The sequence below is a fragment of the Burkholderia sp. 9120 genome, assembly GCF_000745015.1.
In the GTDB taxonomy this organism is placed as follows: Bacteria; Pseudomonadota; Gammaproteobacteria; order Burkholderiales; family Burkholderiaceae; genus Paraburkholderia.
In genome coordinates, this window is sequence record NZ_JQNA01000001.1 from 1,489,859 (window position 1) to 1,547,529 (window position 57,671).

Sequence of the window (57,671 nt, forward strand, 5' to 3'; positions counted from 1 at the left end):
GAGCGGCTGGGTTGGACCGGCGACATCGCCGCGTTCGCGGGCACGGCCTCCTACAACATGCGCACGCTCTCCTTCCTCGCAAAGTGGCTGACCGATCTGCGTGACACGCAGGCGCCCAGCGGCGCGTTTGCCAATATCGCACCCACGCTGCAGGGAATTGGCGTCGCTGACGCCGGTTGGGGCGACGCAGGCGTCTCCGTGCCGTGGACCCTGTACCGGCGCTATGGCGACGTGCATGTACTTCAGCAGAACTTTGATTCGATGGATCGTTGGCTGTCGTACCTTGAAAAAAACAGCCAGGCGTATCTGCGCCCGGACAGCGGGTACGGCGACTGGTTGAATGTGAACGACGAGACACCCAAAGACCTGATTGCGACCGCCTTCTTCGCGGACAGCGCCGGCACACTGGCCAACGCCGCCCGCGTGCTCAACAAAGACCCGCGCCGCTATGACGAGCTCCGCGCAAATATTCGCAATGCATTCGACCATGCCTATGTGTTACCCAACGGCAGATTGAAGGCCGACACGCAAACGGCTTACGCCCTTGCGCTGACCATGGATCTCCTGCCCACCGCGTTGCGTAAACCCGCTGCGGATCGTCTGGTCCAGTTGATCAAGGACAAGGGCTGGCACCTGTCCACAGGGTTCCTGGGTACGCCCCGGCTGCTGCCCGCGCTAACGGAAACCGGTCACACGGATGTGGCCTACCGCTTACTGATGCAAACGACTTTCCCGTCCTGGGGCTATCAGATAGGCAAAGGCGCGACGACCATGTGGGAACGCTGGGACGGCATCCGGCCGGACGGCAGCTTTGAAGACAAGGCGATGAATTCGTTCAACCACTACGCCTATGGTTCGGTCGGTGACTGGATGTATCAGAACGTCGCGGGGATCCGCCCGAGCGCGCCCGGTTATCAGCGATTCGTCGTCAAACCGGTGCCGGGCGGCAACGTGCATTCGGTCGATGCGCGTTATCTGTCGGGTTACGGACCGATTGCGGTGCGCTGGAACAGCGGCGCCGACGGATTAAAACTTGCGGTGAGCGTCCCCGTGAACACGAGCGCCGAAATCTGGGTGCAAAACAGGGGCAGGAAAGTGCAAAGCGACGGCGCCCGTTTTGTCCGCAACGAACCGGGATTCTCAATTTATAAGGCTGGCTCAGGGCATTACAGTTTCAACGTTCGTTGAGCGGAGCGAGGGTGCGCCGATGCGCACGACCGACCTTCGCCCGTCGCCTTAACGCTCCATCCGCGCTAAAAAACAAAAACCCCGACGGCACATCGTGCCCATCGGGGTTTGCCGGATCGCCGCGGAACGCGCGAGGCGCTCCCGCCGCGCTTACATATTCTCGATCAACACCTGACCGAAACCCGAACACGACACCTGCGTCGCGCCTTCCATCAAGCGCGCGAAGTCGTAGGTGACGCGTTTTTGCAGAATGGATTTTTCCATCGACTTGATGATCAGTTCCGCCGCCTCGAACCAGCCGAGGTGACGCAGCATCATTTCCGCCGAGAGAATTTCCGAACCCGGATTCACGTAGTCCTTACCCGCGTACTTCGGCGCGGTGCCGTGCGTCGCTTCGAACATCGCGACCGAATCCGACATATTCGCGCCCGGCGCGATACCGATCCCGCCGACTTGCGCGGCCAGCGCATCCGACACGTAGTCGCCGTTCAGGTTCAGCGTGGCGATCACGTCGTATTCGGCCGGACGCAACAGGATCTGCTGCAGGAACGCATCCGCGATCACGTCTTTAACGACGATATCGCTACCTGTTTTCGGATTCTTGATCTTCATCCACGGGCCGCCGTCGATCAGTTCCGCGGCGAACTCTTTCTGCGCGAGGCCATAACCGTAGTCGCGGAACGCGCCTTCGGTGAACTTCATGATGTTGCCCTTGTGCACCAGCGTGACCGAGCGGCGATCGTTGTCGAGCGCGTACTGGATCGCCTTGCGCACGAGGCGCTCGGTGCCTTCGCGCGACACCGGCTTGATACCGATCCCCGACGTGTTCGGGAAGCGGATCTTCTTCACGCCCATCTCTTCCTGCAGGAACTTGATGACCTTCTTCGCCTGCTCCGACTCGGCGGCCCACTCGATACCGGCGTAAATGTCTTCCGAGTTCTCGCGGAAGATCACCATGTTGGTTTTTTCAGGCTCACGCACCGGCGAAGGCACGCCCTTGAAATACTGCACCGGCCGCAGACACACATACAGATCCAGCTCCTGGCGCAACGCGACGTTCAGCGAACGGATGCCGCCGCCGACCGGCGTGGTGAGCGGTCCCTTGATCGACACGACGTATTCCTTCAGCACCTGCAGCGTTTCTTCCGGCAGCCACACGTCGGGACCGTACACCTTGGTCGACTTCTCGCCGGCATAGATTTCCATCCAGTGGATTTTCTTCTTGCCTGCGTACGCTTTTTCTACCGCGGCATCCACTACCTTGATCATGACCGGCGTGATGTCGAGACCCGTGCCGTCGCCTTCGATAAACGGAATGATCGGCTGGTCGGAAACGTTGAGCGAGAAATCGGCGTTGACGGTGATTTTGTCACCGTCGGTGGGGACCTTGATGTGCTGATACGGCATGATCGGACTCCAGTGAAGGCTAGGCTGAAAGCTGATGGGAGACTGCGAAACTGGGCGCTTCCTCGCTACGCGCAATGCCGGACGCCTGCAAGCGGCCTGGCCGTTATTCTAGCCCACGCGGCCGGCGCAACACGGCCGCCGCGGCTCGGGGTTTTCCAACATGGCGGCACGTCGGCCGCACGTTCGCGGCATGCTCATCCGCGAAGCATAGGTCTTATGTCTTATATAAGACAAGAGGCTTATCGGCGCGCATTATGCATTATCATCCCGCCATTGACTATCCGGCCAAACGCCCTGCCAGGCTTAAGCGGCACGGCCCGCCGCCACTCGCGCCGCGCGACTCGGCGCGACTTTTACCCTGCCCTCTCCATGCGTCTGCTCGCTCTGAACAAACCGTTCGGCACCATCTGCCAGTTTTCCCCTCACGAGACGCGCGCGTCGCTGGCCGACTGGGTCAAGGTGCCGGGCGTCTATCCGGCGGGCCGGCTCGATTCCGATAGCGAAGGTCTGCTGCTCCTCACCGACGATGGCACATTGCAGGCACGCATCGCCGAACCGCGTCACAAGCTCGTCAAACGTTATTGGGCGCAGGTGGAAGGCGCGGTGGACCCCGCCGCGTTGAAGAAACTCGCGTGCGGTGTCGACCTCGGCGACTACGTGACGCAGCCCTGCCGCGCCGACTACGTGGAACCGACCGACACACTGTGGACCCGCACGCCGCCGATCCGCTATCGCGCCGCGATCCCCACCACGTGGATCGAGTTGTCGATCACTGAAGGCAAGAACCGCCAGGTGCGCCGCATGACGGCCGCGGTCGGATTCCCGACACTGCGTCTCGTACGCGTGGGCATCGGCGCGCTCGACATTCTTTCACTCGGACTCCAACCGGGGCAAAGCGTCGAATTGCCGCTGAAGGCGCCCTGGGAAGGTATCGCCTGACATATCGATCCGCGCAGCGACGCCGCGCACCGAACCTGACTCGCGCGCTGTGGATAAGCGGACTAACTCGTTGTATCCGCAAACAAATAATCGCGTGAAACCGTCATTAAAAAAGCGTGAAACAAGTAGGCGCGCGACACCCTCGCACTAATCCATTTGCTTCAGCTCAAGGGCATATAAATTTTTCAGAAAAATTACGTCAACCGCGTTGTCAGCTCACGCGTTATTCGACGCAGATGCCGCCCGAAGCTATCCGGCATTCAGCCTTAAGGGCCTTTGCACAAGCCGCTCACGCGGTCGACGCGGGGAGTCTGAGCGCTAAACAGACGTGTCGAAAAATTTGTTCGATGCGCTGTCAACCGAAAGGTGGATGGCACGTTTACCGACATGACTCTTACATAACCGGGTCATTTGGTTAATTAACTAAAGCTGAGGATTCTCAAAATGAACAAACTGATCGCCGCTCTGGTCGCTGGCCTTTTCGCAACGGCAGCATTCGCACAAGCATCGGCACCGGTCGCAGCAGCGTCGGCACCGGCAGCAGCTTCGTCGGCAAAGAAGACCACGAAGAAGGCAGCACACAAGAAGTCGCACAAGAAGGCAGCTGCAGCAGCAGCAGCTTCGGGCGCTTCGGAATAAGTTTGTAAAAACGCAGTCAAGAACTAGCTTCATTGCCGTTCTTACGGCGTTGAAAGGCAGATCACCGCAAGGCGATCTGCCTTTTTGTTTTTGACGCGCTCGCGTAACATTCGCGGGTTAATTTCCAGCAAGGAGTCATGCCGTGCGATTTCCCATGCGCTCGTTGATTGCGCGCTTCGCCGTTGCCGTTGCACTGCCGCTCGCCGCGCTCTCGTTCGCCGCCAGCACCGCCGCCCCTGCTCACGCGCAGGACATGCCGCCCGGTGCCAGGCAGCCTAGCGAATTTCCGCGCGCCAAGCTGACCGCCGGCATGTTCGTGATCGACGCGGCAGTCGCCTCGACCGACGCGGACCGTGAGCAAGGTCTGATGTATCGCACGACCCTCGCGCCAAACGAAGGCATGCTGTTCGTCTTCAACGAACGGGCCGTGCATTGCTTCTGGATGAAGAACACGTTGATTCCGTTGTCGATCGCCTTCATGCGCGCCGACGGCACGGTCACCGACATCGACGAAATGCAGGCCGAGACCACCGACAATCATTGCCCGAAGAACAACGGCATGTACGCGTTGGAAATGAGCAAAGGCTGGTTCACGTCGAAGGGCATCAAACCGGGGATGAAGATCCAGGGTTTGCCGGCCGCGCAATAAGCCACGAGGTCGATCACATCGATCACATCGATTACCTCGATCGCGGCGGTTAGCGTCGCCGGTCGAAACCACCGCTTCATCCCGCCGCTTTTGACAAAGCCGGTGCCCGCAAAACAGGCGCCGGCTTTTTTATTGGCCACGTGTCCCCATATCGTAGCCACGCGTGCGGACGGCAACCGCCGGAACCCCGCCGGCAGGCCGTTGACCCGCCTGGCAAGATTCCTGCAAAAGCCGGGCCGACGCGCTATCCTAGTAATCTTAGTAAAGCAGCACCCAGCTTGCCGGGTAGCACAAGACGGCCACCCGGCAAGTGTTTCTGGCGCGCCATTCCAAGGAGGTTCACGTGCCCCGCAAGACTCCCATCGAGCGCTACCGGAATATCGGCATCAGCGCTCACATCGACGCCGGCAAAACCACCACCACTGAACGCATCCTGTTCTACACAGGCGTGACCCACAAGATCGGCGAGGTTCACGACGGTGCGGCAACGATGGACTGGATGGAACAGGAGCAGGAGCGCGGCATCACCATCACGTCGGCGGCCACCACCGCTTTCTGGAAGGGCATGGCCGGCAACTACCCCGAACATCGGATCAACATCATCGACACGCCGGGACACGTCGACTTCACGATTGAAGTCGAGCGTTCCATGCGTGTGCTCGACGGCGCCTGCATGGTGTACGACTCGGTCGGCGGCGTGCAGCCGCAATCGGAAACCGTGTGGCGTCAGGCGAACAAGTACAAGGTGCCGCGCATTGCGTTCGTCAACAAGATGGACCGTGTCGGCGCGGACTTCTTCCGCGTGCAGCGGCAGATCGGCGATCGTCTGAAGGGCGTCGCGGTGCCGCTCCAGATTCCGGTCGGCGCGGAAGATCACTTCCAGGGCGTGGTCGATCTCGTCAAGATGAAGGCGATCTACTGGGAAGAAGAAAACCAGGGCATCAAGTTCGAGTACCGCGATATCCCCGCGGAACTCGCGGACACCGCGAAGGAATGGCACGACAAGATGGTCGAGGCCGCGGCGGAGGCGAACGAGGAACTGCTCGAGAAATACCTCGGCGGCGAGACGCTGACCGAAGAGGAAATCAAGCACGGCATTCGCACCCGCTGTATCGCCAATGAAATCGTGCCGATGCTGTGCGGCAGCGCGTTCAAGAACAAGGGCGTGCAGGCCATGCTCGACGCGGTGATCGACTATCTGCCGTCGCCGGTCGACGTGCCCGCCATCAAGGGCCACGACGAGTACGACAAGGAAATCGAGCGCCATCCGACCGACACCGATCCGTTCTCGGCGCTCGCCTTCAAGATCATGACCGACCCGTTCGTCGGCCAGCTGATTTTCTTCCGCGTCTATTCCGGCGTGGTGAATTCGGGCGACACGGTCTACAACGCGATCAAGGAAAAGAAGGAACGCCTTGGCCGGATCCTGCAGATGCACGCCAACGAGCGCAAGGAAATCAAAGAGGTTTACGCGGGCGACATCGCCGCGGCCGTCGGCCTGAAGGAAGCGACCACGGGCGACACGTTGTGCGATCCGAACAACGTGATCATTCTTGAAAAGATGATCTTCCCGGAACCGGTGATCTCGCAGGCCGTCGAGCCGAAGACCAAGGTCGACCAGGAAAAGATGGGCATTGCGCTGAACCGTCTGGCGCAGGAAGACCCGTCGTTCCGCGTGCAGACTGACGAAGAATCCGGCCAGACGATCATCTCCGGGATGGGCGAGCTGCACCTGGAAATTCTGGTCGACCGGATGAAGCGCGAGTTCGGCGTGGAAGCCACGGTCGGCAAGCCGCAGGTCGCGTATCGTGAAACGGTGCGCAACAAGGTCGAAGACGTCGAAGGCAAGTTCGTCAAGCAGTCGGGCGGTCGCGGTCAGTACGGCCACGCGGTGGTGACGCTCGAACCGGCGGCGCAGGGCAAGGGCTACGAATTCGTCGACGCGATCAAGGGCGGCGTGATTCCGCGCGAGTACATTCCGGCGGTGGACAAGGGCATTCAGGAAACGCTGAAGGCCGGCGTGCTGGCGGGCTATCCGGTGGTCGACGTGAAGGTGACGCTGACCTTCGGTTCGTACCACGACGTCGACTCGAACGAAAACGCATTCCGTATGGCCGGTTCGATGGCCTTCAAGGAAGCCATGCGTAAAGCCAAACCGGTGTTGCTCGAACCGATGATGGCCGTCGAAGTGGAAACGCCGGAAGACTTCATGGGCAACGTGATGGGCGACCTGTCGAGCCGTCGCGGTCTGGTGCAAGGCATGGAAGACATCGCCGGTGGCGGCGGCAAGCTGGTGCGCGCCGAAGTGCCGCTCGCGGAGATGTTCGGCTACTCCACGTCGCTGCGCTCGGCCACGCAAGGTCGCGCCACCTACACGATGGAGTTCAAGCACTACGCCGAAACGCCGAACAACGTCGCCGAAGCGGTGATCAACGCGAAGCACAAGTAAGCGTTGCGGTAGCAGGCACGCGTCGTGCGCCATAAGCTCCGTCACGCGCAAGCGGGCGGCTCATAGGCTCACGACTCGAACAAGCCCGTCCCATGTGGACGGGCTTTTTTCATTCAACGGACGCACGTTCACCCGCCGGTTTCCGAACGTTTGCGAACGTGCAAAAATGCAGGACGGCACCATGCCGATCGGCGGGACCGACGCCCACGAGGAGACACATCATGAGCCAGGATCACGAACATCCGCATTACAAGGCCGAGCAACCGGCGGAGCCGGTCGATTGGCGCGAGCACGGCGTGAAGGTCATCAAGGGCGATCAGCTCGACAGCAATACCGCCCAGACGCCGGGCATGAATCGCGCGGCCGCGATCAACGCCGCGCGGGTCGGCGCGCAGAAAATCTGGGCCGGCACGGTGACGATTCATCCGAATGCGAAGACCGGCGCGCATCATCACGGCGCGCTCGAAAGCGTGATCTACGTGGTGCGCGGCCAGGCGCGCATGCGGTGGGGCGAACACCTCGAGTTCACCGCCGAAGCCGGTCCCGGCGACTTCATCTTCGTGCCGCCGTACGTGCCGCATCAGGAGATCAACGCGAGCACCGACGACCCGCTCGAATGCGTGCTGGTGCGCAGCGACAACGAGGCCGTGGTGGTCAATCTGAACATCGACGCGGTGGAAGCACCGGAAACGGTTTTCTGGGTCGATCCGATTCACAAGCATCCACACGATCATTGACTCGCGACCGCCGTCGCGAGGCGGCTTCGCAGAACGTTGTGATGGCGATACACAGCGGCCCTTTTATCCGCCGATCCGCAACCCGGCAGCGCGGCAAGCGCGCCGGATCGCAGAGCAATCGCTTACACTGAAGCCGTTTTACGCAGCTTTTCGCTACCCCGCGTACGCCGCTGCGCTTTTTTCACCGCCCTAACGTCGCCGCTCGCGCGCGCGTCTCGTGCGGTCCTTCAGAACCGGCAGCAGAAACGGACTGGACACTCCTTCGATGAAGACTCCCGCGGACCGATTCCCCGACCTCGACGCAGCCCGCCTCACCGCCGACGCGTACGGCCACCACGCCCTCGACGAATTCGTCGCCGGTCGCCTGACGCGCCGCGAACTGCTGCGCTATGCGAGCGTGATCGGTTTGTCGCTGGTGGGCGGTGGCGTGCTGAACGCGCCGCGTGCCCGCGCCCAGGGCAATGCGGCCGCGTCCAATCAGACGATCCGTGTGGCCCACCTGACGCCCGCGGGCGCGGTCGATCCGCTCACCGTCACGGACGCCGCGAGCCTCGCGCTGCTGAACCAGACCGGTGAATTCCTGATCGACGACGACGGCGAAAAACTCGTGCTGAAGCCGGCGCTCGCGTTGTCGTGGAAGCCGAACGACAAGGGCGACGTGTGGACCTTCAAGCTGCGCCCCAACGTCAAATTCCACGACGGCCAGGTGTTTGGCGCCAAAGACGTGGTCGCCACCTTCGACCGCCTCGCCGATCCGGCGAGCGGCTCGGCGGCGCTCTCGGTGCTCAAGGGCGTGCTGTCGAAAGGCGGCGCGAAAGTGGTCGACGACCACACGGTCGCGTTTCATCTGGACGCGCCGAACGGCAACTTTCCGTACTACGTTTCCTCGGACAATTACAACGCCGTGATCCTGCCCGCCAATTACGCGGGCGGTTATGAAAAGAGCTTCATCGGCACGGGTCCGTTCAAGCTCGAAAAGTATCAGGCCAAGGTCGGTGCGTCGTTCGTGCGCAACCCGGATTACTGGGGCGAAAAAGCGTTACCGCAACGCGTACAGTTCTCCTTCTACGCCGACGAACAGGCACAGTTGCTCGCACTGCAAGGCCATCAGGCGGACGTGATGGGCACCTTCACCGTGCAGGGCGGCGCCAGCATTCTGAACAATCCGGAGTACAAGGCCGTCGGCGTGAAGTCGAGCGCGCACCGGCAGATTCACATGCGCAACGACAGTCCGCTGTTCAAGGACAAACGTGTGCGCCAGGCGCTGGCGTTGTCGCTCGATCGCGACGTGCTGGTGCGCGGGCTCTTCAAGGGTCGCGCGCAACTCGGCAACGATAGTCCCTTCGCGCCGGTGTTTCCGTCGTCGGACGCGGGCATTCCGCAACGCAAGCTCGACGTCGCGAAAGCGAAGCAACTGCTCGCGCAGGCCGGCGTGCCGAACGGCTTCGACGTGACGCTGACCACCGAGAAGTACATGGAGATTCCCGATCTCGCGGTCGTCGTGCAGAACGCGGCGAAAGCGATCGGCGTGCGCATCAACCTGAAGGTCGAGAGCCAGTCGCTGTATTACGGCGCCGGCACGCCGGGCAAATCGGACTGGCTCGACTCGCCGCTCGGCATCACCGACTACGGTCATCGCGGCGTGCCGAACGTGTTCCTGAATGCGCCGCTCACCAGCACCGGCACATGGAACGCCGCCCACTTCAAGAACCCGCAATACGATCAACTGGTTGCGCAATTCGTCGCCGCGGTCGATCTCGGCACGCAGAGGAAAATCTCCGGGCAGATCCAGACGCTGTTGCTCGACGAGACGCCCGTCATCATTCCGTTCTTCTACGATCAATTGATCGCGATGCGTAAGGGCGTGAACGGCGTGCGCTTCACCGCGCTCGCGCAACTCTATTTCGACCGCGCGGTGTTGAGCGCGTAAGCGCCGGCGCGTCTTCGGCAGGAGCTCACGATGTCGACCACGGTGACCCCGCCCACTTCACCCACGTCGCCTGCCCCGCCCACGCGTTCGGTCGCCGGCGGCAACGCGGCGCGCGTCGTGCGTTTTCTTGCGACGCGCGTGGGCTTGTCGCTGATCACGCTGTGGCTGCTGTCGGTGATCGTGTTCGCGGGCGGCCAGTTGCTGCCCGGCGATATCGGCCGCGCGGTGCTGGGGCCGCTCGCCGATGCGCGCGCGGTCGCCGCGCTCAATCATCAGCTCGGCGCGGATCGACCGCTGCTCACGCAATACGTCGAGTGGATTTCGCATTTCCTGCGCGGCGATATGGGGCTTTCGTACGCGTACCGTGAGCCGGTCGGCCCGTTTATCGCCGACGCGCTCGCGCATTCGGCCAAGCTCGGTCTGCTCGCCTTTATCGTGGTCGTGCCGCTCGGTATCGCGGGCGGCGTGTGGTCGGCCATGCACGCGGGGCGCTGGCTCGATCGCACGATCAGCATTGCCGGTTTGTCGGCGACCGTGGTGCCGGAGTTCGTTTCGTCGATCGTGCTGATTCTGGTGTTCGGCATCTGGCTTCAATGGCTGCCGATCGAAGCATCGTACCCGCCCGACGCGAGCATTCTCGAACAACTGCGCCATCTGATTCTGCCGGTGCTGCCGCTGGTGCTGGTGTTCTTCGGCTACATCGCGCGCATGGCGCGAGCAGGCACCGTCGAGGCGCTCGACGCCGACTACACCCGCACCGCGATTCTCAAGGGCCTGCCGCGCCGTGTCGTGATCTGGCGGCACGTATTGCGCAACGCGCTGCTGCCCACCATCACCGTGGCCGCGACGCAGCTCGGCTACATGATCGGCGGGCTGGTAGTGGTCGAGACACTGTTCCACTACCAAGGCATCGGTTCGCTGATCTACAACGCAGCCAAGGCCAAGGACTTTCCGATGCTCGAAGCGGGCGTGCTGACCATCGGCGTGGTGTACACGGTGGCGAATCTCGTCGCCGATGCGCTGCACGTGTTGCTCAATCCGCGCTTGCGCGTGAGGAGCGCCGAATGAGCACGATCGTTCCGCCGACACCCTCTACCCCACGCGCGCTAGCCGAGCCGCGCTTCGATCAATTGCGCGTGCTGCTGCGCTCGCCCACTTTCGTGGTGGGCGTGGTGATCGTCGCGTGGTGGATTGTCTGCGCGCTCGCCGGGCAATGGATCGTGCGGATCGATCCGTATGCGTCCGATCCGCTCAATTCGCTGATGCCGCCCGACCGCACGCACTGGTTCGGCACCGACCAGCTCGGTCGCGACGTGTTCTCGCGCGTGATCGTCGGCGCGCGCGACATTCTGACCATCGCGCCGCTGGCCACGCTGCTCGGCACCGTGGCGGGCACGACCCTGGGCCTGATCGTCGGCTATTTCGAAGGCTGGGTCGACAACGTGGTCGGCCGCGCGATCGACGCCGTGCTCGCGCTGCCGCTCGTGATCGTCGCGCTGCTCGCGCTGGCCGCGGTCGGCGCGTCGAACTTCACGGTGATCCTCGTGATCGGCATCACCTTCACGCCGATCACCGCGCGCACCGTGCGCGCCGCCGTGTTCGCCGAACGCCATCTCGACTACGTGGCCGCCGCGCAACTGCGTGGCGAACGCGCGCCATACATCATGTTCGCGGAGATTCTGCCGAATGTGCTGCCGCCGATCATCGTCGAGGCCACCGTGCGGCTCGGCTATGCGATCTTCGCGGTCGCCACGCTGTCGTTTCTCGGCTTCGGCATTCAGCCGCCTTCCGCCGACTGGGGCCTCGCGCTCTCCGAGTCGTACACGCTGATGGCCGGCGGCGCCTGGTGGACCGTGGTGTTCGCGGCAGGTGCAATCGCGTCGCTGGTGGTCGGCGTCAATCTGATCGCCGACAGCGTGCAAGGCGTGCTCGACCGATGAACGGCCCGCCGCCCTCCTCCTTCCCCGCCTTCGATGTGTCGAAGAGCGACCGCACCGACGCGCTGACCGTCGTCGGCCTGACCGTGACGTACCGGATGCGCGGACGCGATCGCGAAGTGCTGCAGGACGTATCGTTTCGCGTGCGACGCGGCGAGGCGTACGGACTCGTCGGCGAATCGGGCTGCGGCAAATCGACGGTCGCGATGGCCACGCTGCGCTATCTGCCGCGCAACGGCAAGGTGAAAGCGGGCAAGATCGTGATCGCCGGCGAAGACGTGCAGAAGCTCGACGCCGACGCGCTGCGCCATCTGCGCGCGAATGCGATTTCGATCGTCTATCAGGACCCGGGGCGCGCGCTGAATCCGTCGCTGACGATCGCGCGGCAAGTCTCCGAAGCATTCGAAGCGGCCGGCGTCGCGCGCGACGAAGCACTGCGACGCACGCGCGAGATGCTGCAGCGCGTGCGCATCGCGGCGCCCGAGCGGGTGATGGAGAGCTATCCGCATCAACTGTCGGGCGGTATGCAGCAGCGCGTGGTGATCGCCATGGCGCTCGCGTCGAACCCCGCGTTGCTGATTCTCGACGAACCGACCACCGGCCTCGACGCCACCGTCGAAGCCGAAGTGCTCGACCTCGTCGCGCAGTTGCGCGAAGAACTCGGCACCGCCGTGCTGTTCATCAGCCATAACCTCGCGGTGATCGGGCGGATGTGCGAGCGCGTCGGCGTGCTCTACGCGGGCAAGCTGGTCGAGGAAGGCGCCACTCAGGACGTCTTCACGCGGCCGCGCCATCCTTATACGGTCGGGCTGTTGCGCTGTTTGCCGACAGCCGGACGCAGCAAGGACAGCGAGCGGCTCGACACGATCGCGGGCAGTCTGCCGCTGCCGGGCTCGGTCACGCAGGGCTGCATCTACGCGGAGCGCTGCCGTCTCGCCGACGACCGCTGCCGTCGCGAAGCGCCGCCGCCGTATCGGGTGAGCGCCGCGCATGGCGATCAGATGTCGCGCTGCCATTACCACGAACGCGCGCTTGAATTGCCGCGCGCGTCCGCTGAGGTCGCCGAGGCGGCTGAGGCCACGTTGCCGGAACGCCGTCCTGAGTCGTTTGATAGCGACGCGCGTCCGCTCGTGCTGCGCACCGACAAACTCTCGAAGACTTTCCATGTGGGCGGCGCACCGTTGCGCGCGGTCGACAATGTTTCGATCGACCTCGCGAGCGGCGAGACGCTTGGCCTCGTCGGCGAATCGGGCAGCGGCAAGACGACGCTCGCCAAGCTGATGCTCGGCCTGCTCACGCCAGACGCCGGCAGCGTGCTCGAACTCGACGGCGCGCCCCTCGCCGCGCGCGTGACGCGGCGCAACGACGAACAGGTCAAGTCGCTGCAGATCGTGTTCCAGAACCCGGACTCGGCGCTCAATCGCGCGCATTCGGTCAAGCGTTTGATCGGCCGTGCGCTGTCGCGGCTCACGCCGTTGCGCGGGCCCGCGATCGACGAACGGCTCGCCACGTTGACGGCCGCCGTGCGTTTGCCGGAGCGCTATCTCGGCTCGCGCACGCGCCAACTATCCGGCGGACTCAAGCAGCGCGTGGCGATTGCCCGCGCGTTTGCCGGCGAACCGCGCGTGGTGGTCTGCGACGAACCGACCTCCGCGCTCGACGTCTCCGTGCAGGCCGCGATTCTCAATCTGCTCGCCGACTTGCAGCGCGAGCGCGGCGTGAGTTACGTTTTTATCTCGCACGATCTGCACGTGGTGCGCTATCTGGCCGACCGCATCGCCGTGCTGTATCTCGGCCGACTGCTGGAAATCGGACCGGCGGCCGCGGTGTTCGGCGGGCCGCATCATCCTTATACCGAGGCGTTGCTGTCTTCCGTGCCGACGCTCGATACCACCCACGACGCTCAGGCCGACGGCACCGGCCGCCCCGCTCGCAAGCGTATCCGGCTGTCCGGTGATCTGCCGAGCGCGGCCTCACCGCCGTCCGGTTGCGTGTTCCACACACGCTGCCCGCGCAAGCTCGGCGCGATCTGCGAAGAGCAGGACCCGCCGTTCGTCGATGCCGGCGGCGTCGACGTGAACGGTGGACAAGCGGCCGTGCATCGCATCCGCTGTCATATCCCTATCGACGAATTGCGCACCCTGCAAGCCGCCTCGCGCGACGACGCAGGCACGCTCCCTGGCAACGGCGCCGACAGCGCGCCGGAAAGCGCCGGACGCAGCGAATAACGCGGCATCGCGCGGCGTCTCCTGAGTTTCAGGGCCGCGCGTTTCATCGCCGAAACGTTTTCCGGTGTTTTTTCAACGCCGGCATCGCACACCCCTATTCGACGCCTGTGGCCGCAAGGCTTTGCGGTCAGTGGCATGGATATCGCTAAGTAGTGTCCAGACATAGGAACGCAGGCGCCCCGGCAAGCGGGCGCGGCAACCGATGGGGAATCAGATAAAAAAACCGGCGAGCGCATCTCAGCGTAACGACTGCGCACGCGCGTTTCAAACGACAACAAACGAGCGATTGACGAGTATCGGCAAAACAGACTCGGGGGCGCGGCGAAGCCCGCAACAGACAGGTCCGCCGCCGCGGAATCAGCATGAGAGATGGCGGCAGCGAGGCGCCGGCGTTCCTCGGGAGAGATGTGATGAAGACCACCAGATATAAACGGTATTACTTCGGGGTCCTGCGGAGCGCGGCGATCGTAGCAGGCGTCACCGCGTTGGCCACTCAACTCGCTTATCCGGCATCGACCGATGTGATCCCGAAGTGGATCGTGCTCGCCGATGCGCCGCTGCCGGCCAGCGGCACGCAAGGCACGACGCGCTCGCTCGCGCAGGCCGACGGCGCAACGGCCGGTGAATTGACGACGGGCATGGCCGCCGGCGAATCGGCGACGGGCGCCGCGCCCGGCGACACGACCGCCGCCGACGACGCCGCCGCGATCTTCCAGCCGCAAGGCTGCGAGGGCGTCAATATTGCGGGCTGCGGCCATCATGGCGGCGGCAGCGGCAGCAACGGTGCAGCGAGCGGAGGCAACAGCGGCGCGGGTGCGAATGGTAGTGGCGCGGCGGGCGGTGCGGCGGGTGGTGCAGCTGGATCGGGCAGTGGCAGCGGCAGCGGAAGTTCTTCGGGTACGGGTGGTAAGGGAAATAGCGGTGGAAGCAGTGGCGGTGGAAGCAGCGGTGGTGGAAGCAGCGGCGGCGGAAGCAGCGGCGGCGGAAGCAGCGGCGGCGGAAGCAGCGGCGGTGGAAGCAGCGGTGGCGGAAGCAGCGGCGGTGGAAGCAGCGGTGGTGGAAGCAGCGGCGGCGGAAGCAGCGGTGGCGGTAGCAGCGGTGGAAGCAGCAGCGGTGGCGGCAGCAGCGGCAGCAGCGGGAGCGCCGGCTGTGGTTGCGGCGGCTCCAGCGGCGGCCCAAGCGGTGGCAAAGGCGGTGGTTTCGGTGGTGGCTTTGGCGGTGGCTTCGGTGGCGGTTTCGGCGGTGGCTTTGGCGGAGGCTTCGGCGGCGGTCACGGAGGCAAGGGTGGCAGCGGTAACGGCGGTGGCAACGGCGGAGGAAACGGGCACTAGCAATCGCCCGTTTCATAGGTAGGGGGCCCCCGCGCCCTACCTTCGCCTACGACACGGCCGGCTACCGTGCGCTGTCCGCTGGCATCGGCGGTGATGTCTCGATCCCCCGGTCGAGCGTCACCGCGCGAGGCCGGTTCAGTCAGACGACACGTCCATGCCAACCGGCCATCAATCGGCCTCGTCACGCTCAGCGCGGCACACCAACGCGCTCGCTGGCGACAGCGACCCGAACGGGCAAAGTCGGTGCCCGCCTGGAACCAAACCGCATCGATCGCCTCATATCAGATTCAACGTTCGATATGAGGGCACCACAACATGCAACGAAACGTCCCCCCCTTCGCAACACGCGTGGCATCTGGCCTGCTGATGGCCGCCGCGCTGGGCCTCGCATCGCTCGCTCATGCGCAAACCCCGGCGCAAACACCCGCGCAACCCGCACAGGCGGCCGCGCCGCTGTCACCCACGCTGTCGCAAGCGGCGCCGCCGGTCGACCCCAGCTTTTCCGCCTACTCGCTCGCGCAAACCTGCAAGCAGAAGAACGACAACGTCGCGCAGGGTCAATGCGTCGGCGCAATCCGCGGGATCATCCACGGTTATCAGTACGGCGTGCTGTTCCTCGGTCAGCGTTCCGCGTTGCCGGCCAATGAAACCCAGCGCGTGTCGCTGTGCCTGCGCAACACGCAGGTGTCGTCGATCGTCGACGATTTCATCACCGACGCCGCGCAAGTCAGCGACGATTCGCTTAAGCACACCCCCGCGGAAGTCGCGGTGCTAGGCTCCGTGCACCTGCATCACAGTTGCAATTAAAGGCGGCCGCGCTCACAGCATTTCGAGCGCCCGCTTGCTGCGCGGCGGTTTGAAGTACGCGTCGAGCGCCGCGAGCTCATCGGCGCCGAGCCGCAGTTGCGACGCGCGATGGTTGTCCCGCACATGCTCGACGCGCCCCGCTTTCGGAATCGCGAACACGCCCGGCTCGCGCAACACCCACGCGAGCGCCACCTGAAACACCGAGACGCCGCGCGCGTCGGCGATATCGTCGAGCGGCGAGCGCTTCGGCAAGCGAGCGTGATCGACCGGGCTGTACGCCATCGCCGGCATCTTGTGCGCGGCAAGCCACGGCAGCAGGTCGAACTCCGGCCCGCGACGCGCCACGTTATAGAGAATCTGATTGGTCGCGCAGGCGTCGCCGCCGGGTGTCGCGGCAAGTTCTTCCATATCGTCGGTATCGAAATTGCTGACGCCCCAATGGCGAATCTTGCCCGCCCGGCGCAGCGCCTCGAAACCTTCGACCGTTTCCGCGAGCGGCACCGAGCCGCGCCAGTGCAGCAGATACAGATCGAGCTGGTCCGTCTTCAACCGCTTGAGGCTCTGTTCGCAGGCCGCGATCACGCCGCGCCGGCTGGCGTTATGCGGATACACCTTGCTGACCAGAAACACCTGATCGAGCAAGCCGGCGAGCGCTTCGCCGACTAGCTGTTCGGTCGCGCCGTCGCCGTACATTTCCGCCGTATCGATCAGCGTCATGCCCAGTTCGATCCCACAGCGCAGCGCGGCGATTTCGGCGGCGCGCCGCGTCGGCACCTCGCCCATTTCCCACGTGCCCTGCCCCAGTTTTGGAATGCGTTCGCCGTCGGGCAGGCTCACGCTTGCGATATCGCTCGTCATGCTGACTCCTCGAAGTGGCCGAAAAACACACGACGAGTTTAGCGGCTGAATGGGCATTCGATCCGGCACCAGGCAAAAGCCCGCTATAACGCAGCGCGCCGATGTCATAGAATTGCCGCTTGCCCTTCTTGCGTGAGCCCCATGAACTCTGCCTCGGAAGACCGCTGGCGCGACCTGCGCCCGGACCCGGAAAACGACACGCCGCTGTATCTGCAACTTGCCCGCAAGCTCGGCACCGCGATTCACGAAAACCGCTGGAACGCCGGCGAGGCCCTGCCCTCGGAGCGCGTGCTGTCCGAGGCGCTTGGCGTATCGCGCATCACGTCGCGCAAGGCGATCGCGTTGCTGGTCGAGCAAGGCCTGATCCGGCGCACGCAGGGTGCGGGCAGTTTCATCACACCGCGCTATGAAGATCCGCTGTCGCGTCTGTCGAGCTTTAGCGAAATGCTGCGGCGCCGGGGCTTCACGCCGAGTTCGAAGTGGCTGTCGCGCGAAATCCTGCCGGCCAATCGCGACGAAGTGATTCAGCTCGGCTTGTCGCCGGCGGCGGCGGTCACGCGTTTGCGGCGTTTGCGGCTGGCCGACGGCATCGTGATGGCGGTGGAGAACTCCACTTTCCCTTCTGCGGTGATTCCCGATCCTCAGGCTATCGGCGATTCGTTGTACACGTACCTTGAACAGCGCGGACTGACGATCGTGCGCGCGCTGCAGCACTTCCGCGCGGTGAATGCGAGCGACGAAATCGCGCAGCAGATGAGCATCGCGCCGAACGACGCGCTGCTGCTGATCACCCGCGTGGGCTATACCGCCGACCAGCGGGCCATCGAGTTGACCGACACGTATTGCCGCAACGATTACTACGACTTTGTCGCGGAGTTGCGGAAGTAGCCAACGCGGCCGTTAGCGCTAAGCGCGGCCACTACCACCTGGCCTCGTGCGCGCCTGGCCGGGCCGGCGGCAATGCGAAAAACGCCGGCGTTTCGTCCAGCTCTTCGGCGGGCAACACGCCCAGCACGCGGCCGAAGTCGGAGGCCACCGTTCCCAGACAATCGCGCACGTCATCGATCGACACCTCGGGTGCTTTCCAGCCATCGGCAATCTGCCCGAACGACTGCAACCAGCGTCCCGTTTGCGCCAGCGAAAGCCGCACGTGCCAACTTCCACCTTCAGTCGCGCGCCGCGCCAACGCGACCATCGCACCGAACGCGGCGAGGTAACCGGTCGCGTGATCCAGCGCCTGACACGGTAGATGTTTCGGCTCGGTCCAGCCCGCCGCCTGCCGCTCGGTCGACGCAATGCCGCTCGCCGACTGCACCAGGCTATCGAAGCCACGCCGTTGCGACCACGGTCCCTCGTGTCCATACGCGGACACCGACACATACACGATGCCCGGCCGGATCCGCGCCAGTTCTTCGGGACCGAAGCCACGCGCCGCCAGCGCGCCGGGGCGATAGGCCTGCAAAAACACGTCGGCACCGCCGGCAAGGCCGCGCAAGGTTTCACGTCCGGCCGCCTCGCGCAGATCGACCAGCGCCGAGCGCTTGCCGCGTCCATTGTCGATCACCAGCGGCGCAATGTTCGGCAGATGCGGGCCGTTGATCATCAGCACGTCCGCACCGTGTTGCGCAAGCGCGCGCCCCGCCACCGGCCCCGCGATGATGCGCGACAGATCCAGCACCCGCACCCCCGCTAATGCCCGATTCGCGTCGCCTATACGCGGCGGTTCGACCGGCGCGTCGCCAATGCGCTCGATCTCGAACAGCGGCAAACCCGCGATGGCCTGCGCCTGGTCGAGCGTGGCCCACTCCTCGGGCGTGCGAATCAGCGCCGCGCAGAGGCCCGCATCGGCGAGCGTCTGGTCGAGCGTTGCACCGTCCCACTCGCGAATCGCGGCAGCTACCGCGGCAGGGCTGTTCTCGCAGCCGAGCACGGTCAACACCCCTTGCAGGTGATGCGGGAAATTCGTGTGCAGTTGAATCCAGCGGCCGTCGCGCGTCTCGTAGAAACCCATTACCGGATCGCGCAGTGCGGGCGGCGGGCCATCGTCGATACGCAAATACCGTTCGCTGCGAAACGACGCGAGCGCACGCCGCATCTGCACCGCGACATGCTGCCGGTGACCCGTGCGCAAGCGGTGATATTCGGCTGCCGCGAGACCGGTCGCGGCGATGGTCGCCGACGCCAGGCTGCCAACCCGGAAGACCGACGGCAAGCCTGGATCCTCACCGCTCAGCGTGACGGCGTGCAGCGCAGTCGGGTCGCAGCCCGCGAGCGTCCAGATCTGTTTGAGAGCGAGTTCAGGCGTCATGGCGTTCGTACCGAAGCGAGGGAAAGTGAAACCGAGTCTAGAATCCCCACCCTTCTCAATCAACCTTGATTATGATAATCAATATATATTGATTTCTTCGGTTCTTATCGATTTTCATGCCCGCTCCCATGCCCGCCTCGAATTTTCTGACCGCACCGGAAGCCGCCGCCGCGCTCGGTATCAGCCTGCCCACGCTGTACGCGTACGTGAGCCGCGGCATGCTTCAGTCGATGCCGGATGCGCAAAGCAAGCACCGCCTCTACGACGCCGCGGAAGTGCGGCGCCTCGCCAAGCGCAAGGAAGACGGCAAGCGCGCCGGCAAGGTCGCGCAGAAGGTGCTGGACTGGGGCGTGCCGGTGCTCGAATCGTCGATCACGCTGGTGGCCGACGGCCGCCTGCTGTATCGCGGGCGCGATGCGATGGAGCTGGCGGGTAGCGCGTCGCTCGAGGACGTGGCCGCGTTGCTATGGGAATGCAGCGAGCGACGCATCGCCCAAGCGCCGGCGGTGCCGTTCGCCGCCGCGCAGTGGAGCGCATGGCTGAAGCTGTGGGGCGACAGCACGCCGCTCGACCGCGCGCTCGTGCTGCTGCCGGCCGCCGCGGCGCAGATGCCGCGCGTGTGGGCGCTCGGCCGCGATGCGCAACTCGATACGGCGTGCGCCGTGATGCGCTTGCTGGCCGCCGCGATGATCTCGGCGTCACCGTCGAACGAACCGCTGCACCGGCAACTCGCGACCGCGTGGCAGGTGCGCAACCGTCAGCAGGCCGGGTTGTTGAGGGCAGCTCTGGTGGCCTGCGCGGATCATGAGCTGAATGCGTCGACGTTTACGGTGCGCTGTATCACGTCGACGGGAACGCATTTATTCGGTGCGGTGGCGGGCGGACTCGCCGCGTTGTCCGGGCCGCGACATGGCGGCGAAACCGTGCGGATCGCCGCGTTGCTCGAAGAAGCGTCGCGCGCGCCCGATCTCGACCGTTATCTCGCGAACCGTTTCGCGCGCCTCGAACACGGCGCGCATGGGCCGACGCTGTCGGGCTTCGGGCATCCGCTGTATCCGGATGGCGATCCGCGCGCACGCGTCCTGCTGAGCATGCTCGCCGATTGCGCGCCGGCCCGCTCGCCGCTTGGCGACGTGCTCGCGCTGGCGCGCACGGTGCACGACACGACCGGCGCGCAACCGAACGTGGACTATGCGCTGGTCGCGATCGAACGCGTGCTCGGCCTGCCGGCCGGTGCGGCGTTCACGTTATTTGCGGTGGGCCGGGTGATCGGCTGGATCGCGCACGCCATGGAACAGGCGCGCGACGGCCGCTTGATCCGGCCACGCGCGCGCTACGTTGGAGACTATTAGGCTGTATTGGGCTGGCTCAGCTATCAAGCCGCGCTCAACCAGCGCGGCAGCCAGGCGAACATCGACAAGCCCGGAATCAGCTTGGCCACCACCTGTTCCGAGCCGCTCGCCACCGCGAAACGTGCCCCGGCCTGACCGGCGCTGATCCACGCCACCGCATGCCGCGGCAACTCGACCGATTCGCCGGTGGCGAGCCAATGATCCATGGTTTCGCCTTCGACGGTCAGCCAGATCTCGCCCGAGATCACCTTGAAGATCGACGGCCGCGCGACACGCCAGGCCGCCACGGGTTCGCCCTGTTCCAATTCAAAAATCCGGACTTCACGCATCGCCGTTCTCCTTCAAAGAACTTTTCTGTTGTGCCGATTATTGACGTAGGATCATCGGATACCCATGCACAGTTCCGAACACTTTCATCGGAACTGTTCAGTCAAAAAACCGTACAGTTGTCAGGTCGAGGCGTCGAGGCATCGTCTCGGCCAACGGTGAAGGAGAGAACCGCATGAAACTCGACATTCAGATCGATCGGGACAACGGCGTGCCGCTGACCGAGCAGATCGTCACCGGCGTTACCGGCTGGATCCGGGCGCGCACCGCGCATCCCGGTTCAAAGCTGCCGTCTATCCGCCAGTTTGCCGCCGACTACGGCGTGAGCCGCTTTCCCGTGATCGAGGCGTATGACCGGCTGGTGTCGCTCGGCTATGTCGACTCGCGCCACGGCTCGGGCTTCTATGTCGCCGACCGGCAACCGATGGGCACGACTTGCCAGGGCACCTCGGATCCGCGCCGCGCCGAAGAGGACACGGACCACCTGCTGCAGCAGTTCAACCACCCCGGCGAAACGCTCAAGCTCGGCAGCGGTTTCATTCCGGAAGCGTGGCGCGACACGGACAGCATCGCGCAGGCAATCCGCCACGTCTCGCGCACCGACCCCGCGAGCATGGTCGACTACGCCACCCCGTTCGGCAACATGGCCTTACGCGAGCATCTGCAGGCGCGCATCGGCCAGTTGGGGATTCAGGCGGACACCTCGCAGATCGTGATCACCAACGGCGCGAGCCAGGCGTTCGATCTGCTGATGCGCTACATGCTCAAGGCCGGCGACACGATCTTTGTCGAAGACCCGGGTTACTACAATCTGTACGGTCTGCTGAAGCTGCACGGCGTGAAACTGATCGGCATTCCGCGTACCCGCAACGGGCCCGACCTCGACGTCATGCAGGCGCAGTTGAAATTGCACCGGCCCAAGCTGCTGTTCATCAACACCGTGTTCCACAACCCGACCGGCACCACGGTCGCGCCGCCGGTCGCCTTCCGGCTGCTGCAACTGGCGCGCGAACACGGCTTCTCGATTATCGAAGACGATATCTACGCCGATCTGCAGACCGATATCACCGACCGTCTCGCCACGCTCGATCAACTCGAACATGTGATCTACGTGGGCGGTTTGTCGAAGACGCTGTCGTCGTCGTTACGGATCGGCTGCGTGGTGGCGAGCCCGGCGATCATCAAGGATCTGGTCGACATCAAGATGCTGACGAGCATTGGCGGCTCGCGCTTTGCCGAAGCGGTCGCGGCCACGCTGCTGGAGCGCGGCGCGTACCGCAAGTACCTGGAGCGGCTGCGCCGCCGCATGCGCGAGGCGCTCGGCTCGACGATCCAGACGCTCGAAAGCGCCGGCTGGGAGCTGTTCGATAAGCCCGTGGGCGGCAAGTTCGTCTGGGCTCGCGTGCCGCATGTCGGCAATGCGCAGCGGCTGGTGGAGTGCGGCGCGACGATGGGCGTGACGGTTGCGCCGGGCCACTATTTCCGGCCAGGTATGGAAGTGAGTCCGTGGACGCGGATCCATATCGCGTTCGGCAACGACCCGTTGGCGCAGGCGTTTTTTCGCGCGGCGGCGGCGTTGCCGGCGTCGGAGTGAGGTCGTGTGCGGCGGTGTGCGGCATGCCCGCTGCGTCGCCCCGCGCTTTTCCCTAGAATAGCGAGTCCCTGCCCGTTCCGGGTCTCCGCGTTCCCAGCCGCTCTCCATGACCACGCCGCCGACCCTGCCCGCCACCGCCTCCGACGCTGCACCGTCGTCGCCTTCGCCCTCGCCCCGCTCGCTGACCGTGATGCTGTGGCTGGTCGCCACCGGCTTCTTCATGCAGACGCTGGACTCGACCATCGTCAACACCGCGCTGCCCGCCATGGCGACGAGCCTCGGCGAATTGCCGCTGCGCATGCAGTCGGTCGTAATCGCCTATTCGCTGACGATGGCGGTCATGATCCCGGTCTCAGGCTGGCTCGCGGATAAGCTCGGCACGCGGCGCGTGTTCTTCAGCGCGATCCTGGTGTTCGCGATCGGCTCGCTGCTGTGCGCGAACGCGCATACGCTGAACCAACTCGTGATCTTCCGTATCGTGCAAGGCGTGGGCGGCGCGATGCTGCTGCCGGTCGGACGGCTCGCGGTGCTGCGCACCTTTCCGGCGGAACGGTATCTAGCGGCGTTGTCGTTCGTGGCGATTCCCGGTTTGATCGGACCGCTGATCGGCCCGACGCTCGGCGGCTGGCTCGTGAAGATCGCCTCGTGGCACTGGATCTTTCTGATCAACGTGCCGGTGGGGATTGTCGGTTGCATCACCACGTTTATCTTCATGCCGGACAGCCGCAACGAACACGTCGGCAAATTCGACATGAAAGGCTACCTGCTGCTGGTGGTGGGCATGGTCGCCATCTCGTTCGCGCTCGACGGCCGCACCGAGTTCGGCATTCAGCACGCCACGGTGCTGGTGCTGCTGATCCTGAGCCTCGCCGCGTTCGTTGCGTACGGCCTGCATGCCGTGCGCGAACCGGCGCCGATCTTCTCGCTCGACCTCTTCAAGATTCACACGTTCAGCGTCGGCCTGCTCGGCAATCTGTTCGCACGGATCGGCAGCGGCGCGATGCCCTATCTGATTCCGCTGCTGCTGCAGGTGAGTCTCGGCTATAGCGCCTTCGAAGCCGGCATGATGATGCTGCCGGTGGCGGCTGCGGGCATGGCGTCCAAACGGCTCGTGACAAAGCTGATCGTGAAATACAGCTATCGCAGCGTACTGATCGTCAACACGGTGCTGGTCGGCCTGACCATGGCGAGCTTTGCGCTCACCAGCGCGAATCAGCCGCTATGGCTGCGGCTCGTGCAACTGGCGTTCTTCGGCGGCGTCAACTCGATGCAGTTCACCGCGATGAACACCTTGACGCTCAAAGACCTGGGCACCGGCGGCGCGAGCAGCGGCAACAGTTTGTTTTCGCTGGTCCAGATGCTGTCGATGAGCCTCGGCGTGACGATTGCCGGCGCCCTGCTCGCGACCTTCACCGGCTTGTTGCCGCGCGTGACGGCGGCCAATTCGCTGCCCGCGTTTCACGCGACCTTCCTGTGCGTGGGGATCATCACGGCGGGCTCGTCGTGGATCTTCGCGCAACTGGCGCCGGACATTCGCACGCCGGCGAAAAAGACGGATCCTTCGGAGCGGACCTGAGGGAGTGGCCCGCCGACCCGCAACAGGGCGCGGGCCGCACCAGCGAAGTGCGAATCGTGGCCTTCGCGCCCGCGCTGGCGCACAATCGCCGCTGGAGACCGTGGTCAGCGAGCACGCGTAGTGTGTTTCCGCGCGCGCATAGTTCTTGCTCGCCTATCCTGTAAACTCCCATTTAGCGCGTGCGGACTCGTGTTGAGCATGCAGGCGCACCGCCACCTCCACACGACTGACAAGATGAGCATGATCGAACTCGATCCTCCCGGCTTCCAGCCCCCTCGCCCGATGGCCGGCGACGAAGGCTCCCGGCGCACCGTTCTGTACGGCGGCTACACCGTCTTCAGCGTGTTTCAGCCCGTTTTCTCGGTGTCGCACCGGCGCGCTATCGGCTACCACGCTTCGCTGCGCGCGCACGACGAGCACGCGAAGCAAGTGCCCTCGCACGAAGTCTTTACGCAGGCCGCGCGACGCGGCGACCTGCTGGAACTCGGGCGGCTCGCCGAATCGCTACATCTGGGCAACTTCAACGCGTTCGACAGTCACGACGAATGGCTCTTTCTGAGCCTGCACCCGGCTGCGCTGATGGACACCAGTTACGGCGACGCACTGCTCGCCGGCCTCAAGGCGCTCGGGCTGCCGCCACAACGCGTCGTACTGGAAGTCTCGGAGCAGGCGGGCGGCGAAACCACGCGCTTTGCCGAAATCATCGACTCGCTGCGCAAATCCGGCTTCCTGATCGCGCTCGACGGCTTCGGCGCCAAGCACTCGAACATTGACCGCGTGTGGAATCTGCGGCCGGACATCGTCACGCTCGACCGCTGCATTCTCGCGCAAGCCAGCGAACACTCGCACATCGAGCGGGTGTTGCCGGGCCTCGTCTCGCTGCTGCATGAATCCGGGCAACTGGTGCTGATGGGCGGACTCAGCACCGAGCGCGACGCGCTGATCGCGCTCGAATGCAACGTGGACTTCGTGCAGGGCGCGTTCTTCGCGGGCGCGAGCGTCGAACCGGTCAAGCCGCAGGCCGCGGCCGGCCTGATGGACTCGCTCTCCGCCGCGCTGCGCGAACGCGTTGCCGCACGCGAACGCGCCCAGTCGGCCCGCCTCGCCCCTTATGTCACGGCGCTGGAAACCGCCGCCGCGCAACTGGTTGCCGGCGAGTCGGTTGCGCAGGCCACCGCACCGCTGCTCACGCTCGGCGAGACGGCGCGCTGCTTCGTATTGGATGGCTCAGGCCGGCAGATTGGCGACAACGTGCTGCCGCCGGGTCGCGCCTCGCAACGCGCGAAGCGATTCCGGCCGCTGCTGCATTCGGAAGGCGCAAGCTGGGAACGCCGGCCTTACTTCATCCAGGCAATGCGCGCGCCTGGCCGCGTGCATCTGACGCCGCCTTACCTGTCGATCAATGAAGCCCACCTCTGCGTGACCGCCTCGATCGCCGCGCATACGCCGAACGGCACGCAGGTGCTATGCGTAGACATCAACTGGGAAGTCGCGGCGCACCGCAACTGACACCACCGCCTCCCGCTGGATTCGCGCGAGCAGCTGGATGATCGCCGCGCGTCCCAGCGCACGGTTGCGGTTGGCCGATTGCAAACGCGCGGCGCTGGTCACCGCGCGCAATGCGACGATCTTCGGCGAATCGCTCGGCAGACCGCCCGTGGATACGTCGATCACGCCGACGACCTCGCCTTCGCAGATCAGCGCAATGCAGGTGGCACCGCCCACCGACACGATCTCCGCATGGCGTGCTTGCCGCGCCAGCGACGTGACTTTCTCGATCCAACCCGCCACCGCCGGTTCGTGTGTTGCGAACACGGGGGTTGAGGTAGGTGTGGACAGGGCTTGGGGTGCGGAGGCGAACGCGGATGCCTGTGCTTGCGCCTGCGCCTGCGCTGATTCCAACGCCGACGTCTGTGCCGACGCTGATACCAATACCTGTGCCTGTGCCAATGCAGACGCCTGTGCCGGTTCAAATGCACTCAGTGCCACGTCGCTGACCACTTCCGGCGCTTCACTGAACAGCCGCAGCAGGCCGGCGCGATCTTGCGCCTCCAGCGCGCAACGCAGCCGCTCGACGATCCGTGCGTGTGCGGCCGGGTCGGGTCGCTCCAACGGCGCGCCGGCACGCCGCAGACGCTCCTTCGCCCGATGGACGATTTGCCGGCAGGCGCCCGGCGTGCGCTCAAGAATCTTCGCGATCTCCGCGTAATCGCAGTCGAAAGCCTCGTGCAGCACGAAGGCCGCGCGTTCGTCGGGTTTCAGCCGTTCGAGCAGCAGCATCACGCCATAGGACATTTCCGCGGCGCGCAAGGCCAGTTCCTCCGCCGACGGCGCCACGTCATCGAGCCAGGGCTCCGGCAACCAGCCTGCCGCTTGCGACGCCCGCTCGCGCTGCACGTGCCGCAGCCGATCGATCGCCGTGCGTGTGGTGAGCGTGGTGAGCCAGGCCGCCGGCGTCTGCACCTCTTGCGTGGCGGCGAGATGCCATTTGAGCCAGACGTCCTGGACCACGTCTTCCGCTTCCGCACGGCTGCCGAGCATTCGGTACGCCAGCGCGAACAGGCGGGCGCGGGCGGCCTGGAAGCTGGATGCCTTGTCGATTACTTGTTCCGTCATGCGTGGACCTCCGGATCGTGCTTAGTAGTGAGCGCGCGGCGCCTGCCAGGCTGCCTGCGGGATTTCAGACGCGCGCTGCAAATCGGCATCCTTTTCAGCTTGACGTGCCAGCTATCCCCGATGTGACAGCGGCACGCAAAAATATTCCTGTCACGCTGCCGGCCGCGCCGTCGTCATATGAGCAGAAACCGGCGCATCGGGCGCGCGGTTCGACGAATCAGCCGCCGCGCTACCGGGTCACGGTGCCGCGCCGCCTGTCACGAGGCACTTATGCAATCCAGCTACCCTTCCATCACCGGTCTCGGCCTCGTGCCTACCGTCATCGAACAGTCCGGTCGCGGCGAGCGCGCTTACGACATCTATTCCCGTCTGCTGCGCGAGCGGATTGTGTTTCTGGTCGGGCCGGTGAACGAACAGTCGGCCAGCCTGATCGTCGCGCAGTTGCTGTTTCTGGAATCCGAGAATCCCGACAAGGATATTTCTTTTTACATCAATTCGCCGGGCGGATCGGTGTACGACGGCATGGCGATTTACGACACCATGCAATTCATCAAGCCGGAGGTCTCCACGTTGTGCACGGGCTTTGCCGCGAGCATGGGCACCTTTCTGCTGACCGCGGGGCAACGTGGCAAGCGCTATGCGTTGCCGAACGCGCGCATCATGATTCACCAGCCGTCCGGCGGCAGCCAGGGCACAGCGGCGGACGTCGAAATTCAGGCCAGAGAGGTGCTCTATCAGCGCGGTCGGCTGAATGCCATGATGGCCGGATGCACCGGGCGCAGCGTGGAGGAAATCGAGCGCGACACCGACCGTGACAACTTCATGTCGGCGCATGACGCGAAGGCCTATGGGCTCGTCGATGAAGTGCTGGAAACGCGTGCGGCGCTCGGTAGTCCGACCCGCCATCAGGAGATGTAGCCCGGCGCGTGGTACGGCTTGCACGGTCGGCACACGCAGCGTGGCGCCCGGCATGTCGCTGTAGCCCGGCACGCCGCCGCGCCACCGAGCAGCGCGAAGCGGCGCTGGGCACGTCGCCGAAAACCCGATTCACCCGCGCATTTTCCCGTCCCGCATCGGTGCGCCATGAACACAAAAGCTGATCACCTCCGCTGGAATCGCTATCATGGTCGCGATTCGTCGAATTCGGCGAATCGCTTCAATGGAGATATACATGGCGTCATCCAACGAAACCGTCAGCATGGCGCTATTCTGCGACTTCGAAAATGTCGCGCTCGGCGTGCGCGACGCGAAGTACGACAAGTTCGATATCAAGCTGGTGCTCGAACGTCTGTTGCTCAAGGGCAGCATTGTCGTGAAGAAAGCCTATTGCGACTGGGATCGCTACAAGAGTTTCAAAGGCGCAATGCACGAGGCCAATTTCGAATTGATCGAGATTCCGCACGTGCGCCAATCGGGCAAGAATTCCGCCGACATCCGGCTCGTGGTCGACGCGCTCGACCTGTGCTACACCAAATCGCACGTCAATACGTTCGTGATCATCAGCGGCGACTCGGATTTCTCGCCGCTGGTGTCGAAGCTGCGTGAGAACGCCAAGCAGGTGATCGGCGTTGGCGTGCAGCAATCCACGTCCGATCTGCTGATCGCGAACTGTGACGAGTTTTTCTTTTACGACGACCTCGTGCGCGAGAGTCAGCGCGCGGTCGCCAAACGCGAATCGTCGCGCCCGCAACAGGCCGCCCAGCCGGCAGCCAAACGCGCACCCGACGAAGAGAAAAACCGCAACAAGGACGACCTCGAAAAACGTCGCACGAAAGCGGTCGAGATCGCGGTGCAAACGTTCGACGCGCTCGCTTCCGAACGCGGCGACAGCGGCAAGATCTGGGCGTCCGTGCTGAAGAATGCGATCAAGCGTCGCAAGCCGGATTTCAACGAGACGTACTACGGTTTCCGCGCCTTCGGCAATCTGCTGGAAGAAGCGCATGCGCGTGGTCTGCTCGAATTCGGTCGCGACGAGAAGTCCGGCGCGTATGTGTATCGGAGCACAGCCGCGAACGCGGCGAGCGAAAATGCGCAGGAACTGGCTGAAACCGTCGAATCCGCCGAGCAGTTGGATGAAACGCAGGTCGCCGAAACGGCGCCGGCCGAGTCGGGTGGAAAACACGAGTCGCGTCGTCGAAGCCGCGGCAATCGCAAGGCAGGCCGTGGTCAACAGGAAAGTGTCCAGGAAGAGCGCGCTAGCGTCGAACGTACCGTCGGCGTGCAAGCTGAACCGGACAACGCTGAACATGCGGACCATGCGGACAGTACAGACGACTACGCTCTGTCCACAGGCGAGCCGGCCTTCTTCGAGCAGCCGGTATTCCCGTGGCCCGGCCCGCAGAATTTTGAGCCTGCCCCGATCGCCATAGACGACGAAGAGGAAGCAGAGGAAAAAGACAAGGAACCGACCGGCAAGCCGACCGAGCGTCGCAACGCTCGCGCGCCGCGCAAGACTGCCGCGAAGAAAGCGAAGAAGAGCACGCCGCGAACGATCGACGACGTACCGGCGATCGCCGCGCCTGCTGAAGCATCGGCGGCGCCCGTTGAACGCGTCGAGCGCGTTGATCGCGCTGAAGCGGAAGAAGCGCCAGTAGCCACGAATCAGGCAGCCAAACCGGCCGCGAAAAAAGCCGCGCGCAAAGCAGCACCGCGCAGTCGTCGTCCTCGTAAAGCTGCCGCGAGCGACGCCGAATAAGCGCGCGGCGTTGGGCGCTACGCATGAAAATCAGATGCGTTACCCACCGTAATAAGAGGGCCCAATAGGAGCGCCGCAGCAACAGCGGCAACAAAGGCAACAGCGAAAAAAAGCCCCTCCTCATGCAATGCGAGCAGGGGCTTTTCTATTCCGAGTCAGCCCACAAAGCAAACCGCCATCAGTCAGTCCCGCCCAAACCACCACCCTAAACCCACACTCTCACAACAACCCAAACACCGCCACTCCATTCGTCGCCCCAACATAAACCTTCCCTCGCGCGATCATCGGCGTGATGAACTTGTTGCCCGCGCCCCATTGATCGCGCGTTCCTGCCTGATTGCTGTTGTACAACTCGCTCGCGAGATTACTGGCGTTGTACGCATGCAAAGCGCCAACCGTACCGTTTTCCGCCGCCCACACGATCGCATTGCTCGACCCGTTGGCCGACACAGCCGGCGTCGCCCCAGGATAAGCAAACGTAGTCGCACTCTTTGACGCCGCCGTCGTCGCGAGATACGCACCCGTGATCGGCAATGCCTTCAGGCTATCGTTCCATCCGCCGTAGTACACCACGCCGCCGTAATAAGCCGGCGATCCCCAGATCCCGCCCGCCAACGTCCCAACCAGTTCCTGCCAGATATTATTCGCGGTCGGACTGAATTTGCCCATCGAATCGCGATCGAGAATATAGATGTTGTTATCCTTGCCCGCCGTCACCGCAAGGTGCTTGACGACACCCGCCGCCGTGGTCTGATCCGGCAACAGCATCACGCCGCCCGAGCCGTAATCGTTGTCCGCGCTTGCCTCGGCTACGACGTTGTCCATCGCGAAGTAATCGGAGATCTGCAGCGTGCCCAAGGTCATCTTGATCGCCGAGTCGCCATAGTCGCCATCCACGGGAAAGCCCTGCGCATTCAGCGTGGTGCCGAACGTCCCGTTGGCGCCCACGGCGTACAGCGACGTGCCGTCCGACGACATCCCCGAACCGGCCATCCAGAAAGAACCTTGACTGCCGTTCGGTGTCACGTCGAGCGAGCTGGTCTGCTTCAGCGTGTCGGCGTTATACGCCATGATCCAGCCGGTGTAAGCGCCCGACATGCAGTGCGAAGTCCAGCCCATATAGATGTTGCCGCCCACCAGCGTCAGCGCGGCGCGCTCCGTATACATCGACGCGCTAAAAGTGATGACGCCGTTGACACTGCCCGCGCCGTTGCCCGGAAAGCTCGCCGCGATCTCCGTCGGACCACCGAACAACTCCGCGCCGGTCGCCAGATCGAGCGCATGCAAACGATGGTGATAGTTGCCGCCGCCGTCTTTCGTCATCGCCACCGCGTACAGCACACCGTTCGGTCCACGGTTGCGGTCGATCACCGGCGTCGACGTGATGCCGATTTCAGGCGTGAAGTCCTGGCAACTGAAATTGTCGCTGGCGGTTTCGCCGCTGCCGGTCAGCGAGACCTGCCACAGCAGCGCGAAGGTGTTGGCGTCGTACGCATAGAGGCTGTCGTGCTCGGACGCGACGTAAACCACGTCGTGCGACGTGCCGCCAATCGAAAGGCTGGTGACGAATAGCGGTTGCGCGTCGACTTTGCCGTCGGCGGCGAGAAACGCGACTTTGCCGAAACTCGTGGAATTGACGTTGGCAGGCGTGAGCGTGGTTTCGGCGAGCATCTGGCCGGTGCGGCCAAGGTCGTTGTGATGCATCAGCACGTCGGTCGCGAAGGCGATCGTCGTGGTCGTCGAGGGTGTGGGCGTGGTGCCGGGCGAGCCGCTTCCCGTGCCGGTGCTGCCCGATCCCGAACCGGTCCCGCCCGTCGTGCCGCTACCGCTACCGCTCGCCGAGCCCGACGCCACCGTCGACGAGCCGCCCGAACCGCCGCCGCACGACACGAAGCAGGCCGTAACAAACGCCATCGCCAGCCACGCGCGCACGCGCGACCCCACGCTCGGATTGACCAGGCCGGTTTGCAGTCGCCGCATGTTCGCCTCGTTCGCGCGAAATCCGGCTCGCTCCGCACCCAAGGTAACGAAGTCAACAAGCAGATGTACCGGCCGGAAAGGACTGATGGTGCTGACTGATGGTACTGACTAAGGCTGCTCACCAAGCAGGACCGTCAGACAACCGGCGGCCGCAAAACCTCCTTTCAAACCTAGGCGTTTTGCCGGCGGCTTTGCCGCCATCCCTTCGCGTCTTTCCGCCAGATATGACAAATGTTGGGCAGCAATAAACCGGCCCGCTCCACCGGCCGGACCCCGCCAATCGACAGGGCCGGCATACCGATCCGATCGAGGTGGTCGGCCGGTCAGTAATACGGATAAGGCGAGTACATCACCGGCGGAGGAGCGTAGTAGCGCGGCGGCGGCGCGTAATAGTACGGCTGCGGCTGCACGTACACGGGCTGATAAGCGGGCTGCGGCTGCGAAATCGTATTGCCCTTCGACGTCATGCACTGGGCGTAGGAAGCGTCGTAGCGTGCTTGCAAACCCGCTGCGGAATACTGCGCGCCGTTCGCGCCATTCGCGCCGCCGAGCAGCAAGCCGCTGCCCGCGCCGATCGCCGCACCCGCGCCCGCATTGCCGGCAGCCGCACCGATCAGCGCGCCGACCGCGGCGCCGCCGAGCGTGCCGAGCGCCGCACTGTTCACGCTATTCGTCGTGGCGGCCTGGGAGGCCGTGCCATTGGGATCGGTGGACCGGTTCGCATAGTCGCGGCAGGCGTAGTCGTCCTGCTGGAACTGGCCGAGCGGCTCACCGCTGCGCGGCATCGCGACCACGCTCGGGCCGCTCGGCGGCATCACCGCGCATCCGCCGAGCGCAAGCGCCATGACGGCGACCGGTATCGCGATGCCAATCGATTTAGTGCTGGAGATCATCTTGGGGCGCTTCAGAAGCTATGGGAATTTAAACGTTAGGCCAATAGCGGCAACGCTTGGTTACGGGATCGTTACAGATCGTTTTTTTGCTTACAACCTGGCGTCGCCTCGCGCCGGCCGGGCGTGGCACAGCGAGGTGGTTCATTACACGCTTGCTGCGCCGACATATCGGGTAACGCTTGTAAGCGCATCCGCAACCTGTTTGCGACTTGAGCCGCCTAGACTGGCCTCCGCCCTGCCGCGCAATGGCGTCACTAAGGCGTGACCAGGGCGGCCGGCGTGACACGTTCAGAAGCGCATCCGAACGACGTCGTGCGGATTGCGGACGCGTCGCGCGCAGCGGCGTGCACACGACTCGGGCTCGACGGAAACCCGTCAACGACACATCAGGAACGACACGATGAAACGGCTTGTTTTCGTAGTGGGCACGGCTTGCGCGGCCTGTATTCCGGCCGCCTTCGCGCAGTCGAATCCGGCTTTGCAGAACTCGGTGTTCGCGCAACCGGCAACCACCACGACGTTCTCCAGCGCCTCCGTCGCGCAGAACTTCCAGTACATCAATCATCCGCCGCCGCCCGCACCGGCTAGTGCGGTCGCACCGAGCGGCGGGGGCCGTGGCGGCCATCGGCGCCGGCAGACGTCGACGGATGCCAGCACGGACAGCAGCGGATCAACGCAACCGTAATCCGTGGCGCTCGTCCGTACCCGTCGACGAATCAGGCGCTCTCACACAGCCGTCCGACCGTCGCGCCGCAGTTACCAACTGTGACAAAGCTTGCACCGCAAAGTGGCCCGGTGGGCACGAACCACGAGATTTCGCGAGCGAGGGAGGGAGCAAGTGGGTGAGCTCAGTGATGACACGCCGCAAGCGCTCCGAACGACGCCACCACCGCCCGCTTCCCCCCATGCAGCGACTAGCATCGCTCGCAACCCAAACCCAACGCGAAAAACAAACGCCGCCCCTCAAAACGGGCGATTAATCCCGACACCCGGCAGCGACCGCGCCTCACCACCCGCTTCAACGCCTCCCGCCCGCTCACGCCTGCTTCGCGCGAGACGGCGCGACTGATCGCACCACTCCCGCCAGACCTTGAGGTACACCGCTTCGACATGCACCGCGAAGCGCGCGCCGTCCATCAACGGCGACGCCGCGAGACGCGCCCGCAAACCTGCGCGGATATCGCCCAAACGCGGCAGATCGCGAGCCAGCCGAACGGCAATGTCGACGAACTGCGCGTCGGTATCCGCAACCAGTTCGCGCAGTCCGAGGTTGGCCGACTGGCTCAAGCCCGCGCGCCCCACGGCCGTCTCGCCGACCCGCGTGACGACCGGCACGCCCATCCAGTACGAATCGAGACTCGTCGTGTGGCCGTTATACGGAAACGTGTCGAGGCCCACGTCGATCCGGTGATACGTGCGCAGGTAGTCCGCACGCGGCCGGAACGGTGTGAAAGCGATCCGTTCCGCTGCGATGTCCTGCTGGCCGAGCCGCTCGACCAGACTCGCGCGCGCCGCACCCGCCGGCGCCATCAGCAGCAGACGGGCATCGGCCACTTCGCGCATCACGCTGCCCCACATCGCGAAAGTCGTGTCGCTCAGCTTGCACGGATTGTTCAGGCAGCCAAACGTCGGGTAACCGTTCGATAGCGCGGGCAACGCGTTGACCTCCGGCGTATCCGTCAACGGGTCGTAGCACCAGAACGAATCCGGTAGGCGGATCGAACGCTCGCTATACATCGTGTCGGCGCCAGCCGGATCGAGCCACGGATCGGTCAGGCGATAGTCGATCGCGCCGATGCCGGTCGTCCCCGGATACGCGAGCCACGCAATCTGCACCGGCGCGGGTTTGCGCGCGAACAGCAGCGGACGGCCATCCGCCATATGCATGGTCAGGTCGATCAGAATGTCGATGCGGTCGTCGCGGATCGTCTGCGCGAGCTGTTCGTCGTCGAGGTTGCGCACGTCGCGCCAGACGTCGGCGTGAGTAGCCACGCGTTGCGTCAGATCGTCAGGCCGCGCGACGCTCGCGTAACAGAAAATCTCGAAGCGTTCGTGATCGTGATGCGACAGCAGCGGCAGCGTGAACAGCGTCTGGCAATGATCGCGAAAATCCGGCGACACGTAGCCGATACGCAGGCGGCGCGACGGCGTCGGGTCGTTCGAATGCGGCTGATGCGCGCCGCGAAACGGTGCTTCATGACGCGCCGACCAGCGGCGGCATTCGTGCAGCAGCGGTTGTGAGTGTTCCGCCTGAAACGTCAGCGCGTAGGCCAGATTGCTGTGCGCGACGACGTTGCACGGATCGCACGTCAACGCGCGACGATAGCTGTCGATGCCATCCGCGAGACGCCCCTGGTCTTTCAGCACATTGCCGAGATTGTTATGCGTGACGGAATGATGCGGCTCGACGGCCAATGCTTCGCGCAGATGCGCTTCGGCATCGGCGAAACGGCCGAGCGTGCGCATCAGCGTCGCGGCATTGTTGAGCGCGGCGACGAAACCTGGGCGCAGTTGAATCGCCGTGACGAACGCGTTGGCGGCTTCGACACGCGAACCGGCTTCCTGATAGACGATGCCCAGGTTGTTGTACGCGTCCGCATGGGCGGGCGCCTGCGCGATGGCGCGTTGATAGTGGATCACTGCTTCGCGCTTTTTGCCGAGCGCGTGCAATGCATTGGCGAGGTTATACGACGCCTCCGGGAACACCGGATCGATCTCGATCGCGCTCGTCAGCAAGTCCACCGCGCGCGCGAAATCGCCACGTCGATGCAGCGCGACACCGAGATTCACAAGTCCGCACGGCGACGCCGGCGCGGCCCGCACCGCCGCTTCGAGCAGCACGAGCGCTTCGTCGAGACGGCCGAGCGCTTCGAGCAGCGTGCCGAGATTGGTGAGCGCGTTGGCGTCGCCGGGCTGCGCGTCGAGCGCGCGCCGGTATGCGGCTTCCGCGTGCTCCGCGTCGCCTTGTTGACGATGACAGTTGCCGAGATTGTTGAGCGCGTCGGCGTGCGTGGCGTTGAGCGCGAGGACCGACGTGTAGGTGTCGATCGCGGCGGGGTAATCGGCAGCGGATTGCTGCGCGGCGGCCAGCGAGAACAGCACGTCGACCGATACCTCCGGTTCGAGCGCCAGCGCTTGCCGGTAAGCGGCAATCGCGGCCGTGAACTCTTGTGCGCCGGCAAGCACCTGGCCGCGCACGAAGTGATAACGCGCGTTATCGGGAACCAGGCTCAACGCGCTGTCGAGCCAGCCGAGCGCGGCATCATACGCACCGCATTGCATGTCGAGCACGCCGAGGCGGTACGTCCAGTTCGCGTTGCCGGGCTCGATGGCGAGCCCGCTTTCGTACAACTTGCGCGCGGGACCGAACTCGCCCGCGACGTGGTGTGCTGTCGCGAGTTCCAGAATCTGCTTGCTGTCCATCGTGCCCCCGGGCGTAACGCTTTTTCATCGATTGCGCGTCGACCCGGACGGTTGTCCGGATGGCGTCCCCGTCATGCCGTCAGCGAGACGAATCGTCGGCTGCGCGACGGGGGACGAACGCTCGGGAACGATAGCGAGCCGGCTCTTACCGATGTTTACCGGTTCGCACCGGCGGCAACATGGTGAAACAGGTTGGCGATACGGCGGAATGGACGGGACAGGAGCGCGGCAATCATGCGGCGCGGTAGGCCGTGGGCAATCGCAAGCAAGGCGCACCAGACGCTGCGGATATAGCCAGCACGGCGCTAGCCTTGCTCAACCGATGGGGCCGGAAGAAAAAAATCTTTCGATGCTGAAACGCGGGGCTTTCGGCAAGAGACGCGCCATGATGCGATCGCCTGACGATGCTTGCCCTTTGGAAGAAATATCCGGTAAACCGTAAGTAATAGTGCGTGCGGATAGCGCGTGGGAAGCGGGTCGAACTGCGGCGGGAATACGACGAAATGGCCAACTGTCACGTTTCTATCGGCTTGCGTTCAGCGAAACGAAGCGAGACGCGGCGAAAACAAAAAAGCCCTCACAGTGGAGGGCTTTCCTTGATACCAGCGTGACCAACTAGTCGCTCACGCTACAACCGGCAATCTCACGCGAAGTTCTTCGACGCGAATTCCCAGTTGGCGATGTTCCAGAATGCTTCGACGAACTTCGGACGCGCATTGCGGTAGTCGATGTAATACGCGTGTTCCCACACGTCGATCGTCAGCAGTGCCTTCGCGTCGGTGGTCAGCGGCGTAGCGGCGTTGCTGGTCGACACGAGGTCGAGCGAACCGTCAGCCTTCTTCACCAGCCATGCCCAACCCGAGCCGAACGTGCCGACTGCGGTTTTAGCGAACTCTTCCTTGAACTTGTCGAACGAACCCCACTTGGCGTTGATCGCGTCGGCCAGTGCGCCGGTCGGAGCACCACCACCTTGCGGCGACAGGCTGTTCCAGAAGAACGTGTGGTTCCACACTTGGGCGGCGTTGTTGAACAGGCCACCCGTTGCCTTCTTGACGATCTCTTCGAGCGACAGGTTCTCGAACTCCGTGCCCTTGATCAGATTGTTCAGGTTGGTCACATAGGTCTGGTGATGCTTGCCGTAGTGGAACTCGAGCGTCTCTTCCGACATATGCGGGACGAGTGCGTTTTTCGCGAACGGCAGCGGCGGGAGCGTATGTTCCATGGTGCTTTCCTTTGTCTGTATCTGTTGTGGGGGAGTCTGCGGACTACACTTTTGAGCACTCGATTGTAGGCGAGTTGGAATAACCCCGCAAACCAACGGACTTTATGCCCGGCATCGGCGAACATGCCGCACATAGCGCGTAATTAGTGCTGTCGCATGCGTTGTGCCCGCCCTTCGCGGCAGTCGAAAATGCAGCGTTCGGGGACCTTTGGCAGTCGCTCAGAAATCGTCGGAGAGACGGGCTTGCACGTCGGCGATTGCGATATCCGCGGACCCTTCCGCGAGATGCACGGTGAGACGCCGCCCCGGCTTCAACGACGACGGTGCGCGCACCGCGCGACCGTTCTGCGCGTCGAGCACCGCTGCATAGCCGCGCTCCAGCGTGCGCTGCGGGCTCAGCACTTCGAGCCGCGCGGCCAGCGTGCCGATCTTCGCGCTCTGACGTTCATGCTGGCGTAACAATGCCGCGTCCAGACGTTGCGTGAGATTGCCCAGCTTCGCCTGATGCGCGGCGAGATCGGGACGCCAGCGCTGCCAGCGCATCTGCGACAGCGAAAACCGCGCTCGCGCATCGCGCACCGGACGCGCGCCCGCCGACGCGAGCCGCACGCTCAACTGCTGCAAATGCGTGCGTTGCCGCGCCAGACGTTCGGCCGGCGACACCAGCCGGCGCGCCAGCCAGTCGAGTTGCTGGGCGCGCCGCTCCATCATGCGGCCGAAGCCGCGCGCGAGCGTGGCGCGCCGCTGATCGAGGTCGCGCAGCAACAGCACACGTTGCGGGCTGACGAGTTCGGCGGCGCCGGTTGGGGTCGGCGCGCGGACGTCGGCGGCGAAATCGGCGATCGTGAAATCGGTTTCGTGACCGACGCCGCTCACCACCGGGATCGCGCTTTCGGCGATCGCGCGGGCCAGCACTTCTTCGTTGAAGGCCCACAGGTCTTCGATCGAGCCACCGCCGCGGCACACGATCAGCACGTCGACTTCGCGGCGCGCATTGGCGGCGTCGACCATTGCCGCGAGTTTGGCGCTGACGCCCACGCCCTGCACCGGCGCCGGATAGACGATCACCGGAATATGCGGCGCGCGGCGCGACAGCGTGGTCAGCACGTCACGCAACGCAGCGGCCTGTAGCGACGTGACAATGCCAATCGCGCGCGGATGCGACGGCAGCGCGCGTTTGCGTTCAGCGGCAAAGAGCCCTTCCGCTTCGAGCTGCGCTTTCAAACGCAAGAACGCTTCATAAAGCCGCCCTTGTCCGGTACGCCGCACCGCTTCCACATTCAGTTGCAACTCGCCGCGCGGCTCGTACATCGTCACAAGGGCGCGCACTTCGATACGGTCGCCTTCACGCGGCGTGAACTCGGCGTATTGCGCGCGGCCGCGGAACATCACGCAACGCATCTGCGCTTGCGCGTCCTTGATCGAGAAGTACCAGTGACCGCTCGCGGCACGCGTGAAGTTCGACACTTCGCCCGCCACCCAGACGAGCGGAAACGAGCGTTCGAGCATCGTGCCGATCGCGCGATTGAGCGCGGAAACGGGAACGACGACCTCACCGCCGGGCGCAGCGGACGAAGAAAAAGGGCTTTCGGGATTCATGCGAGGAATGTCTGTGACTGGCCGGACAGACGATAGACCGAGCGGCCATCCACGTCCAGCGCGGCGGGTGAATTGTTAAAAGTGTCCACATGGCGGGAAACGCCTGACGAATCCCGCCAGAGCTGCCGCCAGAGCGCGGAAAGTCGAAGCATCCCGTTGATTTATATGGCATTTATATCTCGTTAAAGAGAATCATTGCCGATGCGGAGGGCTCGGAACGGCCTTCTCCGCCGGTTGGGCGGCAGGTTCTCCACAAAGTTATCCACAGGTTGCGGAGCGCGTGCGAAGGGCCGAATTCGCGTCTTTGTCAAGTCGGGCGACTTGCCGGGCTGGACGCTCGCGCGCTAGAGTGGCGGGTTCTGACGGCAAACCGTAAGCCCAGCGAAGCGTGATGCGCTGCGTGGATAAGCCAGGCTCTGCCGCTGGTTGTCACCTGTTGTCACCCGCTGCTGCTGGATCGTTTCCGCCTCACTTTTTGATCGTCCGGAGAACCGCGTTGATGCTGACCCCGCGTAGTATGTCCGGCCTGACGTCCCGTCTTGCGGCCCACGCCTTCATGCCGCCGCGCCGGCCCGCTTCGGCGGCCAGCGCGCTGTTCGTCCACACGACTTGCCCATGAGCGACTTCAACGACCGTCTCGAAGCACGCCTCGCGCGCGAATGGCAGCAGCGCGGCCCGCTCGCCTGGGCGTTGACGCCCTTCGCCTGCGTGTTCGGCGTGATCGCCGCCGCGCGCCGCGCCGCGTTTTCCCTCGGCTGGCTCAAATCCGTGCGCATCGGCGTGCCCGTGGTGGTGGTCGGCAATGTGACCGTCGGCGGCACCGGCAAGACGCCGACCGTGATCGCGCTGGTGGAAGCGTTACGCGCCGCGGGCTTCAAACCCGGCGTGGTGTCGCGCGGCTACGGCGCGCGCGTGAAAGCGCCGACGCCGGTCACGCCCGCCTCGGCGGCGAGCGTCGGCGGCGACGAACCGTTGCTGATCGCGCGCCGCACCGGTGCGCCGGTGTGGGTCTGTCCAGACCGCGTGGCCGCCGCGCAGGCGCTGTGCGCCGCACATCGCGAAGTCGACGTGATCGTCAGCGACGACGGCTTGCAGCATTACCGCCTGAAGCGCGACGCCGAACTCGTGGTGTTCGACCACCGGCTCGGCGGCAACGGGTTTCTGCTGCCGGCCGGTCCGCTGCGCGAACCGCTGTCGCGCCGTCGCGATGCGACGCTCGTCAACGATCCGTATGCGCGCACCTTGCCCGCGTGGCCGAACACCTTCGCGCTGCCGCTCGCCCCCGCCGACGCCTGGCACCTCGACAATCCCGCGCTGCGTCGTCCGCTCGCGCAATTCAGCGGCGAGCGCGTGCTAGCCGCGGCCGGCATCGGCGCACCCGAGCGCTTTTTCGCGACGCTGCGTGCCGCCGGTCTCACGCCGGCCACCCGCGCGCTGCCCGATCACTACGCGTTCGAGCGCAATCCGTTTACCGATGTGGACGCCGACACGATCCTGATAACGGAAAAGGATGCGGTAAAATTAGGGTCCTGGCACGACGCGCGCATCTGGGTTGTCCCGGTCGAAGCCGCGCTCGATCATCGCCTCATTGCATTAGTTGTGGAGAAAGTCCGTGGACGCTCGCCTGCTTGAAATTCTCGTCTGCCCGATCTGCAAGGGCCCGCTCAGCTACGACCGCGCCGCGCAGGAACTGATCTGCAACGCGGACAAGCTGGCTTATCCGATTCGCGACGGCATTCCCGTCATGCTGGTCGACGAAGCACGGCAGACCGTGGAAGGCACGCCGGTCGATCTGAATCCGGGCTCGGTGGCGTAACTCGCCCCTCTTCCGATGACTGAAGCCAACGCCACCACTCCCCCGTTCATCGCCGTCGTGCCGGCCCGGCTCGCTTCGACGCGCCTGCCCAACAAGCCGCTCGCCGACATCGGCGGCAAGCCGATGGTGGTGCGGGTCGCCGAACGCGCACGCGAATCGGGCGCCCAGCAGGTGCTGATCGCATCAGACGCGCAAGCGGTGCTCGACGCGGCCCGCGACCACGGCTTCGAAGCCGTGCTCACGCGCGCCGATCATCCGTCGGGCACGGACCGTCTCGCCGAGGTCGCCGCGCTGTTCGGCTGGAGCGACGACACGATCGTCGTCAACGTGCAGGGCGACGAACCGCTGATCGATCCGGCGCTGGTGTGCGGCGTTGCGTCGCACCTCGCGGCGAGCCACGGCTGCGCGATCGCCACCGCGGCCCATCCGATCACCGACCCCGCTGAAATCTTCAACCCGAACGTCGTCAAGGTCGTACTCGACGCGCGCGGCGTGGCGTTGTACTTCTCGCGCGCGCCGATTCCCTGGTCGCGCGACGCTTACCAGCCGCACTGGCCGGATGTCGCGTCGATGCCCACGCCGCCGGCCCCCGCGGTCGTCTACCGGCATATCGGGCTGTATGCATATCGTGCGCAATTCCTGCGCACCTACCCCACGCTCGCGATTTCGCCGATCGAGCAGGTCGAGGCGCTCGAACAATTGCGCGCCATGTGGCATGGCGAGCGCATCGCGGTGCGCGTCACCGACAACGCGCCGCTGCCCGGGGTCGACACACCGGCCGATCTCGCACGCGTGCAGGCTTTATTCGGGTCTTGAGCAGAAAAACCCATGGCATAATCGGACGGTTGTGCGCGCCTCCCGTGACAAGCGAGAGTCAGGGTTTGCCCGGTCGCGCCGTGGTCGTCTTTGCAGCGCCGTCGTCTCGACGTGCAGCGCAAGATTCACCATGGCAGTCGACGCGGCCCCCTCGACGTATCGTGGGATGACTGCAGCGCCGCCCAAGAATTCACATAGATCTGGAGATATCACATGCGTTTGATCCTTTTGGGTGCGCCCGGTGCGGGTAAGGGCACTCAGGCAACCTTCATCAAGGAAAAATTCGGCATTCCGCAGATTTCCACCGGCGACATGTTGCGCGCGGCCGTCAAGGCCGGCACGCCGCTCGGCATGGAAGCCAAGCGTTTCATGGACGCGGGCGAGCTGGTCACAGACGAGCTGATCATCAATCTGGTGAAGGAACGTCTGCTGCAGGCCGACTGCGCGAACGGTTATCTGTTCGACGGTTTTCCGCGCACCATTCCGCAAGCCGAAGCCATGAAGCAGGCCGGCGTCGCGATCGACTACGTGCTCGAGATCGACGTGCCGTTCGACGAGATCATCGTGCGCATGAGCGGCCGTCGCTCGCACGCCGCGTCGGGTCGTACGTACCACGTCAAGTTCAATCCGCCCAAGGTCGAAGGCGTGGACGACGTGACCGGCGAACCGCTGATCCAGCGCGACGACGACAAGGAAGAAACGGTCAAGAAGCGCCTGGAAGTGTATGAAGCGCAAACCAAGCCGCTGATCGAGTACTACACCACGTGGGCCAATAACGGCGACGCGTCGACTTCACTGAAGGCCCCGCAATATCGCCGCATTTCGGGCCTCGGTAGCGTCGACGAAATTCGTGGCCGCGCATTCGAAGCGCTGAAGTAAGCGCGCCTCGCACCGAGTTTGTCCGATGAAAAACCCGCCCTTGCCGGCGGGTTTTTTCATTATGCGGCGTGACTTTTATCAAGTTCGTATTGGGCTGCCGCGATTAGGATTAATTAGCCATCCGTAGCGGTTCGGGGTCGAAAGGCAACTGGCCTGCCGACGCAGCCGCTGCGCTTTCCGCAATGCAGCATAGCCGTTACAATCGATTATCGAAAAGATATTCGATCCAGACACAACTGAACAAACCGTAGCAAAGGAGAAGACATGGAGATTCATGACAACGTATTCCTGATCACCGGTGGTGCATCGGGTCTCGGCGCCGCAACGGCTCGCCTGTTCGTCGAAAACGGCGGGAAGGTGGTGCTCGCCGACCTGAACGAAGCGGCCGGCCAGGCGCTCGCGCAGGAACTCGGCGGCGTGTTCGTCAAATGCGATGTGAGCCGCGAAGACGACGCAACGCAAGCCGTCGAAGCCGCCACGAAGCTCGGCACGCTGCGCGGCCTGATCAATTGCGCGGGTGTCGCGCCGGCCGTCAAGACGGTGGGCAAAGATGGCCCGCATCCGCTCGAGTCGTTCTCGCGCACCATCTCGATCAACCTGATCGGCACCTTCAACATGGTCCGGCTCGCGGCCGCAGCCATGTCGAAAAACGAACCGAACGCGAATGGCGAGCGTGGCGTGATCGTCAACACGGCGTCGGTGGCGGCATTCGACGGGCAAATCGGCCAGGCGGCCTATGCGGCGTCGAAAGCTGGCGTAGCCGGCATGACGCTGCCGATCGCCCGCGACCTGTCGCGCAACGCGATCCGTGTGATGACAATCGCGCCGGGCATCTTCGAAACGCCGATGTTGCTCGGCATGCCGCAGGAAGTGCAGGACGCCCTCGGCGCGATGGTGCCGTTCCCCCCGCGCCTCGGCAAGCCGATCGAATACGCGATGCTGGCCAAGCAGATTTTCGACAATCCGATGCTCAATGGCGAAGTGATTCGTCTGGACGGCGCGATCCGGATGCAGCCGAAGTAACTTGACTAGGCCGCTGTGCCCCGCTGGGTTCGATCGGGCGGCGCGCGCCAATGCAAAAACGCCTGCGCATGAATCATGCACAGGCGTTTTTTATTGCGTCTGGTTTAGATAGCGAGCCTAGTCGCCGTCGTTGTGCTGCGTGCGTTGCCGCAACTCATGCAATTGCGATTCGACCACGGTTGCGTCCTCGGCATCCGGACAATCGCCGAGATAACGTTCAAGGTCTTCGAGCGCGGGACGCAAATAATCGAGCCGTGCATAAGCGAAGCCGCGATCCCGCACCTCTTCGATACTATTCGGCAACAGGATCACCAGACGCTGCTGCACCGCCAGCAGCCGCTGCCAACGTTCCGTCTGAAGATACGTGGACTTCAGATTGCGCAGCATTCGCGCGATGATCTCGCGCCGCGTGGCCGGTTGCAGCAGCATACGCAACGCGCGGCTCACCGAGTCGCTGGCCGACGCCACATACGGCTCCAGCATCTCCACCATCTGCGACTCGGACAGCGAATGTCCGTTGGTCGGATCGAGCATCACGTCGCCGTCGGGCGTGGTGACGCGCAGCAGAAAGTGCCCCGGAAACGACACGCCGCGCGCCGGAATACCGATCTGCTCAGCCATTTCCAGATACAGCACCGCGAGCGAAATCGGAATGCCGCGGCGACGCTTGAGCACCGCGTTCAGATGGCTGTTGTCGGGGTCTTCGTAATCGTTGAGGTTTCGGGCGAAACCCAGTTCGCGGAAGAAAAAGCGATTCAGAATGCCGACCTTCTGCCGGATGTCGGCGTCGTCCGGCATGCGGCGCTGCAGGCGCACCACCAACTCATCGATCTCGGCCAGCGTGCCTTGCAGATCGAGGTCCGGATAAGCGTCCTGCGCTAGCGAGAGCGCCGCCTCGGTGAGCGGCAGGCTGTCGTCTTCCGCGACGAGCGTGCTGAAATAGTCGAGAACTCGCGTCATCGTGATCACTTCACTCGTCTTTTGAAATACGCGTACTTGAAGCCCATCAGCCAAAGCATACCGAAATATAGCGCGGCGAACAGAACGAGGCACGCCGCCAGCAACGCAATCCGGTCGACCGGCCGGTCATGCATGCCGATCCAGTCGAAACTGATGGCCAGCCAGTGCATCACGCCGGAGAGCACCAGACAGGCGCCGAGCAATTGCACGAAAAATTTGAGCCAGCCGCTCGACGGCATATAGATGCCGCGCTTGCGCAGGCCCAGAAACAGCAGCAGCGCATTGCCGCACGCGCCGAGCCCGACGCTCAGCGTGAGGCCGGCATGCGCGAAAATCGGTACGAATACATAGTTGCTGAGTTGCGTCAGCACCAGCACGACCACGCCGATCTTCACCGGCGTTTTGATGTCCTGCTTCGCGTAGAAACCCGGCGCGAGGATCTTGATCAGAATCAGGCCGATCAGGCCGACGCCGTACGCCGCGAGCGCGCGGCTGACCATGACGACCGAATTGGCGTCGAACTTACCGTAGTGGAACAGGACGGCGGTCAACGGTTCGGCGAAGAAAAACAGCGCGATCGCGCTCGGCGCGGCCAGCAGGAAGGTGACGCGCAGACCCCAGTCGAGCAGCGACGAATACTCGTGCGGATCGGCGTCGACGTGCGCCTTCGACAGGCTCGGCAGCAAAATCGTGCCGAGCGCGACGCCCAGCAGCGCGGTCGGGAACTCCATCAGGCGATCGGCGTAGTTGATCCACGAGACGGCGCCCGGGCCGATGCGCGACGCGATGTTCGTGTTGATGATCAGACTGATCTGCGCGACCGAGACCGCGAACATGGCGGGCACCATCTTCGCCAGCACGCGTTTTACGCCGCGATGCGCGAGCGCCTTCAGCGGATTCAGGCCGATGCGCGGGATCATGTCGATCTTCTTCAGACCCGGCAGTTGCACGATGAACTGCAACACCCCGCCGACGATCACCGCCCACGCGAGCGCATAGACCGGCGTTTGCATGCGCGGCGCGACGAACACCGCCGCGCCAATGAACGCGACGTTCAGCAGCACCGGCGCAAACGCGGGCAACGAGAAGTTCTTGTACGTATTCAGCACGCCCGACGCCAGCGACGTCAGCGAGATGAAGATGATGTACGGGAACATGATGCGGGTCATGGTGACCGCGAGCGTGTACGCGTGGCCTTCGTGCGCCAAACCCGACGCGACGACGAACACCACGCCGGACGCGAACACCACGCCGAGAATCGACATGACCGCCAGCGCCCACGCAAGCACTGTAGAAGTGGCATCGACCAGCGCCTTGGTGGCGTCATGCCCCTGGCTGTTCTTGAACTCGGCGAGGATGGGCACGAAAGCTTGCGAGAACGCGCCTTCGGCCGAAATACGGCGCAGCAGGTTCGGAATGCGGAAGGCGACGTAGAACGCGTCAGTGTATTGACTGGCACCGAACGCGCGTGCGATCAGCGTTTCGCGGGCCAGTCCGGTCACGCGCGACAGCAGCGTGAAGCCGCTGACCGTCAGCAGGGCTCGGAATAGATTCATGGGGCGCTTATTATACGGGTGCCGCAGGAGCGGACGACGAGCCGGAACGCGAATTGGATCGCGCAGACCGCGAATCGGACAGATTTGTCGCGCGGACGTTCGATCCGACCGCGATCTAATGCACATTCCGAGCGGGTGGCCCGATCGCGGTAGCACATTCCCCGTTGCCACGTGCCTGATTTTGTTGCTATAATCGCCGGTTTCGAAGCTCGCTCAACTTTCGGACGGGGTTCAGGTCGGCACCACGCCACCTGCTCAAAGCCTCAAATCCTCCGAAACACGGCCCGCCTTCGCGTCGTACGATCGAATTTTTTCGACACTTTTGCGCTCTTGGGCAATCGCTTCCAGGAGTTCGGATTAAAAGCAGCACCTCACCACTTGAAGGTCGGGTACTGGAAACAGGAACAGGATAAGGAACCGTCATGGCTAATACCGCACAAGCACGTAAGCGCGCCCGCCAGGCCGCCAAGGCAAACTCGCACAACTCGGCACTGCGCTCGAAGTTCCGCACGGCCATCAAGGCTGTCCGCAAGGCGATCGACGCCGGCGACAAGGCTAAGGCCCTTGAAATCTTCAAGGCATCGTCGAAGACCATCGACATCATTGCCGACAAGAAAATCGTTCACAAGAACAAGGCTGCTCGCAACAAGAGCCGTCTCGCCGCAGCCCTCAAGGGTCTGCAAGCGCCCGCAGCGCAGTAATTCCGGTCAGCCCGCTTCGGTGGGCTACCTCCTGTTTCCGCTGCACAAAAAAGCCCGCTTTGGTGGGCTTTTTTGCTTGGGGCTCGGCGGTTAGCATTTTGCGCTCAGGCCGCCCTACTCGCTGAAGCCACCGCCGCTTCAGACACAAAAAAACCCGCTACTGGCGGGTTTTTGTTTTTGCCGATCCGGCTGACACGCGTTAAATCACGTGTCTTTTTTCTTGCGGCGTGGCGTGCTCGAGTTGCAATTCACACGCTTCGGTCACGAGAAGGTCATTGTCTTTCGCGAAGTTGAGCACGAAGTCGAAGGCCATGGGTTCGATGTCCCGCAAGCGCGAATCGAGAATCACGCACTTGAGGTCGCCGATCATGGTCGGCCGGACGTAGGACGAATACTGCATGTAGGCGTTCGGCCCCTTTTTCGACCCGGGGCCGAAGCATGCCATCACGCCCGCAAGCCGCTCCGACCAGTCGCTCGGTCGGAACCGCTTTCCCTTCGACGTGATGCCCTGAATGAAAAATTCGGTTGGAGCTTCTTCGGCCATGTAGGAATACCTGTGTAACTGCCCAGCGGGATGACAGCAAAGCGGACGGCACGGCGACATGCACTGCGTGAACTCGCCATGCCGACGAATCGCGCCACCGGAAACCGCCAGGGGCCGACTGAACTGCCTCGGCGCTGGTCATGACGGCGCACCGCGTGAGGGCTTTCTGAGCCGCGCGAGCCGTGTCCCGCAAGCGAAATATGGGCTTGCTGGGCTTTGGGATAACCGCAAGATTATAGCGCAGCGGACCTTTTTCCGCAGCGCACACAAGACTTGTCCGACACTTGCGAGCGGCTTTCAGACAGCTTGCCCGGCCTTTTAGCCGACTCGTCAAACGGGGCGAAATCCTTTATGCTGCATTGAGTTACCACAAACGACGGCGGCGCCGTCCGGCAATCCTGCCGGGTGAGACCGCCGTATTTGTTTCATGACCGCCAAGAAAATTCGCCACTATCTGCAGTTCAAGGATTTCTCGCTGGACGACTACGAGTACGTGCTCGAACGCGCGCGCATTCTGAAGCGCAAATTCAAGAGCTACGAGACTTATCACCCGCTGCACGATCGCACGCTGGCCATGATCTTCGAAAAGAATTCGACACGCACGCGCCTGTCGTTCGAAGCCGGCATCTTCCAGCTGGGCGGCCACGCGGTGTTCATGAGCACGCGCGACACCCAGCTCGGCCGCGGCGAACCGATCGAAGACGCGGCGCAAGTCATCTCGCGCATGGTCGACATCATCATGATCCGCACGTTCGGCCAGGACATTCTCAAGCGCTTCGCCGAGAATTCGCGTGTGCCGGTGATCAACGGGCTGACCAACGAATATCACCCGTGCCAGGTGCTGGCGGACATTTTCACGTACTTCGAACACCGTGGCCCGATTCGCGGCAAGACGGTGGCATGGGTCGGCGACGCCAACAACATGCTGTACACGTGGATTGAAGCCGCGCAGATCCTCGGCTTCAAACTGCGCCTGTCCACGCCGCCGGGCTACAAGCTCGATCACACCATGGTTGCCGCGGAAAGCGCGCCGTTCTACGAAGAGTTCGACGACCCGAACGAAGCCTGCGCGGGCGCCGATCTCGTCACAACCGACGTCTGGACCAGCATGGGCTTCGAAGCTGAAAACGAAGCGCGCAAGAAAGCCTTCGCCGACTGGTGCGTCGACGCCGACATGATGGCGCGCGCCAACGCCGACGCGCTGTTCATGCACTGCCTGCCCGCCCACCGCGGCGAGGAAGTCAGCGCCGAAGTGATCGACGGCCCGCAAAGCGTCGTGTGGGACGAAGCGGAAAATCGTCTGCACGTGCAAAAGGCGTTGATGGAATACCTGCTGCTCGGCAAGCTGAATCACTGAGCGAGCCGCTGCCCAGCACGATCAGCAGCATCTGCGTGAAGCGCGACGGGGCCTTGAATACGAGGCAAGGCATCCACGTCAGCGCCACGCATCCGGCCGAATGTCAGGGCTTCATAAGAGCCTGGCCGACCCGCCACCTAGCCCCAAAACCGCGGGCGCGTGGCGGTTTAGTGTCAAAATAGTGCTTTTTCCGCGCTCCGGAACCGCCGGCGCGCCTTGTTTTCCCGCTTTTTCCAGCTACGAGTTCACCATGAGCGATATCAAGAAAGTCGTGCTCGCCTATTCGGGCGGCCTCGACACCTCCGTCATCCTGAAGTGGTTGCAGGACAATTACGACGCCGAAGTCGTCACGTTCACGGCCGACATCGGCCAGGGCGAAGAGCTGGAACCGGCGCGCAAGAAAGCCCTGCAACTCGGCATCAAGCAGGACAACATCTTCATCGAAGACCTGCGCGAAGAATTCGTGCGCGACTACGTGTTCCCGATGTTCCGCGCCAACACGATTTATGAAGGCGAGTACCTGCTGGGCACGTCGATCGCGCGTCCGCTGATAGCCAAGCGTCAGATCGAGATCGCTCGCGCCACCGGCGCGCAGGCGGTGTCGCACGGCGCAACCGGCAAGGGCAACGACCAGGTTCGCTTCGAACTCGGCTACTACGCGCTGGAACCGGGCATCAAGGTGATCGCGCCGTGGCGTGAATGGGATCTGCTGTCGCGCGAAAAGCTGCTCGCTTACGCGGAAAAGGCCGGCATTCCGATCGAAATGAAGCACAAGCAAGGCGGCGCGCCGTATTCGATGGACGCGAACCTGCTGCACATTTCGTTCGAAGGCCGTCATCTGGAAGACCCGAAGAACGAAGCCGAAGCCGATATGTGGCGTTGGACCGTGTCGCCGGAACAGGCGCCGGACCAGGCTGAATTCCTCGATATCGAATACGAGCACGGCGATCCGGTCGCGATCAACGGCAAGCGTCTGTCGGCGGCGGAAATGCTGACCGAGCTGAACCGTCTGGGCGGCAAGCACGGCATCGGCCGTCTGGATCTGGTGGAAAACCGTTACGTCGGCATGAAGTCGCGCGGCTGCTATGAAACGCCGGGCGGCACGATCATGCTGAAGGCGCACCGCGGCATCGAGTCGATCACACTCGACCGTGAAGTCGCACACCTGAAAGACGACCTGATGGCTCGTTACGCGTCGCTGATTTATAACGGCTACTGGTGGAGCCCGGAGCGTCGCGCGATCCAGGTGCTGATCGACCATACGCAAGACAAGGTCAACGGCTGGGTGCGTGTGAAGCTGTACAAGGGCAGCGTGTCGGTTGTCGCGCGCGATTCGAAAGAAACGCTGTTCGACAAAACCATCGCCACGTTCGACGACGACGGTGGCGCTTACAACCAGGCCGACGCCGGCGGCTTCATCAAGCTGAACGCACTGCGTATGCGGATCGCGGAAAATGCGCGCCGTCAGCGTGACTGAAGGTGAGCATTTCGGCGTAGGCTAACTTCGTGCAAGCGAAGTTAAGCGCCGAAAAGTTGACGCAAAAAAAGCGCCGGGAGAAATCTCCCGGCGCTTTTTTCTTTTCCAGCCGTCGCTCAGAACCGGGGGCAATTCAACAGTCCGACCGCACCTCAGCCGATCACAAACAAACCGGCTCCGCTTCCAGCTCCACACCAAATCTCGCGAACACATCGCGCTGTACCGCCTTCGCGAGCGCCAGCACCTCCGCCCCACTCGCGCCGCCGCGATTCACCAGCACCAGCGCCTGCCGTTCATGCACCGCCGCTGCGCCCATCGCGCGCCCTTTCCAGCCGCATTGATCGATCAGCCAGCCTGCCGCGAGCTTCACCCGCCCATCCGCCTGGGGATATGACACGAGCTCCGGCTCCTTCAACTTCAACGCCTCGAACTGCTGCGCCTCCACCACCGGATTCTTGAAGAAACTGCCAGCATTGCCGAGCTCCAGCGGATCCGGCAGCTTCGCGCGCCGCACCGCGACCACCGCATCGAAAATGGCCTGCGCAGTGGGCGACGCATCCACATGACCGTTCGCAGCCAACGCCCGCGCCAGATCGGCATAAGCAGCGCGCGGCTGCCAGGCCTTCGGCAGACGGAACGTCACCGACGTAATCACGAAGCGGTCGCGCCCTTCCCGCTTGAAAAAACTGTCGCGGTAGCCGAACCGGCAGGCCTGTGAGTCCAGCTCGACCGTCTCGCCCGTGGCGAGCTCCACCGCGCGCAGCGACGCGAAGCGCTCGCACATCTCCAGGCCATACGCACCGATATTCTGAATCGGCGCCGCGCCGACCGTGCCCGGAATCAGCGCGAGGTTTTCCAGTCCGGGCAACCCTTGCGCCAAGGTCCACGCCACGAACTCGTGCCACGACTCGCCGCCGGCCGCTTCGACGTACCACGCCGCGTCGTCTTCGCGCACGACACGCCGGCCGCGCAGCGCCACCAGTAACACGACTCCACCGAAATCGCCGCTCAGCACCACGTTGCTGCCGCCGCCCAGCACCAGACGCGGCAAGCCGGCCGCGCGCGGGTCGCGCACCGCCGCCATCAGTTGCTCCTCGCGCTCGATCCGGCACGCAAACTGCGCGCGAACGTCGAAGCCGAAGGTGTTGTGCGCCTTCAGCGAGTAGCCGGCCATGAACTCGGGGGATTCGGATTGGGACATCGGAATGAGAGGAATGAGCGTCGAATGAAACGACATCGGCCCCGGTCCGCGCGACAATGCACGGCAGCCTTGGGCAAAAGGGAACGGCGTCGGTAAAATGACGACCGGTCCGTGATTATAGCGAGTGCCCCGTGAGCAGCCGACCGGCCGCGTCACGCACCGCAGCACTATTGGGAGAATGCAATGCCATCGTTTGACGTCGTCTGTGAAGCAGACATGATTGAAGTGAAGAACGCGATCGAGCAGTCCAACAAGGAAATCTCAACCCGCTTCGACTTCAAAGGGTCGGACGCGCGCGTCGAACACAAGGAAAACGAAATCACCGCCTACGCGGACGATGACTTCAAGCTCGGCCAGGTGACCGACGTGCTGCTGTCCAAAATGGCCAAGCGCAACGTGGACGTGCGCTTCCTCGACTACGGCAAGACCGAGAAGATCGGCGGCGACAAGGTCAAGCAGGTCATCAAGATCAAGAAGGGCGTGTCCGGCGACCTGTCGAAGAAAATCGTGCGCCTCGTCAAGGACAGCAAGATCAAGGTCCAGGCGAGCATTCAGGGCGACGCGGTGCGCATTACCGGCGGCAAGCGCGACGATCTGCAAAGCGTGATCGCGATGCTGCGCAAAGACGTGACCGACACGCCGCTCGACTTCAACAACTTCCGCGACTGAGCGTCAGTTACGCGGATGGGCGCCTGGGTAACCAGGCGCCCGCCGGGCGGCACGGCCGCGAAGGCGCCGCGCGACTTATGCGCGGCGGTGTCGACAAAGCGCTAGCAGCCCACCCGCCCACGCGTCACCCCAGCCTTGGAGGAGGCGCAGAGTGCGCCCACACTCAACAACCCGCCACACCCCTCGGCTTCACCCTCAACGATCATTCCCCGCCGCCGGACTCGCGGCCGCCTCCGCCTTCTTGGCGCCGATCCGGCTTTCCTGCCCGCGCATCAGCTTGGCGATATTGCCGCGATGACGCCACACCAGCAGCGTGCTCATCACCACGATCGCCAGCGCGATAATGTGCGGCCCGAACAGAAAGCCATCGAACAGCGGCGCGAACACCGCCGCAGCCAACGCGGCCAGCGACGAATAGCGCGTGAAGAACGCCACGATCAGCCACGTAAGCAGCGTAGCGATACCGAGAATCGGATTGATCGCGAGCAGCACGCCCGCGGCAGTGGCCACGCCTTTGCCGCCCTTGAAGCGGAAGAAAACCGGATACAGGTGGCCGAGAAACACCGCGATCGACGCGATCGCCACCGACGTATCGTCGAGCCCAAAACGCGCGCCGAAGTGCACCACGACCCACACCGGCAGCCAGCCCTTGAAGGCGTCGCCGATCAGCGTGAGAATCGCGGCCTTCTTGCTGCCGCTGCGCAGCACGTTGGTAGCGCCCGGATTGCCCGAGCCGTACGAGCGGGGGTCGTCGAGGCCCATCGCTTTGCTGACGATCACGGCAAACGACAGCGAACCGATCAGGTAGGCAACGACAGCAACGATCAGGTTTTGCATCAAGGGACTCTTATAAGGATCGGCGGTCTGAAACTCGATACCCCAACCGCAACAGGGCATACAACAAGGCGTGCAACGGACAGACACACCCGCAAACACAGCGGACGACAAAGCGGCGCACATTCTACCCAACCCGCCCGCCCGGAAAACATTCAGGCAAACGTCAATCGACGCTCGCGCACTGAACCGCCTTCGCGGCCAGCAGACCGGTCAGCACCTTCGGCTCGATACTGACCAGGAATCCGCGCCGCCCGCCGTTCAGCCAGACCGTGTCCATCTCGAGAATGCTCGACTCGACGTACACAGGCATCGCCTTGCGCGTCCCGAACGGTGAGGTGCCGCCGATCAGATAGCCGGAGTGCCGGTTCGCCACCTCGGGCTTGCACGGCTCGACGCGCTTCGCGCCGATCTGCCGTGCGAGGTTCTTGGTGCTGACGGTCCGGTCGCCGTGCATCAGCACGATCAGCGGCTTGGCGTGTTCGTCTTCCATGACCAGCGTCTTCACGACATGATGTTCGTCTACGCCGAGCTGGCGCGCCGATTCGCCGGTGCCGCCGTGTTCGACATAATCGTAAGGATGTTCGCCGAACGCGACGCCATGGCGGCGCAGAAACTGCGTGGCCGGCGTTTCGGAAACGTGTCTGGATTTGCTCATCGGCGCATTGTAATGGCGAGTTTGCACAACGGCTATTTGCCGAACGGCCAATTGTGCGGGTCCGGCGATTGTGGCACGATCGTTCGCAAATCGTCCGACGCACCGCACGTTGGGCACCGAATCGCTAACCGCAACCATGTTGCACGGAGACAGCGTTGAGCCTCGAGTCCTCCCCCCGTTCCACGATCGACATCCCCGCCTTGCTCGCCGCCCTGCCCGCGCGCATCGCCGAGATTCCGGCGCTCGCCGCCGCCCGCGATCCGCAGCACGTCGCGCTGATCGAAGATGCGCGCCGTCTCACCAGCGCGCAACTGCTGGCCGCCGTCGAAGCCGCCGCCGCGCTGCTGCGCGAATGGGGCGTGCGTGGCGGCGACCGCGTGATGATCGTCGCGGAAAACAGCATCGCGCAGATCGTGCTGCTGTTCGCCACGGCGAAACTGGACGCGTGGGCGCTGGTGTCGAACGCGCGCCTGTCCGCTGCGGAACTCGACTCGATCCGTGCGCACGCGCAGCCCCGCGTGGTCGCGTACGCGGTGGAAAGTTCGAAGGACGCCGAGCAGCATGCCGTGCGTCATCAGGCGATCGCAGCGCCGGCGTTTACACCGGACATCGGCGCGTGGTCCTACACGGTCGAGGCCAACGTGCAGGCCGAACCCGTCGAAGCCGCCAACCACCGCCAATGCGCCGCGCTGATCTACACCACCGGCACCACCGGCGCGCCGAAGGGCGTGATGCTGTCGCATCGCAACTTGATGTTCATCGCGTCGGTGTCGAGCCGCCTGCGCAACGTCGGCCCTGACGACGTCGTCTACGCCGTGCTGCCCATCTCGCACGTGTACGGTTTCGCGTCGGTGTGTCTCGGCAGCCTGCACGCGGGCGCGACCTTGCGGCTCGCGCCGCGCTTCGCGCCGGAAGCCGTGCGTCGCGCGCTCGCCGACGAACGCGTGTCGATCTTCCAGGGCGTGCCGGCCATGCACGCCAAGCTGCTCGAACATCTGCAGACGCACGGCCATGCGTGGTCCGCGCCGCGTCTGCGCTTCGCCTACTCGGGCGGCTCGCCGCTCGACGCCGCGCTGAAGTCGCAGATCGAAGCCGTCTACGGTCTGCCGCTGCACAACGGCTACGGTATGACCGAAAGCAGCCCGACCGTCTCGCACACCATGCTCGACCTGCCGCGTAGCGACTGCTCAGTTGGCGAGGTCATTCCGGGCGTCGAGGTGCGCTTCGTCGGACTCGACGGTGTGGATGCCGCGCCCGGCGAGATCGGCGAGTTGTGGGTGCGTGGCCCGAACGTGATGCTCGGCTATTACCGTAACCCCGAGCAAACGCGTGTCGCCGTGACTGAAGACGGCTGGCTCAAGACCGGCGATCTCGCGCGCCAGGACGCGGACGGCGCGTTGCATATCGTCGGGCGCAGCAAGGAGCTGATCATCCGCTCGGGCTTCAACGTGTATCCAGCCGAAGTCGAGCATGCGTTGAACGCGCATCCGCAGGTCGTGCAGTCGGCAGTGATCGGGCGGGCGGTCGAGGGTAATGAGGAAGTGGTCGCGTTCGTCGAATTGATCGCGGGCGCGAAGGTGACGGCGGCTGAGCTGATTGCGTGGTGCGGCGAGCGGCTCGCGCCGTATAAGCGCCCGGCCGAAGTGAAAGTGCTTGCCGCGTTACCCGCCGCTTCGACCGGCAAGATTCTCAAGCACCGGTTGCGCGAGTATCTCTGAAGCGACAACCGACGCGCCGCTGCGGGCGCCACACCACCTCACCCACGCGGATGATGCTCCGCGTGCAGCGACTTCAACCGCTCGCGCGCCACGTGCGTGTAAATCTGCGTGGTCGAGATGTCGGTATGTCCGAGCAGCAATTGCACGACGCGCAGATCGGCGCCATGGTTGAGCAGGTGCGTCGCGAACGCATGCCGCAACGTGTGCGGCGACAACGGCGCATGCACATTCGCCGCCACCGCATGCCGCTTGATGATGTTCCAGAACTGCTGACGCGTCATGCCCTCCGCGCGGCTCGTCACGAACAGCGCGTCCGTGGCGCGCGCGCCGAGCAGCGCCGGCCGCGCCTCGCGCAGATAACGTTCGATCCAGCCATGCGCCTCTTCGCCGAACGGAATCAGACGCTCCTTCGAGCCCTTGCCCATCACGCGCACCACGCCTTCGTTCAGGCCCACTTCCACGGTCTTGAGCGTGACGAGTTCCGTGACACGCAGACCGCTCGCGTACATCAGTTCCAGCATCGTGCGGTCGCGCAAACCTAAGGGCGTGGCGACATCGGGCGCGCCGAGCAGCGCTTCGACTTGCGCCTCGCTCAGCGTCGACGGAAAACGCGGCGGCTGTTTTGCGGAGCGGATGCGCAGCGTCGGATCGACCTTCGCGCGATGTTCGCGCACCGCCCACGCGTAATACCGCCGAAACACCGAAAGCCGGCGGTTCGCCGACGTCGATTTGTCCTTCTGACGCGCGGCGCTATATGCGTTGAGATCGGCTTTGCCGGCAATATCGAGCGACGTGTTGCGGGTCTGCGCCAGCCATTCGCAGAACAGACGCAGATCGCGGCGATACGCGTCGAGCGTGTTGCGCGACAGGCCGTGTTCGAGCCACAGCGCGTCGCAGAATGCGTCGATCGAGGCGGAACTCGCCGCGAACAGAGGCGACGCGAGGCTCGCGCCGTCAGCCAGGGTATCGCTCATGCGTAGGGAATGCCTTCATGCTTGAGAAGCCAGCGTTTGACGTTGCGAAAGAAACCGTCGCCGGCATGATGCGCGAAACCGCCGATGTCGCCCGAGCCGACCACCCGATGACACGGAATCACGATCGGGAAATAGTTCGAACCGCATGCTTGCCCGACCGCGCGCGGCACGCTGCCCACCTGCTTCGCCAGTTGCCCGTAAGTCAGCACGACGCCAGGAGGAATTGCGCTGATCGCCTGCCAGACGCGCTGCTGGAACGCAGTGCCGACCGGCGCGAGCGGCAATTCGAAGGTGGCGGACGCCTGCTCGAAATACCGTTCGATCTGCTCGACCGCTTGCCGGGCCAACGGCGTGTCCGGCGCGACGTTCTCGATCGACTCCGGCAGATAGACGATCTCGCGCACGGCGTCGCCTTCGAGGCGAATGCCGACTTTGCCGAACGGCGCATCGATCACTGCGTTGAACATGGTTGCCTGCCCCCTGACTGGCGCGGAATGCCGCTACTTTACGCCGCTTCCAAAGCCCATTCCACATGCTCGCGCACCACCGCCGACGGGTCGTCGGCACGCAGCCTTAGCGAATCAACAATGCGCTCGCGCGCCTCCTCGCTCAAGCTTTCCGGCGACGCCGCGCGCAACGCATTGCCCATTCCCACCGCGAGATTGCGCAGCCAGCTTTCGTAACCGATGCGGCGAATCGCGCTGCCCTGCATGCGCGTGTCGAAGTCTTCCGCGCTCCATGCAAACAGCTCGACGAGCGACGCACGATCCAGCCCATGCCGCACGTCGAAATCGGCGACCGGCGCCGCCTGCGCGAACTTGTTCCACGGACACACGAGTTGGCAATCGTCGCAGCCATACACGCGATTGCCGATCAGCGGCCGCATCTCCACGGGAATACTGCCTTTCAATTCGATCGTGAGATAGGAGATGCACAGCCGCGCGTCGACCTTATACGGCGCGACGATCGCACCGGTCGGACAGGCGTCGATGCAGCGTGTGCAACTGCCGCAATGCGCGCCGGGCGTTTCCGGCGCAACGTCGGGCGCGATCTCGGCGTCGGTCGGCAACGGCAAGTCGACATAAATTTCGCCGAGGAAAAACAGCGAGCCCGCATCGCGTTGCAGCAGCAGCGTGTGCTTGCCGCGCCAGCCGATGCCGGCCTTCTGCGCAAGTTCTACCTCGAGCACGGGCGCCGAATCGGTAAATACGCGGTAACCGAACGCGCCGATCTCGGCTTCGATTTTCTCGGCAAGTTGTTGCAAACGGTTACGCATAACCTTGTGATAATCGCGGCCGCGCGCATAGATCGACACCACCGCCGCCGACGGATCCGCAAGCCGCGCCGTTTCGGCCGCACGCCAGTCCTGCACGAGCGGCGCAATGAGCGGCACAGCGAGCGGCGCGTCCTGCAAAGCGCTTTCGTGCGCCTTTCCGCTCAATGTCTGCGCGGGCAAATAGGCGATGCGCGCGGTAATCACACGTCGCGTACCGGCCACAAGCTCGGCCGGGCGCGCGCGTTTCAACCCGTGTTTCGCCATATAATCCATCTCGCCGTGACAACCCGCTTCCAGCCAGGCTGCAAGCGGCGCTTCGGCAGCGGAGAGGTCGGTGTCGCTAATGCCGATCGCCCCGAAACCCAGTTCACGGCCCCAACTTTTGATGTCGAGCGCGAGCGCATTCAGCGCCGCTTCATCGAATGGACGCTCGGCACCCGCGTCGTGGTTAGACGCTGGCGTGCTGGAAACAGGGGACTCCGGACTTCGGTTCATCACGCCATTTTACGAGAATGCCTGTCAATCCCG

The 57,671-nt window shown here is 63.9% G+C and carries 50 protein-coding genes (2 of these 50 running past the window's edge); 31 read left to right on the top strand and 19 right to left on the bottom strand.

Features of this window, described 5'->3' with window-relative positions:
* A protein-coding gene (locus FA94_RS06665) for a family 78 glycoside hydrolase catalytic domain (RefSeq protein ID WP_197070181.1) crosses the window boundary here: on the top strand, positions 1–1,188 show its end. The gene continues 1,908 nt to the left of window position 1, outside the view; the window shows 1,188 of its 3,096 coding nt (coding positions 1,909–3,096); the start codon falls outside the window, past its left edge; its stop codon occupies positions 1,186–1,188.
* Positions 1,189–1,338: 150 nt separating this feature from the next.
* On the opposite strand, the gene icd is transcribed toward FA94_RS06665, so the two are convergent.
* Positions 1,339–2,595 carry an NADP-dependent isocitrate dehydrogenase gene (icd, locus tag FA94_RS06670; RefSeq protein WP_035548103.1) on the bottom strand — a complete coding sequence of 419 codons (1,257 nt, stop codon included), beginning with the start codon at positions 2,593–2,595 and terminating at the stop codon, positions 1,339–1,341.
* 369 nt (positions 2,596–2,964) lie between these two features.
* On the opposite strand from icd, the gene FA94_RS06675 reads away from it, so the two are divergent.
* The 11 genes from FA94_RS06675 to FA94_RS06725 all read left to right on the top strand — a co-directional run bounded on the left by FA94_RS06675 (position 2,965) and on the right by FA94_RS06725 (position 16,241).
* Positions 2,965–3,534: a pseudouridine synthase gene (locus FA94_RS06675; RefSeq protein WP_035548105.1), complete on the top strand. Its 570-nt coding sequence runs from the start codon at positions 2,965–2,967 to the stop codon at positions 3,532–3,534.
* A gap of 444 nt (positions 3,535–3,978) precedes the next feature.
* Positions 3,979–4,173: a hypothetical protein gene (locus tag FA94_RS37855; protein ID WP_081935744.1), complete on the top strand. Its 195-nt coding sequence runs from the start codon at positions 3,979–3,981 to the stop codon at positions 4,171–4,173.
* A gap of 142 nt (positions 4,174–4,315) precedes the next feature.
* The gene (locus FA94_RS06685) at positions 4,316–4,822 is read left to right on the top strand and encodes a DUF192 domain-containing protein (RefSeq protein ID WP_035548112.1); all 507 of its coding nucleotides are present in this window, start codon (positions 4,316–4,318) and stop codon (positions 4,820–4,822) included.
* Between the two features lie 343 nt (positions 4,823–5,165).
* Complete coding sequence (gene fusA, locus FA94_RS06690; protein ID WP_035548114.1) at positions 5,166–7,271, top strand: elongation factor G; 2,106 nt, start codon at positions 5,166–5,168, stop codon at positions 7,269–7,271.
* A 221-nt stretch (positions 7,272–7,492) separates the two neighbouring features.
* Positions 7,493–8,008: a cupin domain-containing protein gene (locus tag FA94_RS06695; RefSeq protein WP_035548116.1), complete on the top strand. Its 516-nt coding sequence runs from the start codon at positions 7,493–7,495 to the stop codon at positions 8,006–8,008.
* A gap of 265 nt (positions 8,009–8,273) precedes the next feature.
* Entirely contained in the window at positions 8,274–9,938 is a 1,665-nt protein-coding gene (locus FA94_RS06700) for an ABC transporter substrate-binding protein (RefSeq protein WP_035548119.1), read from the top strand.
* 30 nt (positions 9,939–9,968) lie between these two features.
* Positions 9,969–11,006, top strand: coding sequence for an ABC transporter permease (locus FA94_RS06705; protein WP_035548123.1), 1,038 nt, complete (start codon positions 9,969–9,971; stop codon positions 11,004–11,006).
* Positions 11,003–11,878 carry an ABC transporter permease gene (locus FA94_RS06710; RefSeq protein ID WP_035548126.1) on the top strand — a complete coding sequence of 292 codons (876 nt, stop codon included), beginning with the start codon at positions 11,003–11,005 and terminating at the stop codon, positions 11,876–11,878. Before FA94_RS06705 ends, FA94_RS06710 begins: the two co-directional genes overlap by 4 nt.
* Positions 11,875–14,103, top strand: coding sequence for an ABC transporter ATP-binding protein (locus FA94_RS06715; RefSeq protein WP_035548129.1), 2,229 nt, complete (start codon positions 11,875–11,877; stop codon positions 14,101–14,103). The genes FA94_RS06710 and FA94_RS06715 overlap by 4 nt, the downstream gene beginning before the upstream one ends.
* Positions 14,104–14,513: 410 nt before the next feature.
* Positions 14,514–15,434, top strand: coding sequence for a hypothetical protein (locus FA94_RS06720; protein WP_035548131.1), 921 nt, complete (start codon positions 14,514–14,516; stop codon positions 15,432–15,434).
* Positions 15,435–15,749: 315 nt separating this feature from the next.
* Positions 15,750–16,241, top strand: a complete 492-nt coding sequence (locus FA94_RS06725) for a hypothetical protein (protein ID WP_035548134.1) — start codon at positions 15,750–15,752, stop codon at positions 16,239–16,241.
* A 12-nt stretch (positions 16,242–16,253) separates the two neighbouring features.
* On the opposite strand, the gene FA94_RS06730 is transcribed toward FA94_RS06725, so the two are convergent.
* The gene (locus FA94_RS06730) at positions 16,254–17,099 is read right to left on the bottom strand and encodes an aldo/keto reductase (RefSeq protein WP_035548137.1); all 846 of its coding nucleotides are present in this window, start codon (positions 17,097–17,099) and stop codon (positions 16,254–16,256) included.
* A 141-nt stretch (positions 17,100–17,240) separates the two neighbouring features.
* Here FA94_RS06730 and FA94_RS06735 point away from each other — a divergent pair, with 141 nt between their 5' ends.
* Positions 17,241–17,987, top strand: a complete 747-nt coding sequence (locus FA94_RS06735; protein ID WP_035548140.1) for a GntR family transcriptional regulator — start codon at positions 17,241–17,243, stop codon at positions 17,985–17,987.
* A 31-nt stretch (positions 17,988–18,018) separates the two neighbouring features.
* Here the strand turns inward: FA94_RS06735 and FA94_RS06740 are convergent, their stop codons facing one another.
* On the bottom strand, positions 18,019–19,407 hold the full coding sequence (locus tag FA94_RS06740) for a CoA transferase (protein ID WP_035548143.1): 1,389 nt from the start codon (positions 19,405–19,407) through the stop codon (positions 18,019–18,021).
* Between the two features lie 128 nt (positions 19,408–19,535).
* Between FA94_RS06740 and FA94_RS06745 the strand changes: the two genes are divergently transcribed.
* Positions 19,536–20,759: a citrate/2-methylcitrate synthase gene (locus tag FA94_RS06745; RefSeq protein WP_035548146.1), complete on the top strand. Its 1,224-nt coding sequence runs from the start codon at positions 19,536–19,538 to the stop codon at positions 20,757–20,759.
* A 23-nt stretch (positions 20,760–20,782) separates the two neighbouring features.
* On the opposite strand, the gene FA94_RS06750 is transcribed toward FA94_RS06745, so the two are convergent.
* Positions 20,783–21,088 carry a DUF2917 domain-containing protein gene (locus FA94_RS06750; RefSeq protein WP_035548149.1) on the bottom strand — a complete coding sequence of 102 codons (306 nt, stop codon included), beginning with the start codon at positions 21,086–21,088 and terminating at the stop codon, positions 20,783–20,785.
* A gap of 173 nt (positions 21,089–21,261) precedes the next feature.
* Between FA94_RS06750 and FA94_RS06755 the strand changes: the two genes are divergently transcribed.
* The 3 genes from FA94_RS06755 to FA94_RS06765 all read left to right on the top strand — a co-directional run bounded on the left by FA94_RS06755 (position 21,262) and on the right by FA94_RS06765 (position 25,765).
* Positions 21,262–22,680, top strand: a complete 1,419-nt coding sequence (locus FA94_RS06755) for an aminotransferase-like domain-containing protein (protein WP_035548152.1) — start codon at positions 21,262–21,264, stop codon at positions 22,678–22,680.
* Between the two features lie 106 nt (positions 22,681–22,786).
* Positions 22,787–24,256 (top strand): multidrug transporter subunit MdtD, encoded by a 1,470-nt coding sequence (gene mdtD, locus FA94_RS06760; protein ID WP_035548155.1) that lies wholly within the window; start codon positions 22,787–22,789, stop codon positions 24,254–24,256.
* Positions 24,257–24,490: 234 nt separating this feature from the next.
* The gene (locus FA94_RS06765) at positions 24,491–25,765 is read left to right on the top strand and encodes an EAL domain-containing protein (protein ID WP_035548158.1); all 1,275 of its coding nucleotides are present in this window, start codon (positions 24,491–24,493) and stop codon (positions 25,763–25,765) included.
* On the opposite strand, the gene FA94_RS06770 is transcribed toward FA94_RS06765, so the two are convergent.
* Positions 25,721–26,872 (bottom strand): sigma-70 family RNA polymerase sigma factor, encoded by a 1,152-nt coding sequence (locus tag FA94_RS06770; protein WP_035548161.1) that lies wholly within the window; start codon positions 26,870–26,872, stop codon positions 25,721–25,723. The genes FA94_RS06765 and FA94_RS06770 overlap by 45 nt on opposite strands.
* A gap of 270 nt (positions 26,873–27,142) precedes the next feature.
* On the opposite strand from FA94_RS06770, the gene clpP reads away from it, so the two are divergent.
* Entirely contained in the window at positions 27,143–27,790 is a 648-nt protein-coding gene (clpP, locus tag FA94_RS06775; RefSeq protein ID WP_035548163.1) for an ATP-dependent Clp endopeptidase proteolytic subunit ClpP, read from the top strand.
* 253 nt (positions 27,791–28,043) lie between these two features.
* Entirely contained in the window at positions 28,044–29,567 is a 1,524-nt protein-coding gene (locus FA94_RS06780; protein WP_035548166.1) for an NYN domain-containing protein, read from the top strand.
* A 219-nt stretch (positions 29,568–29,786) separates the two neighbouring features.
* On the opposite strand, the gene FA94_RS06785 is transcribed toward FA94_RS06780, so the two are convergent.
* On the bottom strand, positions 29,787–31,547 hold the full coding sequence (locus tag FA94_RS06785) for a PQQ-binding-like beta-propeller repeat protein (protein ID WP_051980408.1): 1,761 nt from the start codon (positions 31,545–31,547) through the stop codon (positions 29,787–29,789).
* 323 nt (positions 31,548–31,870) lie between these two features.
* Positions 31,871–32,440: a glycine zipper family protein gene (locus tag FA94_RS06790; protein ID WP_035548169.1), complete on the bottom strand. Its 570-nt coding sequence runs from the start codon at positions 32,438–32,440 to the stop codon at positions 31,871–31,873.
* Between the two features lie 400 nt (positions 32,441–32,840).
* Here FA94_RS06790 and FA94_RS06795 point away from each other — a divergent pair, with 400 nt between their 5' ends.
* The gene (locus FA94_RS06795) at positions 32,841–33,125 is read left to right on the top strand and encodes a hypothetical protein (protein ID WP_035548172.1); all 285 of its coding nucleotides are present in this window, start codon (positions 32,841–32,843) and stop codon (positions 33,123–33,125) included.
* 278 nt (positions 33,126–33,403) lie between these two features.
* On the opposite strand, the gene FA94_RS06800 is transcribed toward FA94_RS06795, so the two are convergent.
* The 3 genes from FA94_RS06800 to xseA all read right to left on the bottom strand — a co-directional run bounded on the left by FA94_RS06800 (position 33,404) and on the right by xseA (position 38,684).
* On the bottom strand, positions 33,404–35,863 hold the full coding sequence (locus FA94_RS06800) for a tetratricopeptide repeat protein (protein ID WP_063771766.1): 2,460 nt from the start codon (positions 35,861–35,863) through the stop codon (positions 33,404–33,406).
* A gap of 643 nt (positions 35,864–36,506) precedes the next feature.
* Positions 36,507–37,085: a superoxide dismutase [Fe] gene (gene sodB / locus FA94_RS06805; protein ID WP_035548176.1), complete on the bottom strand. Its 579-nt coding sequence runs from the start codon at positions 37,083–37,085 to the stop codon at positions 36,507–36,509.
* A gap of 219 nt (positions 37,086–37,304) precedes the next feature.
* Positions 37,305–38,684, bottom strand: a complete 1,380-nt coding sequence (xseA, locus tag FA94_RS06810; RefSeq protein ID WP_035548179.1) for an exodeoxyribonuclease VII large subunit — start codon at positions 38,682–38,684, stop codon at positions 37,305–37,307.
* A gap of 615 nt (positions 38,685–39,299) precedes the next feature.
* Here xseA and lpxK point away from each other — a divergent pair.
* The 5 genes from lpxK to FA94_RS06835 all read left to right on the top strand — a co-directional run bounded on the left by lpxK (position 39,300) and on the right by FA94_RS06835 (position 43,218).
* A complete protein-coding gene (lpxK, locus tag FA94_RS06815; protein ID WP_035548182.1) occupies positions 39,300–40,316 on the top strand; it encodes a tetraacyldisaccharide 4'-kinase in 1,017 nt (338 codons plus the stop codon).
* Positions 40,297–40,500, top strand: coding sequence for a Trm112 family protein (locus FA94_RS06820; protein ID WP_007180583.1), 204 nt, complete (start codon positions 40,297–40,299; stop codon positions 40,498–40,500). The genes lpxK and FA94_RS06820 overlap by 20 nt, the downstream gene beginning before the upstream one ends.
* 15 nt (positions 40,501–40,515) lie before the next feature.
* Entirely contained in the window at positions 40,516–41,316 is an 801-nt protein-coding gene (gene kdsB / locus FA94_RS06825; protein WP_035548185.1) for a 3-deoxy-manno-octulosonate cytidylyltransferase, read from the top strand.
* 213 nt (positions 41,317–41,529) lie between these two features.
* Positions 41,530–42,195 carry an adenylate kinase gene (gene adk / locus FA94_RS06830; RefSeq protein ID WP_035548187.1) on the top strand — a complete coding sequence of 222 codons (666 nt, stop codon included), beginning with the start codon at positions 41,530–41,532 and terminating at the stop codon, positions 42,193–42,195.
* Positions 42,196–42,459: 264 nt separating this feature from the next.
* The gene (locus tag FA94_RS06835; RefSeq protein ID WP_035548190.1) at positions 42,460–43,218 is read left to right on the top strand and encodes a 3-hydroxyacyl-CoA dehydrogenase; all 759 of its coding nucleotides are present in this window, start codon (positions 42,460–42,462) and stop codon (positions 43,216–43,218) included.
* A gap of 117 nt (positions 43,219–43,335) precedes the next feature.
* Here FA94_RS06835 and FA94_RS06840 read toward each other — a convergent pair whose 3' ends face one another.
* Together FA94_RS06840 and murJ are read right to left on the bottom strand one after the other, a co-directional pair.
* Positions 43,336–44,178 (bottom strand): SirB1 family protein, encoded by an 843-nt coding sequence (locus tag FA94_RS06840; RefSeq protein ID WP_035549461.1) that lies wholly within the window; start codon positions 44,176–44,178, stop codon positions 43,336–43,338.
* 5 nt (positions 44,179–44,183) lie between these two features.
* The gene (gene murJ / locus FA94_RS06845) at positions 44,184–45,734 is read right to left on the bottom strand and encodes a murein biosynthesis integral membrane protein MurJ (RefSeq protein ID WP_035548194.1); all 1,551 of its coding nucleotides are present in this window, start codon (positions 45,732–45,734) and stop codon (positions 44,184–44,186) included.
* Positions 45,735–46,156: 422 nt separating this feature from the next.
* Between murJ and rpsT the strand changes: the two genes are divergently transcribed.
* Complete coding sequence (gene rpsT / locus FA94_RS06850) at positions 46,157–46,435, top strand: 30S ribosomal protein S20 (protein WP_035548198.1); 279 nt, start codon at positions 46,157–46,159, stop codon at positions 46,433–46,435.
* A gap of 199 nt (positions 46,436–46,634) precedes the next feature.
* Here rpsT and FA94_RS06855 read toward each other — a convergent pair whose 3' ends face one another.
* The gene (locus FA94_RS06855) at positions 46,635–46,979 is read right to left on the bottom strand and encodes a DUF3579 domain-containing protein (protein WP_035548200.1); all 345 of its coding nucleotides are present in this window, start codon (positions 46,977–46,979) and stop codon (positions 46,635–46,637) included.
* 427 nt (positions 46,980–47,406) lie between these two features.
* Here FA94_RS06855 and argF point away from each other — a divergent pair, with 427 nt between their 5' ends.
* Entirely contained in the window at positions 47,407–48,336 is a 930-nt protein-coding gene (gene argF, locus FA94_RS06860) for an ornithine carbamoyltransferase (RefSeq protein ID WP_035548204.1), read from the top strand.
* A gap of 250 nt (positions 48,337–48,586) precedes the next feature.
* Positions 48,587–49,813 (top strand): argininosuccinate synthase, encoded by a 1,227-nt coding sequence (locus FA94_RS06865; RefSeq protein WP_035548206.1) that lies wholly within the window; start codon positions 48,587–48,589, stop codon positions 49,811–49,813.
* Between the two features lie 160 nt (positions 49,814–49,973).
* On the opposite strand, the gene murB is transcribed toward FA94_RS06865, so the two are convergent.
* Positions 49,974–51,014, bottom strand: a complete 1,041-nt coding sequence (gene murB / locus FA94_RS06870) for a UDP-N-acetylmuramate dehydrogenase (RefSeq protein ID WP_035549463.1) — start codon at positions 51,012–51,014, stop codon at positions 49,974–49,976.
* 183 nt (positions 51,015–51,197) lie between these two features.
* On the opposite strand from murB, the gene FA94_RS06875 reads away from it, so the two are divergent.
* Positions 51,198–51,683, top strand: a complete 486-nt coding sequence (locus tag FA94_RS06875; RefSeq protein WP_035548209.1) for a YajQ family cyclic di-GMP-binding protein — start codon at positions 51,198–51,200, stop codon at positions 51,681–51,683.
* A gap of 195 nt (positions 51,684–51,878) precedes the next feature.
* Here FA94_RS06875 and plsY read toward each other — a convergent pair whose 3' ends face one another.
* Both plsY and ybaK read right to left on the bottom strand, forming a co-directional pair.
* Positions 51,879–52,520, bottom strand: a complete 642-nt coding sequence (gene plsY / locus FA94_RS06880) for a glycerol-3-phosphate 1-O-acyltransferase PlsY (RefSeq protein ID WP_035548212.1) — start codon at positions 52,518–52,520, stop codon at positions 51,879–51,881.
* A 163-nt stretch (positions 52,521–52,683) separates the two neighbouring features.
* Positions 52,684–53,175 carry a Cys-tRNA(Pro) deacylase gene (gene ybaK, locus FA94_RS06885; protein ID WP_035548215.1) on the bottom strand — a complete coding sequence of 164 codons (492 nt, stop codon included), beginning with the start codon at positions 53,173–53,175 and terminating at the stop codon, positions 52,684–52,686.
* A gap of 155 nt (positions 53,176–53,330) precedes the next feature.
* Between ybaK and FA94_RS06890 the strand changes: the two genes are divergently transcribed.
* The gene (locus tag FA94_RS06890; protein ID WP_035548218.1) at positions 53,331–54,893 is read left to right on the top strand and encodes a class I adenylate-forming enzyme family protein; all 1,563 of its coding nucleotides are present in this window, start codon (positions 53,331–53,333) and stop codon (positions 54,891–54,893) included.
* Between the two features lie 38 nt (positions 54,894–54,931).
* Here the strand turns inward: FA94_RS06890 and xerD are convergent, their stop codons facing one another.
* From xerD to queG, 3 genes are read right to left on the bottom strand one after another with little or no spacing between them, the layout of a single operon-like run.
* Entirely contained in the window at positions 54,932–55,867 is a 936-nt protein-coding gene (xerD, locus tag FA94_RS06895) for a site-specific tyrosine recombinase XerD (RefSeq protein ID WP_035548220.1), read from the bottom strand.
* Positions 55,864–56,334, bottom strand: coding sequence for a methylated-DNA--[protein]-cysteine S-methyltransferase (locus FA94_RS06900; RefSeq protein WP_035548223.1), 471 nt, complete (start codon positions 56,332–56,334; stop codon positions 55,864–55,866). The genes xerD and FA94_RS06900 overlap by 4 nt, the downstream gene beginning before the upstream one ends.
* A gap of 38 nt (positions 56,335–56,372) precedes the next feature.
* Positions 56,373–57,638, bottom strand: coding sequence for a tRNA epoxyqueuosine(34) reductase QueG (gene queG / locus FA94_RS06905; protein WP_035548226.1), 1,266 nt, complete (start codon positions 57,636–57,638; stop codon positions 56,373–56,375).
* A gap of 17 nt (positions 57,639–57,655) precedes the next feature.
* On the opposite strand from queG, the gene tsaE reads away from it, so the two are divergent.
* Positions 57,656–57,671: the beginning of a tRNA (adenosine(37)-N6)-threonylcarbamoyltransferase complex ATPase subunit type 1 TsaE gene (gene tsaE, locus FA94_RS06910; protein ID WP_035548229.1), read on the top strand. The gene runs 569 nt beyond the window's last position; 16 of the gene's 585 nt are visible here — the first part of the coding sequence; its start codon is at positions 57,656–57,658; its stop codon lies off the right edge, out of view.

Coding starts and splice junctions, on each gene's coding strand:
- murB (WP_035549463.1), bottom strand. CDS start 51,014: ATGTCCCAATCCGAATCCCCCGAGTTCATGGCCGGCTACTCGCTGAAG.
- adk (WP_035548187.1), top strand. CDS start 41,530: ATGCGTTTGATCCTTTTGGGTGCGCCCGGTGCGGGTAAGGGCACTCAG.
- FA94_RS06795 (WP_035548172.1), top strand. CDS start 32,841: ATGAAACGGCTTGTTTTCGTAGTGGGCACGGCTTGCGCGGCCTGTATT.
- FA94_RS06765 (WP_035548158.1), top strand. CDS start 24,491: ATGAGCATGATCGAACTCGATCCTCCCGGCTTCCAGCCCCCTCGCCCG.
- FA94_RS06675 (WP_035548105.1), top strand. CDS start 2,965: ATGCGTCTGCTCGCTCTGAACAAACCGTTCGGCACCATCTGCCAGTTT.
- FA94_RS06705 (WP_035548123.1), top strand. CDS start 9,969: ATGTCGACCACGGTGACCCCGCCCACTTCACCCACGTCGCCTGCCCCG.
- xseA (WP_035548179.1), bottom strand. CDS start 38,684: ATGAATCCCGAAAGCCCTTTTTCTTCGTCCGCTGCGCCCGGCGGTGAG.
- FA94_RS06720 (WP_035548131.1), top strand. CDS start 14,514: ATGAAGACCACCAGATATAAACGGTATTACTTCGGGGTCCTGCGGAGC.
- argF (WP_035548204.1), top strand. CDS start 47,407: ATGACCGCCAAGAAAATTCGCCACTATCTGCAGTTCAAGGATTTCTCG.
- FA94_RS06865 (WP_035548206.1), top strand. CDS start 48,587: ATGAGCGATATCAAGAAAGTCGTGCTCGCCTATTCGGGCGGCCTCGAC.
- FA94_RS06780 (WP_035548166.1), top strand. CDS start 28,044: ATGGCGTCATCCAACGAAACCGTCAGCATGGCGCTATTCTGCGACTTC.
- FA94_RS06735 (WP_035548140.1), top strand. CDS start 17,241: ATGAACTCTGCCTCGGAAGACCGCTGGCGCGACCTGCGCCCGGACCCG.
- FA94_RS06755 (WP_035548152.1), top strand. CDS start 21,262: ATGAAACTCGACATTCAGATCGATCGGGACAACGGCGTGCCGCTGACC.
- FA94_RS06745 (WP_035548146.1), top strand. CDS start 19,536: ATGCCCGCCTCGAATTTTCTGACCGCACCGGAAGCCGCCGCCGCGCTC.
- FA94_RS06900 (WP_035548223.1), bottom strand. CDS start 56,334: ATGTTCAACGCAGTGATCGATGCGCCGTTCGGCAAAGTCGGCATTCGC.
- rpsT (WP_035548198.1), top strand. CDS start 46,157: ATGGCTAATACCGCACAAGCACGTAAGCGCGCCCGCCAGGCCGCCAAG.
- FA94_RS06800 (WP_063771766.1), bottom strand. CDS start 35,863: ATGGACAGCAAGCAGATTCTGGAACTCGCGACAGCACACCACGTCGCG.
- FA94_RS06695 (WP_035548116.1), top strand. CDS start 7,493: ATGAGCCAGGATCACGAACATCCGCATTACAAGGCCGAGCAACCGGCG.
- FA94_RS06790 (WP_035548169.1), bottom strand. CDS start 32,440: ATGATCTCCAGCACTAAATCGATTGGCATCGCGATACCGGTCGCCGTC.
- FA94_RS06700 (WP_035548119.1), top strand. CDS start 8,274: ATGAAGACTCCCGCGGACCGATTCCCCGACCTCGACGCAGCCCGCCTC.
- FA94_RS06730 (WP_035548137.1), bottom strand. CDS start 17,099: ATGACGAGCGATATCGCAAGCGTGAGCCTGCCCGACGGCGAACGCATT.
- FA94_RS06740 (WP_035548143.1), bottom strand. CDS start 19,407: ATGACGCCTGAACTCGCTCTCAAACAGATCTGGACGCTCGCGGGCTGC.
- lpxK (WP_035548182.1), top strand. CDS start 39,300: ATGAGCGACTTCAACGACCGTCTCGAAGCACGCCTCGCGCGCGAATGG.
- sodB (WP_035548176.1), bottom strand. CDS start 37,085: ATGGAACATACGCTCCCGCCGCTGCCGTTCGCGAAAAACGCACTCGTC.
- xerD (WP_035548220.1), bottom strand. CDS start 55,867: ATGAGCGATACCCTGGCTGACGGCGCGAGCCTCGCGTCGCCTCTGTTC.
- FA94_RS06725 (WP_035548134.1), top strand. CDS start 15,750: ATGCAACGAAACGTCCCCCCCTTCGCAACACGCGTGGCATCTGGCCTG.
- FA94_RS06855 (WP_035548200.1), bottom strand. CDS start 46,979: ATGGCCGAAGAAGCTCCAACCGAATTTTTCATTCAGGGCATCACGTCG.
- mdtD (WP_035548155.1), top strand. CDS start 22,787: ATGACCACGCCGCCGACCCTGCCCGCCACCGCCTCCGACGCTGCACCG.
- kdsB (WP_035548185.1), top strand. CDS start 40,516: ATGACTGAAGCCAACGCCACCACTCCCCCGTTCATCGCCGTCGTGCCG.
- FA94_RS06750 (WP_035548149.1), bottom strand. CDS start 21,088: ATGCGTGAAGTCCGGATTTTTGAATTGGAACAGGGCGAACCCGTGGCG.
- FA94_RS06840 (WP_035549461.1), bottom strand. CDS start 44,178: ATGACGCGAGTTCTCGACTATTTCAGCACGCTCGTCGCGGAAGACGAC.
- FA94_RS06875 (WP_035548209.1), top strand. CDS start 51,198: ATGCCATCGTTTGACGTCGTCTGTGAAGCAGACATGATTGAAGTGAAG.
- FA94_RS06785 (WP_051980408.1), bottom strand. CDS start 31,547: ATGCGGCGACTGCAAACCGGCCTGGTCAATCCGAGCGTGGGGTCGCGC.
- FA94_RS06715 (WP_035548129.1), top strand. CDS start 11,875: ATGAACGGCCCGCCGCCCTCCTCCTTCCCCGCCTTCGATGTGTCGAAG.
- FA94_RS06710 (WP_035548126.1), top strand. CDS start 11,003: ATGAGCACGATCGTTCCGCCGACACCCTCTACCCCACGCGCGCTAGCC.
- clpP (WP_035548163.1), top strand. CDS start 27,143: ATGCAATCCAGCTACCCTTCCATCACCGGTCTCGGCCTCGTGCCTACC.
- murJ (WP_035548194.1), bottom strand. CDS start 45,734: ATGAATCTATTCCGAGCCCTGCTGACGGTCAGCGGCTTCACGCTGCTG.
- FA94_RS06770 (WP_035548161.1), bottom strand. CDS start 26,872: ATGACGGAACAAGTAATCGACAAGGCATCCAGCTTCCAGGCCGCCCGC.
- FA94_RS37855 (WP_081935744.1), top strand. CDS start 3,979: ATGAACAAACTGATCGCCGCTCTGGTCGCTGGCCTTTTCGCAACGGCA.
- plsY (WP_035548212.1), bottom strand. CDS start 52,520: ATGCAAAACCTGATCGTTGCTGTCGTTGCCTACCTGATCGGTTCGCTG.
- queG (WP_035548226.1), bottom strand. CDS start 57,638: ATGAACCGAAGTCCGGAGTCCCCTGTTTCCAGCACGCCAGCGTCTAAC.
- icd (WP_035548103.1), bottom strand. CDS start 2,595: ATGCCGTATCAGCACATCAAGGTCCCCACCGACGGTGACAAAATCACC.
- ybaK (WP_035548215.1), bottom strand. CDS start 53,175: ATGAGCAAATCCAGACACGTTTCCGAAACGCCGGCCACGCAGTTTCTG.
- FA94_RS06835 (WP_035548190.1), top strand. CDS start 42,460: ATGGAGATTCATGACAACGTATTCCTGATCACCGGTGGTGCATCGGGT.